The organism is Pseudomonas sp. 008 (assembly GCF_016861935.1).
Lineage (GTDB): Bacteria > Pseudomonadota > Gammaproteobacteria > Pseudomonadales > Pseudomonadaceae > Aquipseudomonas.
Map to the genome: position 1 here is coordinate 1 of NZ_BOMA01000018.1, position 54483 is coordinate 54483.

At 57.4% G+C, this 54483-nt stretch carries 57 protein-coding genes, 1 tRNA gene and 7 pseudogenes (1 of these 65 only partly in view); 36 read left to right on the plus strand and 29 right to left on the minus strand.

Annotated elements, in window-relative coordinates:
- Position 1: 1 nt before the first annotated feature.
- On the minus strand, positions 2-925 hold the full coding sequence (locus tag JUI81_RS28175; RefSeq protein ID WP_028940968.1) for a LysR family transcriptional regulator: 924 nt from the start codon (positions 923-925) through the stop codon (positions 2-4).
- 103 nt (positions 926-1028) lie between these two features.
- Between JUI81_RS28175 and JUI81_RS28180 the strand changes: the two genes are divergently transcribed.
- Together JUI81_RS28180 and JUI81_RS28185 are read left to right on the plus strand one after the other, a co-directional pair.
- Positions 1029-2771 (plus strand): amidohydrolase, encoded by a 1743-nt coding sequence (locus JUI81_RS28180; RefSeq protein ID WP_204125464.1) that lies wholly within the window; start codon positions 1029-1031, stop codon positions 2769-2771.
- A 104-nt stretch (positions 2772-2875) separates the two neighbouring features.
- Positions 2876-3613 (plus strand): TorF family putative porin, encoded by a 738-nt coding sequence (locus tag JUI81_RS28185; protein WP_019578461.1) that lies wholly within the window; start codon positions 2876-2878, stop codon positions 3611-3613.
- A 95-nt stretch (positions 3614-3708) separates the two neighbouring features.
- On the opposite strand, the gene JUI81_RS28190 is transcribed toward JUI81_RS28185, so the two are convergent.
- On the minus strand, positions 3709-4596 hold the full coding sequence (locus tag JUI81_RS28190) for a Dyp-type peroxidase (RefSeq protein ID WP_204125465.1): 888 nt from the start codon (positions 4594-4596) through the stop codon (positions 3709-3711).
- Positions 4597-4826: 230 nt separating this feature from the next.
- Between JUI81_RS28190 and JUI81_RS28195 the strand changes: the two genes are divergently transcribed.
- Both JUI81_RS28195 and JUI81_RS28200 read left to right on the plus strand, forming a co-directional pair.
- The gene (locus JUI81_RS28195) at positions 4827-6452 is read left to right on the plus strand and encodes an NADP-dependent glyceraldehyde-3-phosphate dehydrogenase (RefSeq protein WP_028940971.1); all 1626 of its coding nucleotides are present in this window, start codon (positions 4827-4829) and stop codon (positions 6450-6452) included.
- Positions 6453-6539: 87 nt separating this feature from the next.
- Complete coding sequence (locus JUI81_RS28200) at positions 6540-7559, plus strand: FUSC family protein (RefSeq protein WP_204125509.1); 1020 nt, start codon at positions 6540-6542, stop codon at positions 7557-7559.
- Positions 7560-7567: 8 nt separating this feature from the next.
- Here the strand turns inward: JUI81_RS28200 and JUI81_RS28205 are convergent, their stop codons facing one another.
- The gene (locus JUI81_RS28205) at positions 7568-8461 is read right to left on the minus strand and encodes a DMT family transporter (protein ID WP_019578457.1); all 894 of its coding nucleotides are present in this window, start codon (positions 8459-8461) and stop codon (positions 7568-7570) included.
- 134 nt (positions 8462-8595) lie between these two features.
- Here JUI81_RS28205 and JUI81_RS28210 point away from each other — a divergent pair, with 134 nt between their 5' ends.
- Positions 8596-9033: an Lrp/AsnC family transcriptional regulator gene (locus JUI81_RS28210; protein ID WP_007941786.1), complete on the plus strand. Its 438-nt coding sequence runs from the start codon at positions 8596-8598 to the stop codon at positions 9031-9033.
- A gap of 57 nt (positions 9034-9090) precedes the next feature.
- Entirely contained in the window at positions 9091-9420 is a 330-nt protein-coding gene (locus JUI81_RS28215; RefSeq protein ID WP_019578456.1) for a YceK/YidQ family lipoprotein, read from the plus strand.
- A 67-nt stretch (positions 9421-9487) separates the two neighbouring features.
- On the opposite strand, the gene JUI81_RS28220 is transcribed toward JUI81_RS28215, so the two are convergent.
- The gene (locus JUI81_RS28220) at positions 9488-10159 is read right to left on the minus strand and encodes a Bax inhibitor-1/YccA family protein (protein ID WP_019578455.1); all 672 of its coding nucleotides are present in this window, start codon (positions 10157-10159) and stop codon (positions 9488-9490) included.
- Positions 10160-10282: 123 nt separating this feature from the next.
- Between JUI81_RS28220 and JUI81_RS28225 the strand changes: the two genes are divergently transcribed.
- A tRNA-Ser gene (locus tag JUI81_RS28225) sits at positions 10283-10370 on the plus strand.
- Positions 10371-10570: 200 nt separating this feature from the next.
- On the opposite strand, the pseudogene JUI81_RS28230 reads toward JUI81_RS28225, so the two are convergent.
- A pseudogene (locus JUI81_RS28230) lies at positions 10571-11734 on the minus strand (IS3 family transposase).
- A gap of 319 nt (positions 11735-12053) precedes the next feature.
- Here JUI81_RS28230 and JUI81_RS28235 point away from each other — a divergent pair.
- Positions 12054-12224 (plus strand): hypothetical protein, encoded by a 171-nt coding sequence (locus JUI81_RS28235; protein WP_204125466.1) that lies wholly within the window; start codon positions 12054-12056, stop codon positions 12222-12224.
- Positions 12225-12371: 147 nt separating this feature from the next.
- On the plus strand, positions 12372-12815 hold the full coding sequence (locus tag JUI81_RS28240; protein ID WP_204125467.1) for a hypothetical protein: 444 nt from the start codon (positions 12372-12374) through the stop codon (positions 12813-12815).
- A gap of 35 nt (positions 12816-12850) precedes the next feature.
- On the opposite strand, the gene JUI81_RS28245 is transcribed toward JUI81_RS28240, so the two are convergent.
- The 4 genes and pseudogenes from JUI81_RS28245 to JUI81_RS28260 form a co-directional block, all read right to left on the minus strand.
- Complete coding sequence (locus tag JUI81_RS28245; protein WP_204125468.1) at positions 12851-13105, minus strand: hypothetical protein; 255 nt, start codon at positions 13103-13105, stop codon at positions 12851-12853.
- Positions 13102-13290, minus strand: coding sequence for a hypothetical protein (locus JUI81_RS28250; protein WP_204125469.1), 189 nt, complete (start codon positions 13288-13290; stop codon positions 13102-13104). Before JUI81_RS28250 ends, JUI81_RS28245 begins: the two co-directional genes overlap by 4 nt.
- A pseudogene (locus JUI81_RS28255) lies at positions 13287-13476 on the minus strand (hypothetical protein). The gene JUI81_RS28250 and the pseudogene JUI81_RS28255 overlap by 4 nt, the downstream one beginning before the upstream one ends.
- 11 nt (positions 13477-13487) lie before the next feature.
- Positions 13488-13760: a hypothetical protein gene (locus JUI81_RS28260; protein WP_204125470.1), complete on the minus strand. Its 273-nt coding sequence runs from the start codon at positions 13758-13760 to the stop codon at positions 13488-13490.
- A gap of 344 nt (positions 13761-14104) precedes the next feature.
- Between JUI81_RS28260 and JUI81_RS28265 the strand changes: the two genes are divergently transcribed.
- The 4 genes and pseudogenes from JUI81_RS28265 to JUI81_RS28280 all read left to right on the plus strand — a co-directional run bounded on the left by JUI81_RS28265 (position 14105) and on the right by JUI81_RS28280 (position 16941).
- A complete protein-coding gene (locus JUI81_RS28265) occupies positions 14105-14605 on the plus strand; it encodes a hypothetical protein (protein WP_204125471.1) in 501 nt (166 codons plus the stop codon).
- A gap of 96 nt (positions 14606-14701) precedes the next feature.
- A complete protein-coding gene (locus tag JUI81_RS32325) occupies positions 14702-15019 on the plus strand; it encodes a transposase (protein ID WP_374707278.1) in 318 nt (105 codons plus the stop codon).
- Positions 15016-15351 (plus strand): IS66 family insertion sequence element accessory protein TnpB, encoded by a 336-nt coding sequence (gene tnpB, locus JUI81_RS31910; RefSeq protein WP_157815127.1) that lies wholly within the window; start codon positions 15016-15018, stop codon positions 15349-15351. The genes JUI81_RS32325 and tnpB overlap by 4 nt, the downstream gene beginning before the upstream one ends.
- Positions 15352-15413: 62 nt before the next feature.
- Positions 15414-16941: pseudogene (locus JUI81_RS28280) on the plus strand (IS66 family transposase).
- Positions 16942-16979: 38 nt separating this feature from the next.
- On the opposite strand, the gene JUI81_RS28285 reads toward JUI81_RS28280, so the two are convergent.
- The 5 genes and pseudogenes from JUI81_RS28285 to JUI81_RS28300 all read right to left on the minus strand — a co-directional run bounded on the left by JUI81_RS28285 (position 16980) and on the right by JUI81_RS28300 (position 20090).
- Entirely contained in the window at positions 16980-17525 is a 546-nt protein-coding gene (locus JUI81_RS28285; protein ID WP_168233381.1) for a hypothetical protein, read from the minus strand.
- A 218-nt stretch (positions 17526-17743) separates the two neighbouring features.
- Positions 17744-17884: pseudogene (locus JUI81_RS31915) on the minus strand (phage tail protein); the annotation flags it as partial.
- 496 nt (positions 17885-18380) lie between these two features.
- Complete coding sequence (gene trbK / locus JUI81_RS28290; protein ID WP_204125472.1) at positions 18381-18590, minus strand: entry exclusion lipoprotein TrbK; 210 nt, start codon at positions 18588-18590, stop codon at positions 18381-18383.
- A 156-nt stretch (positions 18591-18746) separates the two neighbouring features.
- Positions 18747-19106, minus strand: coding sequence for a VOC family protein (locus JUI81_RS28295; protein ID WP_204125473.1), 360 nt, complete (start codon positions 19104-19106; stop codon positions 18747-18749).
- Between the two features lie 384 nt (positions 19107-19490).
- On the minus strand, positions 19491-20090 hold the full coding sequence (locus tag JUI81_RS28300) for a TetR/AcrR family transcriptional regulator (protein ID WP_172901196.1): 600 nt from the start codon (positions 20088-20090) through the stop codon (positions 19491-19493).
- Positions 20091-20239: 149 nt separating this feature from the next.
- On the opposite strand from JUI81_RS28300, the gene JUI81_RS28305 reads away from it, so the two are divergent.
- From JUI81_RS28305 to JUI81_RS28325, 5 genes are all read left to right on the plus strand, one after another.
- Positions 20240-21340 carry an alkene reductase gene (locus tag JUI81_RS28305; protein WP_204125474.1) on the plus strand — a complete coding sequence of 367 codons (1101 nt, stop codon included), beginning with the start codon at positions 20240-20242 and terminating at the stop codon, positions 21338-21340.
- 52 nt (positions 21341-21392) lie between these two features.
- Positions 21393-22181, plus strand: a complete 789-nt coding sequence (locus tag JUI81_RS28310; protein ID WP_204125475.1) for an SDR family oxidoreductase — start codon at positions 21393-21395, stop codon at positions 22179-22181.
- An 82-nt stretch (positions 22182-22263) separates the two neighbouring features.
- Positions 22264-23133: an alpha/beta fold hydrolase gene (locus JUI81_RS28315; RefSeq protein WP_204125476.1), complete on the plus strand. Its 870-nt coding sequence runs from the start codon at positions 22264-22266 to the stop codon at positions 23131-23133.
- Positions 23134-23200: 67 nt separating this feature from the next.
- Positions 23201-24199, plus strand: coding sequence for an NADP-dependent oxidoreductase (locus JUI81_RS28320; protein WP_204125511.1), 999 nt, complete (start codon positions 23201-23203; stop codon positions 24197-24199).
- Between the two features lie 349 nt (positions 24200-24548).
- Positions 24549-24710 (plus strand): hypothetical protein, encoded by a 162-nt coding sequence (locus tag JUI81_RS28325; RefSeq protein WP_019578443.1) that lies wholly within the window; start codon positions 24549-24551, stop codon positions 24708-24710.
- Positions 24711-24894: 184 nt separating this feature from the next.
- Here the strand turns inward: JUI81_RS28325 and JUI81_RS28330 are convergent, their stop codons facing one another.
- Complete coding sequence (locus JUI81_RS28330; protein WP_204125477.1) at positions 24895-26109, minus strand: MFS transporter; 1215 nt, start codon at positions 26107-26109, stop codon at positions 24895-24897.
- A 98-nt stretch (positions 26110-26207) separates the two neighbouring features.
- Here JUI81_RS28330 and JUI81_RS28335 point away from each other — a divergent pair, with 98 nt between their 5' ends.
- A complete protein-coding gene (locus JUI81_RS28335; RefSeq protein ID WP_019578441.1) occupies positions 26208-27149 on the plus strand; it encodes a LysR family transcriptional regulator in 942 nt (313 codons plus the stop codon).
- Positions 27150-27543: 394 nt separating this feature from the next.
- On the opposite strand, the gene JUI81_RS28340 is transcribed toward JUI81_RS28335, so the two are convergent.
- From JUI81_RS28340 to JUI81_RS28350, 3 genes are all read right to left on the minus strand, one after another.
- Complete coding sequence (locus tag JUI81_RS28340; RefSeq protein ID WP_019578440.1) at positions 27544-28113, minus strand: DJ-1/PfpI family protein; 570 nt, start codon at positions 28111-28113, stop codon at positions 27544-27546.
- A 153-nt stretch (positions 28114-28266) separates the two neighbouring features.
- Positions 28267-28923, minus strand: a complete 657-nt coding sequence (locus JUI81_RS28345; RefSeq protein WP_019578439.1) for an HAD hydrolase-like protein — start codon at positions 28921-28923, stop codon at positions 28267-28269.
- A gap of 130 nt (positions 28924-29053) precedes the next feature.
- Entirely contained in the window at positions 29054-29278 is a 225-nt protein-coding gene (locus tag JUI81_RS28350) for a hypothetical protein (protein ID WP_032831163.1), read from the minus strand.
- Between the two features lie 2 nt (positions 29279-29280).
- On the opposite strand from JUI81_RS28350, the gene JUI81_RS28355 reads away from it, so the two are divergent.
- On the plus strand, positions 29281-30180 hold the full coding sequence (locus tag JUI81_RS28355) for a DMT family transporter (protein ID WP_204125478.1): 900 nt from the start codon (positions 29281-29283) through the stop codon (positions 30178-30180).
- Positions 30181-30439: 259 nt separating this feature from the next.
- On the opposite strand, the gene JUI81_RS28360 is transcribed toward JUI81_RS28355, so the two are convergent.
- From JUI81_RS28360 to JUI81_RS28380, 5 genes are all read right to left on the minus strand, one after another.
- Positions 30440-32050, minus strand: a complete 1611-nt coding sequence (locus tag JUI81_RS28360) for a gamma-glutamyltransferase family protein (protein ID WP_204125479.1) — start codon at positions 32048-32050, stop codon at positions 30440-30442.
- An 81-nt stretch (positions 32051-32131) separates the two neighbouring features.
- Positions 32132-32911: an amino acid ABC transporter ATP-binding protein gene (locus JUI81_RS28365; RefSeq protein WP_204125480.1), complete on the minus strand. Its 780-nt coding sequence runs from the start codon at positions 32909-32911 to the stop codon at positions 32132-32134.
- A gap of 2 nt (positions 32912-32913) precedes the next feature.
- Positions 32914-33687 (minus strand): amino acid ABC transporter permease, encoded by a 774-nt coding sequence (locus JUI81_RS28370; protein ID WP_007941905.1) that lies wholly within the window; start codon positions 33685-33687, stop codon positions 32914-32916.
- A 12-nt stretch (positions 33688-33699) separates the two neighbouring features.
- The gene (locus tag JUI81_RS28375; protein WP_019578434.1) at positions 33700-34506 is read right to left on the minus strand and encodes an ABC transporter substrate-binding protein; all 807 of its coding nucleotides are present in this window, start codon (positions 34504-34506) and stop codon (positions 33700-33702) included.
- 72 nt (positions 34507-34578) lie between these two features.
- Entirely contained in the window at positions 34579-35247 is a 669-nt protein-coding gene (locus tag JUI81_RS28380; protein WP_019578433.1) for a GntR family transcriptional regulator, read from the minus strand.
- A 574-nt stretch (positions 35248-35821) separates the two neighbouring features.
- Between JUI81_RS28380 and JUI81_RS28385 the strand changes: the two genes are divergently transcribed.
- From JUI81_RS28385 to JUI81_RS28400, 4 genes and pseudogenes are all read left to right on the plus strand, one after another.
- Positions 35822-36535, plus strand: a complete 714-nt coding sequence (locus tag JUI81_RS28385) for a class I SAM-dependent methyltransferase (RefSeq protein WP_028940983.1) — start codon at positions 35822-35824, stop codon at positions 36533-36535.
- A gap of 125 nt (positions 36536-36660) precedes the next feature.
- Positions 36661-36990 (plus strand): DHCW motif cupin fold protein, encoded by a 330-nt coding sequence (locus JUI81_RS28390; RefSeq protein WP_026331589.1) that lies wholly within the window; start codon positions 36661-36663, stop codon positions 36988-36990.
- 133 nt (positions 36991-37123) lie between these two features.
- Positions 37124-37924 (plus strand): GNAT family N-acetyltransferase, encoded by an 801-nt coding sequence (locus tag JUI81_RS28395; RefSeq protein ID WP_019578430.1) that lies wholly within the window; start codon positions 37124-37126, stop codon positions 37922-37924.
- Positions 37925-38455: 531 nt separating this feature from the next.
- Positions 38456-38794 (plus strand): annotated as a pseudogene (locus JUI81_RS28400) (hypothetical protein); the annotation flags it as partial.
- A 33-nt stretch (positions 38795-38827) separates the two neighbouring features.
- On the opposite strand, the gene JUI81_RS28405 reads toward JUI81_RS28400, so the two are convergent.
- Positions 38828-40327: a PLP-dependent aminotransferase family protein gene (locus tag JUI81_RS28405; protein ID WP_019582756.1), complete on the minus strand. Its 1500-nt coding sequence runs from the start codon at positions 40325-40327 to the stop codon at positions 38828-38830.
- Between the two features lie 222 nt (positions 40328-40549).
- On the opposite strand from JUI81_RS28405, the gene JUI81_RS28410 reads away from it, so the two are divergent.
- The 4 genes and pseudogenes from JUI81_RS28410 (at position 40550) to JUI81_RS28420 (ending at position 43067) form a co-directional block, all read left to right on the plus strand.
- Positions 40550-41797: a benzoate/H(+) symporter BenE family transporter gene (locus JUI81_RS28410; RefSeq protein WP_204125481.1), complete on the plus strand. Its 1248-nt coding sequence runs from the start codon at positions 40550-40552 to the stop codon at positions 41795-41797.
- Between the two features lie 91 nt (positions 41798-41888).
- Positions 41889-41993 (plus strand): annotated as a pseudogene (locus JUI81_RS31920) (AraC family transcriptional regulator); the annotation flags it as partial.
- 100 nt (positions 41994-42093) lie between these two features.
- Positions 42094-42237, plus strand: a complete 144-nt coding sequence (locus JUI81_RS28415) for a hypothetical protein (RefSeq protein ID WP_019582758.1) — start codon at positions 42094-42096, stop codon at positions 42235-42237.
- 2 nt (positions 42238-42239) lie between these two features.
- Positions 42240-43067 carry a formyl transferase gene (locus JUI81_RS28420; RefSeq protein ID WP_204125482.1) on the plus strand — a complete coding sequence of 276 codons (828 nt, stop codon included), beginning with the start codon at positions 42240-42242 and terminating at the stop codon, positions 43065-43067.
- Positions 43068-43205: 138 nt separating this feature from the next.
- Here JUI81_RS28420 and JUI81_RS28425 read toward each other — a convergent pair whose 3' ends face one another.
- Positions 43206-44306, minus strand: a complete 1101-nt coding sequence (locus JUI81_RS28425; RefSeq protein WP_026331971.1) for a GlxA family transcriptional regulator — start codon at positions 44304-44306, stop codon at positions 43206-43208.
- 99 nt (positions 44307-44405) lie between these two features.
- Here JUI81_RS28425 and JUI81_RS28430 point away from each other — a divergent pair, with 99 nt between their 5' ends.
- From JUI81_RS28430 to JUI81_RS28455, 6 genes and pseudogenes are all read left to right on the plus strand, one after another.
- Positions 44406-45278: an ABC transporter substrate-binding protein gene (locus tag JUI81_RS28430; RefSeq protein ID WP_019582762.1), complete on the plus strand. Its 873-nt coding sequence runs from the start codon at positions 44406-44408 to the stop codon at positions 45276-45278.
- Positions 45279-45355: 77 nt separating this feature from the next.
- Positions 45356-46144 (plus strand): amino acid ABC transporter ATP-binding protein, encoded by a 789-nt coding sequence (locus tag JUI81_RS28435; RefSeq protein WP_019582763.1) that lies wholly within the window; start codon positions 45356-45358, stop codon positions 46142-46144.
- Positions 46144-46800, plus strand: coding sequence for an amino acid ABC transporter permease (locus JUI81_RS28440; RefSeq protein ID WP_019582764.1), 657 nt, complete (start codon positions 46144-46146; stop codon positions 46798-46800). Before JUI81_RS28435 ends, JUI81_RS28440 begins: the two co-directional genes overlap by 1 nt.
- The gene (locus JUI81_RS28445) at positions 46797-47480 is read left to right on the plus strand and encodes an amino acid ABC transporter permease (protein ID WP_204125483.1); all 684 of its coding nucleotides are present in this window, start codon (positions 46797-46799) and stop codon (positions 47478-47480) included. Before JUI81_RS28440 ends, JUI81_RS28445 begins: the two co-directional genes overlap by 4 nt.
- Before the next feature lie 4 nt (positions 47481-47484).
- Positions 47485-48912 (plus strand): amidase, encoded by a 1428-nt coding sequence (locus JUI81_RS28450; RefSeq protein WP_204125484.1) that lies wholly within the window; start codon positions 47485-47487, stop codon positions 48910-48912.
- Positions 48913-49001: 89 nt separating this feature from the next.
- Positions 49002-49406, plus strand: a pseudogene (locus JUI81_RS28455) (alanine racemase C-terminal domain-containing protein); the annotation flags it as partial.
- A gap of 220 nt (positions 49407-49626) precedes the next feature.
- Here the strand turns inward: JUI81_RS28455 and JUI81_RS28460 are convergent.
- From JUI81_RS28460 to JUI81_RS28470, 3 genes are read right to left on the minus strand one after another with little or no spacing between them, the layout of a single operon-like run.
- Positions 49627-50529 (minus strand): transporter substrate-binding domain-containing protein, encoded by a 903-nt coding sequence (locus JUI81_RS28460; protein ID WP_019582768.1) that lies wholly within the window; start codon positions 50527-50529, stop codon positions 49627-49629.
- A gap of 29 nt (positions 50530-50558) precedes the next feature.
- On the minus strand, positions 50559-50909 hold the full coding sequence (locus JUI81_RS28465) for a RidA family protein (RefSeq protein ID WP_019582769.1): 351 nt from the start codon (positions 50907-50909) through the stop codon (positions 50559-50561).
- A gap of 27 nt (positions 50910-50936) precedes the next feature.
- Positions 50937-52178 (minus strand): D-amino acid dehydrogenase, encoded by a 1242-nt coding sequence (locus JUI81_RS28470; protein ID WP_019582770.1) that lies wholly within the window; start codon positions 52176-52178, stop codon positions 50937-50939.
- A 107-nt stretch (positions 52179-52285) separates the two neighbouring features.
- Between JUI81_RS28470 and JUI81_RS28475 the strand changes: the two genes are divergently transcribed.
- Complete coding sequence (locus JUI81_RS28475; protein WP_019582771.1) at positions 52286-53191, plus strand: LysR family transcriptional regulator; 906 nt, start codon at positions 52286-52288, stop codon at positions 53189-53191.
- A gap of 427 nt (positions 53192-53618) precedes the next feature.
- On the opposite strand, the gene JUI81_RS28480 is transcribed toward JUI81_RS28475, so the two are convergent.
- Positions 53619-53996, minus strand: a complete 378-nt coding sequence (locus JUI81_RS28480) for a c-type cytochrome (protein ID WP_204125485.1) — start codon at positions 53994-53996, stop codon at positions 53619-53621.
- A 347-nt stretch (positions 53997-54343) separates the two neighbouring features.
- Here JUI81_RS28480 and JUI81_RS28485 point away from each other — a divergent pair, with 347 nt between their 5' ends.
- Positions 54344-54483 carry the 5' portion of an HD domain-containing protein gene (locus tag JUI81_RS28485; protein ID WP_096480634.1) on the plus strand. Its footprint extends 394 nt past the window's final position, so only the first 140 of its 534 coding nucleotides appear in the window; its start codon is at positions 54344-54346; the stop codon falls past the right edge of the window.

Consider the following 54483-nt stretch of genomic DNA (forward strand, 5'->3'; position numbering starts at 1 on the left):
TTCACTCGACAGCTCCTACAGGAGAGGCCAGAAACCCTGCGATGTAATCGATAAAAGCCACGACTTTAGCGGTCGCTCGCCGATGGCTCGGGTACACCGCCAGAATGTGCGGGCCAAAGCTGTCGGGATCGATGTCGTAGTCCGCCATCACCCGCACCAGTCGACCGTCGGCCAGATACGGCGCAGCGCTCCATAGCGGCGTGTGCAACAACCCGCGTCCGGCCAGCGCATTGGCCAGCAGCAAGTCGTAATTGTCGCTGCGCAGCCGTGGCGCCTGGGGTTGCGGCAGGCTCAAGCGCTGCCCATCGCGCTCGGCCCACCAGAATTCGCGGCTGAGCAAGGGATGGCGATACAGCAACCATTCGTGCTCATCGAGGGTTTGCGGGGTGACCGGCAACGCCTTGCGCGCCAGATAGGCCGGACTGCCACACAACGCCAGACGATTGCTGCCAACGACGCGGGCGATCAGCCCCGGCAGGTCGTCATGGCCTTCGCGCAGGGCCAGGTCGTAGCCGCTTTCCAGCAGATTGACGAACTCATCGCACAGGTCCACTTGCAGATTGATCTGCGGATACTGCTCCAGAAAACCGCCACACACCTGATCGAGAAAGGCTTGCCCATAGGCCAGTGGCGCGGTGATTTTCAGATTGCCGCGCAGGCCATGCTGCAACTGCTCGATTTCCTCGCCGGCCTCGTCCAACCGCTGCAACACTTGACGCGCGGTTTCCAGGTAGAGCCGCCCCACTTCCGTCAGCAGAATCCGCCGGGTGCTGCGCTCGAACAGCCGGGCACCGAGCTCGGCCTCCAGGTGATTGACCGCTTTGGTCAGGGCCGACGGGGTCTTGCCCAGTTGCTCGGCCGCGCGGCTGAAACTGCCCAGTTGCGCCGTGACCACGAACATTTTCAACGCACCCAGCTTGTCCATTCTTTTTCCATTCCGGCAAAAACGTTTTTCGTGAGTGAGGCGTTCTGTTGAGCATAAGCAGCCACTAATCTGGCCATCAGACGCAATAACAAGGAAACATTCAATGAAAAGATTCCTCCCGAATCTATTGATGGCCGCTGTGGCTTTTGCCTCGATGGAAGCCATGGCAGCGACTGATCTGGTGCTGATCAACGGCAAGATATTCACCGCCGACCGCAGCCAGCCCAAGGTGCAGGCCCTGGCCGTGCAGGACGGAAAAGTGCTGAAAGTCGGCAGCAACGAGCAGATCAAAACCTTGATCGAACCGGGAACGAAAGTGATCGACCTCGCCGGCAAGACGTTGATGCCCGGCCTGATCGACAGCCATTCCCACGCGATTTTCGGCGGTCTGGAAATGGCCTCGGCCAACATGGAAGATGAGGTGGTCGACCTCGATGAGCTGGAAAAACGCCTGCGCGGTTGGCGTGATGACGGCAAGGCGAAACACGGTGATGTGCTGAGCGTGGCCGGCATGAGTTCGGCGTATTGGGCCCAGGCCGAGGCCCTCGGCAAGAAATTCAACAGCGGCGAATGGGCCAAGGTGCCCGTGGTGTTCACCGGCAGCGACCACCACACCGCCTGGGCCAACAACGTCATGCTCGAACGCGCGGGCATCGACGCCATCCTGCTGCAAAACCTGCCGGCCGCCGAACTCGACACCATAGGCAAGCTTGCCGATGGTAGCCCCAACGGTTTTCTGGTGGACGCCGGTTGGGATCGGGTTGCGTTAAAAATGCCCGCGCCCAGTGCCGCCGACATGCTGCGCGCCGCGCAAACCGCCGTGCGCTACAACAACAGCCTGGGCATTACGGCCTGGATGGACCCCGCTGCCAACGCCGCCCCCGGCGAGCCGGTGTTTGCCCTTATACCCACGGAGAAAACCGTCGGCGTACTGCCGGTGTACAAAGCGCTGTCGCAAAGCGGTGGCATGACCGCCCACGTCGCGGCCCTGCTGGTGGCCAATCCGAAAAGCGTACCGGCCGATCTCGACACGCTGGACAAGGTCCGCCAGCAATTCCAGGGCATCCCCAACCTGACCCTGCCCGGTATCAAAATCTTTGCCGACGGCGTGATCGAATACCCGGCCCAGAGCGCGGCGATGATCGATCCTTACACCAACTCGCAAAAACAGGGCGAGTTGCTGATCGATCCGAAGCACTTCGGCGAACTGGTCAGTGCCATCGATCAACGCGGCTGGCGGGTGCACATCCACGCCATCGGCGACCGCGCGGTACGCGAATCCCTGAACGGCATCGCCCAGGCGCGCAAGGATCGCCAGAGCGGCGTGACTCACTCGATCACCCATTTGCAAATGGTCAACCCGAAAGAGTTTGCGCGGTTCAAACCGCTCAACGTCATCGCCTCCATGCAGTTGCTCTGGGCCTCCGCCGACGATTACACCCTGGACATGATCAAGCCTTACGTCAGCGCCCTCGCCTTCCGCTATCAGTACCCGGCGCACTCGCTGCTCAAACAGGGCGCGACGATCGCCGGAGCCAGCGACTGGCCGGTGTCTTCGCCCAATCCGTGGAACGCCATGGCCCAGGCGATCACCCGAAACGGTCCGTTGGGTGTCTTGAACGCCGACGAACGCATCGACCGGGAAACGATGTTCTACGCCTACACCCTCAACGCCGCCCGCACTATCGGTCTAGAGAAGCAAATCGGCTCGCTGAGCCCCGGCAAGCAAGCCGATTTCATCGTGCTGGACCGCGACGTGTTCAGCGTCGATGAGAAAGCCCTGCACGACACCCAAGTGCTGCAAACCTGGTTCGCCGGTCGCGAAGTCTACGCCCCGACACTCTGAGAAAAATCGCCTGTACACGCTGCCCAACTCCGCGTTCATCGCTGGGGTCTGGAGCAGCTTTGTCTCAAATCTGCCCATAACAATCACAACAAAGGCACTGCACCATGAAAGCATTCACCCTGGTCGCCCTCGCATCCTTCAGCCTGTTGCCCCTGGGCAGCCAGGCCCTGCCCTTGAATGACGACTTCGCCGTGCTGGTCGACCTGACCCTGGCCAGCGACTATCGCACTCGCGGTATTTCGCAAACCCAGAACGACCCCGCCGCACAAGCCGGTGTGACCCTGGCCCACAGCAGCGGCCTGTACCTGGGCGCCTGGAGTTCGAACGTCGATTTCGGCGGTGGCCTGAAAACCCGCCAGGAAGTCGACTACTACGGTGGTTGGCTGTGGCAGGCGACCGACGCCATCAGCCTGGATGTCGGCTATCTCAAATACGCGTATCCAAAAGAGAGCCAGTTCAATCAGAGCGAGGTCTACGGGATTCTCGACGTCTATGGCGTGAAACTCGCGGCCTATTACTCCGCCGATGCACCAGGCATCGACAGCAAACAGAGCACGTTGTACCGCTACGTTGGCTACGAAACCGAATTGCCCTATGGACTGGGGCTGAAACTGCGATACGGCGAAATGGACTTCAAAGACCCGCGCCTGTATTCGGCCTCGGGGCATGGCGAGGAGGCTTACCACGAGTGGGAGGCGAAGCTGACCCACGAAGTGGCCGGGGTGCTGCTGGGGTTGAGTTACATCGACACCGATTTGTCGAAAAGCCAATGCATCAGCAACTGGGGGTTCGACGATGTGTGCAGCGCAACCCTGGTGGCGAGTGTCAGCAAATCCTTTTGATGGTTTTTTGTAGGAGCGAGGCTTACCCGCGAAAGCGTTTTACCTGACACACCGCCTTCGCGGGCAAGCCTCGCTCCTTGTACGCGATCCGCTATTTAGCCGACACGCAATGCGCGCAGGTCGAGGCGACCGTCCTTGAGCGGCGGGCACCAGTAGTAGCCGCCAGTGATCGGTCGGCTGATGCGGTACAAACCGTCGGTGATGCCGTCTTCCAGACCGCTCATGCGCCGCAGTTGGGCTTCGAATGCATCGAGGGAAAAACCGAACGCCAGGAACATCAGGCCGGCGCGATCGCCTTCGATCCACGGCATCGAGCGACGGACCACGAAGGCTTCAGGTGCGAAGCTTTCCTGTGCGGTGCGTTTGACGTGGGCGGAGATCGGCGCGTCGTCGAGTTCTTCGTTGTCGCTCAGGCGCCGACCCATGATGTTGTCCTGCTCATGGGACGGCATCGCGTGGAAGCCTTTCAAGTCATGCTGCCATTGCTGGATCGCGGCGAAGCTGCCACCGACCAGCCCCTCAGCCCCCTCGCCCAGCAGCGCGGCGGCGACAGCGGCTTCGTCGTGAGGGTTTTCGGTGCCGTCTTCGTAACCGGTCAGGTCATTGCCGGTCATGTGGCGGAAGGTTTCGTTCATCTGCACCAGACGCAGGGCCGGTGCCAGCGCGGCTTCGATCGCGTGGCTGCGATTGAGCAATTCGCCACGGTCAACACCGTGCAGCCAGCACCAGAGCGCGTGTTGGGTCGACGGGTTGTCGACGCCGACACCAACCAGCGCAGGAAAGGCGCGCAAGCCGTCGATCTGCGCGTGCAGCGCCTTGACCAGGGACTCGCCGAAACCCACCACCGCCGATTTTCCGTCCACCAGGCGCGTCAGGTTATCCAGCGCTGCCGGCAGTGCCTCGGCGGATTCGAGGTCGAAGAACATATGACGAGCTTGAGGCGGAACTGGGGTGGCGAGGATGCCCGGCTGGTAGTAACTCATATGAACTCCTTTGAGAAAGAGCACGAAGTTTAACCGGGGGATCGTTACTTGTGTGTTTTCAAGGACAAAAGATCGCAACGGCTACAGGCGCTTTCATGAGCAGATGGGCCGACAGATTCTCGATCCACAACGTCGAGTCAAAAAAACCATAAGATGAGCCATGACAAGCCAGGCCGAGGTCTGCTAAAACGATTCATCAGTGCATCACCCAATCCAGACGGGGTAGCGACATGACCACAGCATCGATCCTTGGCAACCTGTTTCCCACCGCCGACGGCATCCCGGAAAAGTATCGCCTCAACGGCCAGACCGAACAGCGCGAATACCTGGTCGACGGTGAACTGAAAACCTGGTCCGGCCCCCTCGCCCAGGTGCGCAGCCCGGTATACCTGAGCGGCGCGAATGGCGATGAACAAGTGATTCTCGGCAGCACGCCGCTGCTCGATGCCGACACCGCCCTGACCGCGCTCGACGCGGCTGTCCGTGCCTATGACCGGGGCCAGGGTTTGTGGCCGACCATGCGCGTGGCCGAGCGTATCCAGCATGTCGAGACCTTCCTCGGTCGTATGCGCGAACAGCGCGAGGCGGTGGTCAAGTTGCTGATGTGGGAGATCGGCAAAAACCTCAAGGATTCGGAGAAAGAGTTCGACCGCACCTGCGACTACATCGTCGACACCATCAACGCCCTCAAGGAACTCGACCGCCGCTCCAGCCGATTCGAACTGGAACAGGACACCCTCGGCCAGATCCGCCGCGTTCCGATGGGCGTGGCGTTGTGCATGGGGCCTTACAACTATCCGCTGAACGAGACTTTCACCACGCTGATTCCGGCGCTGATCATGGGCAACACCGTGGTGTTCAAGCCGGCCAAGCTTGGGGTGCTGTTGATTCGTCCGCTGCTGGAAGCCTTTCGCGACAGCTTCCCGGCCGGGGTAATCAACGTCATTTACGGCAGTGGCCGCGAGACCGTCAGCGCACTGATGGCCAGCGGCAAGATCGATATCTTTGCGTTTATCGGCACCAACAAGGCTGCCAGCGACCTGAAAAAGCTCCACCCAAGGCCTCACCGCTTGCGTGCGGCACTGGGCCTGGATGCAAAGAACCCCGGCATCGTGTTGCCTGAGGTGGATCTGGACAACGCGGTCAGCGAAGCCGTCACCGGCTCCCTGTCGTTCAACGGTCAGCGCTGCACCGCGCTGAAAATCCTCTTCGTCCATGAAGACGTGGTCGAGGCGTTCATCGAGAAATTCAACGCCAAGCTCGCCTCCCTGAAACCCGGCATGCCGTGGGACAGTGGCGTGGCCCTGACACCGCTGCCGGAGGCGAGCAAAGTCGATTATCTGCATTCGCTGGTGGCGGACGCGGTCAGCAAAGGCGCCGCCGTGGTCAACCCCAATGGTGGTGAGTCCCGCGCGTCGTTCTTCTACCCGGCCGTGTTGTACCCGGTGACACCGCAGATGCGCGTCTATCAGGAAGAACAGTTCGGCCCGGTCGTGCCGATCGTGCCTTACCGTCATCTGGACACCGTGATCGATTACGTCCTGGAATCTGACTTCGGCCAGCAACTGAGCATCTTCGGCACCAACCCGGTGGCGGTCGGCAGGCTGGTGGACACCTTCGCCAACCAGGTCGGCCGGATCAACCTCAACGCCCAGTGCCAACGCGGCCCGGACACCTACCCGTTCAACGGCCGCAAGAACTCCGCCGAGGGCACGTTATCGGTGCATGATGCGCTGCGGGTATTTTCGATCCGGACCCTGGTGGCGACCAAGTTCCAGGAAAGCAGCAAAGAGCTTCTCAGCGAGATCATCAGCGGCCGGAACTCGAGCTTCCTGACCACCGACTATATTTTCTGAGGGCACCAAAATTTTCTGAGGACACCAGACCTGAGCATCATCAAAGGCCTTCGACTGCCACCGCTGTTGCGCCGAATACTGCGTCCATTGCTGGACCCGTACCGGCGCTACCGCCACGCCAAACTGATCCATGCGGTGCGGGTTTCGTTGGGGTTGCTGGCGACGATTCTGCTGACCACTGGCATCCATCTGCCCCACGGCGAATGGGCGTCGGTGACCATGCTGGTGGTGATCGGCGGCTTGCAGCACCACGGTAATATCGGCAAAAAAGCCGCCGAGCGAGCCATCGGCACCTTGATCGGGGCCGGTGTCGGCTTGTTGCTGGTGGCGCAACAGGCCTGGCTCGGGATGCCGTGGCTGACCTATTTCGCAATGTCGGTGGTGTGCGGATTTTTCTCGTACCACGCCATCGGCAAGGGTGGTTATACGGCGCTGCTGTCGGCGATCACCGTGTTTATCGTTGCGGGGCACGGTGACAACCCGGTCACCGATGGCCTGTGGCGCGGGGTGGATATTCTGATCGGCATCGCCCTGGCACTGGCTTTCTCCTTCGCCCTGCCGCTGTACGCGGTGTACTCCTGGCGCTACAACCTGGCCGATGCATTGCGCGACTGCGCGGCAATCTACGGCCGTATCATCAACGGCGAGTCCGTCGCCGCTGACGAGCACCTGAAGCTCATGAATCGCTTGAACGCAGTCATGGTGCAACTGCGCTCACTGATGCCCTCGGTGTCCAAGGAAGTGCGGGTTTCCATGACCGAACTCGATGCGATTCAGCGCAATCTGCGGATGTGCGTCAGCATCCTGGAGATCCTCGGCAATAGCCGGCCGAATGCCGATGACCCTGAGGCAATGGCCCATCTGCAATCGGCATTGAAAACCGAGCACCGACAGATCCGGGTGCAACTGATCGGTATGGCTCGGGCATTGAAATCGGGCGCTTCACAACGGCTCAGCCGGCCAGCCGAACCGCCATTGGACTCTACGCTTGATATGCCGGTCTACAGTCCGCTGGATGGCTACCGATTGCTGACCCGACAATTGGCCGCGAACATCGGCGAGATGCGCCAGCGTCTGGCGAAAACCGCACCGCGCTGGAACATCTGAGAGGCCGTTTATTGTGTAGCCACCCGCCGCTGCTTCAGGCCCCAACCCTGTTGCATGCCGGCGGCGGCCAGCAGAATCGCGGCGACACCGATCCATTGCAACGGCTCCAGGCGATGGCCAAAGGCAAACCAGTCCACGAAAATCGCCGCAATCGGATAGATGAACGATAACGCGCCGGTCAGGGCGGTCGGCAGCTTTTGAATTGCTCCGTAGAGCAGCACATACATCAAGCCGGTATGCACGATACCCAGGGTCACCAGACTGGCCCAGGCACTGGGCGTTTGTGGCATCGCCGAGAAGTGCGCAAAAGGCGCGAGCAACAGCACGCCGGTGCAGACCTGGATCAACGCGATCAGATGCGGTGGCGTGCCGGTCAGGCGTTTGATGATCAATGCGGCAATCGCGTACAGGAAGGCAGCACCCAAGGCCAGAGCGATCCCCATCAGGTAATCGTTGCCACCCTCGCCTTGCTCGCCATGTGCGCTGACAATCGCCAGCATCCCGAGAAACGAAATGCCCAGCCAGAACAGTTTTTGCAGGGTGATTTTCTCCCCGAGAAACAGCGCGGCCAGCCCCACCAACATGAACGGCTGGACGTTATAAACCGCCGTGCCGATGGCAATCGAGGCGCGAGAATAGGACGCGAACAACAGCACCCAGTTACCGACAATCGCCACACCGCTCAGTACGGCCAGCAAGAAGGTAGTGGACGTCAAAATGCCAGGGCGCAGAAAGCCGAACGCCGCGCAGATCAGCAACAAGGTGGCGGCACCGAACACGCAGCGCCAGAACACCACGTCCAGCACCGGTTGCCCGGACACCAGCACGAACCAGCCAATGGTCCCGGAAATCAGCATGGCGGCGGTCATCTCGAATGAGCCGCGACGTAGTGTTCTGTCCATCATCAACCTCCTGTGTTTGAGGCCAAAGTATGCCAATCCGCCGAGGGGCTTCTCCAGAGCAAAAAGCAGGCTAAACTCGGCATCTGCCTTTTTTATCAAGGCTTATCCAGCCGATTGCCTAACAGGGGATTCCCATGACCGACGACATCGACCAAGTGCTGATCAGCGCATTGATGGAAGACTCCCGCCGCTCGCTCAAAGCCCTGGCACAGATCAGCGGCCTGTCCTCGCCCAGCGTTGCCGAGCGCCTGCGCCGCCTCGAAGAACGCGGCGTACTCAAGGGCTATACCGTCGAAATCGACCCTAAATGCTTCGGCTACCAACTCCAGGCCATCGTCCGCATCCGCCCGTTGCCGGGGCAATTGCAGGAAGTGGAACGGCAGATTCAGGCGATTCCCGAATTCACCGAGTGCGACAAAGTCACCGGCGACGACTGCTTCATCGCCCGCTTGCATGTGCGCTCGATGGAACAACTGGACACCCTCCTCGACCGCCTCAACACCCACGCTGAAACCAACACCGCCATCGTCAAGAAAACCCCGATCAAGCGCCGGCTGCCACCGATGGCGTGAGTGCTGTTTGGTTCGCAGAAGCGTAGATTGGTGTTTTTCCGGCGAAGGATTGGCGGTATGAAAACTCAGGCCATGTTACTGGCGGCGGTGATGCTCGCAGGCTGCGGTACGTTCCAGACAGTGGTGCGTAGTGACGAGGCAGCGGCAAAGAGCCTCAAGGAACAGAAAACCTACTGCGGTGCGGTTCCACGGATCTATAGCGGCGTGACTTATGACTTTTGCCGCCTGCATGCGACTCCAGGCCCAGGCATCGATGAGTACAAGTACGACAATGGCACGCCTTTTGTGCTGATCGACGTAGTCATTTCCGGCGCTCTCGACACCATGCTCCTGCCCTACACCATTTATCGGCAGCAGGCCGATGGCAGTATTGTCATTACCGAATAGCCTTGGGCGCCCTGATTCCCAGACAAAAAAAACCCGCCGAAGCGGGTTTTTTACTCAAGGCTGGCGATCAATCATCGCGGCCCATGATGCCGAACAGCTGCAGCAAGCTGACGAACAGGTTGTAGATCGATACATACAGGCTGATGGTCGCCATGATGTAGTTACGCTCGCCGCCGTGAATGATGGCGCTGGTCTGGAACAGAATGCAGACCGAGGAGAACAGCACGAAACCTGCGCTGATCGCCAGTTGCAGACCGCTGATCTGGAAGAAGAAGCTCGCCAGCGTCGCACCCAGCAGCACGAAGAAACCGGCTGTGATGAAACCGCCGAGGAAGCTCATGTCCTTACGGGTGATCAGTACATAAGCCGACAGGCCGCCGAACACCAGCGCGGTCATCGCGAAGGCCGAGCTGACCACTTCCGCGCCGCCCTGCATGCCCAGGTAACGGTTGAGGATCGGGCCGAGCAGGAAACCCATGAAACCGGTCAGCGCGAACGCAGAAACCAGGCCCCACGCCGAGTCACGGAGTTTGTTGGTGAGGAAGAAAAGGCCGTAGAAGCCGATCAGCACGACGAAGACGTTCGGGTAACCGACACGCATCTGCTGTGCGACAAACGCCATCACGCCGCTGAATGCGAGGGTGAGGGCGAGTAGGCCGTAAGTGTTGCGCAGGACGCGGCTAACCTCTAGCTGCTCAGCCTGCACGCTGTTATTAACTGCGTAATCCTGTTCGCGCATGGCGACACTCCTGTTGGTTTGAAACGTTCAGTCGCAAAGATCATAACAGACGCTCTGTAACAAGCTATGCAGAGAGTTTGACAGTGTGTTTCATTCAGGTATTATGGCGCCCGCAACGCAAACGGAGGTGTGGCCGAGTGGTTTAAGGCAACGGTCTTGAAAACCGTCGACTGTAACAGGTCCATGAGTTCGAATCCCATCGCCTCCGCCATCTTTATACGACAAAGCCCTGATTATTCAGGGCTTTGTCGTTTCTGGCATTCAGCATTTCTGCTCCTCTCTATATGGATCGTTTCCGCATCTTTTCGGCCATTTCCGCAACCCCACCTCTCCGCCCCCTAAATTAAATAGCTCGACCAAAAAGTGAAGGGTGCTTTTGAGATTGGCCGCTAGGCAGCTTTAGTGTAGTGGTCAACTAATCCCGGACACGACGTTAAGTTTTTCTTCGGCGCGAGCTAGCGCCAGCCCGCCGTTGAATTGATGGGGTCGAACCCAGTTGTACCGATGCATCAAGAAGTGGCTGATATCGCGCTGGGCTTCTTGAGCCGTTCTGTAGCCCGTGGTCGGTATCCATTCCGTTTTCAAGCTGCGGAACACGCGCTCCATTGGCGCGTTGTCCCAGCAATTCCCCCCGGCGACTCATGCTCTGGCGCATGCGATAACGCCACAATCGCTGACGAAATAATCGACTTGCATACTGCGACCCTTGATCCGAATGGAATAGCAGGCCAGAAGGTCTGCCACGTTGCTCGTAGGCCATATCCAACGCCTTGATCACCAGATCGGCGTCCGGCTTTTCCGATAACGCCCAGCCCACCACCCGGCGCGTGCAAAGATCCAGCACGACAGCCAGGTAATGCCATTTCCCCTGGGCCCAAATGTAGGTGATGTCGCCGCACCACACTTGGTTGGGGGCCGGGACATCGAACTCCCGATTCAAGATGTTCGGTATATCGAGTCGCTCTACCGTCGCTCGTTTGTAGGCATGTGATCCGGGTTGTTTACTGACTAAATCAAGCTCGCGCATCAAGCTGCGCACTTTGAACCGACCAAGCTGCTCACCGTCTTCAAGCATCAGCGACAAGATGCTGCGGCTGCCGGCAGCGCTACGACTTTGCGTGAACAACTCGCTCACCCGGCTGCGCAACCGAAGCCGTTCAACATCGGGCGTGCGGCGCCTAAGGCGCTGGGCGTAGTAGCACGAGCGGGTGACTTCAAACAGCTTGCACAGCCAATCAACCGGCTCATGGACGCTCAGCTGATTGATCAGCGCGTACGCTCGTGATCTTCCGACATCAAGAGCGCGGTAGCCTTTTTTAATATGGATTTTTCCCGTTCAAGACGGGCAATCCGGGCTTCCAGCTCCTGAATTTTCTGTTGTTCCGGGGTCAATGCTTTGCTCTGCGGCGTAACACCTTGGCGCTCCTGCTGAACCTGATCAACCCAGCGGCGCAGGGCCGACTCGCCGACGCCGAGTGAACGGCTGGCTTCGATGTAGCTGTAGTTTTGCTTGAGCACGAGGTCGGCAGCCTCGCGTTTGAATTCAGCAGAAAAGGAACGGCGTTGTTTGGTCATCTGACACCTCGATCTGGCGAGCATTCTCACCTAAATGGGTGTCCGGTTTCATTAGACCACTACACACCCGCAACCTTCTGAAACTGGCTGCCGACTGCGAATTGGCTTCTAACGCAAAAGCCTAACCCCTCTTCCACCTACCAACCTGCCGGTGAACGGCGGGCAAGAAATAGTGTTCGCCCTGCACACATGACCTCGCCATCCGTGGGCCGGTAAAGAGTCATGTGGCTGGGTGAACAGCTGAAACGATACACCAACCAATTTAGACCTTCAAAGCTATATATACGGCCTGCCGGTGAACGGCGGGTAAGGAGCACTCATGCCCGAAAAACAGAAAGTTCAATGCACCCGCTGCCGTAACAAACATCTGCACACCGACCGCATAAGCGTGCCGAACACCACTATCAGCGGCATGCGCGACTTGGTCTGTCCACGTTGCAACTGCCGAAACTATTACAGCCTCGATGCCAACGGCAAACGCTCGGCGTAACCCTCCCCACCTTCTGCCGCCACGCGCGGCATGGAGCATCAACATGGAAACAGAAATTCTCTCGGACGAAGAATTGGCAGATCTCACCGGCTACAAGGCGCGGGCCTATTGGTGCGCGTCTTTTGAATAGTAAGGAAGCTCAATTTCATGTCTCGCACGCAAATCAGATCTCTCGCAGCCTGCACGCTCGCAGCCGCAACTCTCCTTGGCTGTGCTGCAACGCCCAAGGCAACGTGGACCAACAAGGGCCCTGTAGAGATCGCCACGGAACGTGGAAGAATCGCCTGTTACACCGATGCAAACATCATCGATGGCGAGCGAATGGAAGGCTCCCTATGTGCCACTGCAGCATCTGGATTTTTTAGTGACGGCGAGCCTGAAATATACTTTGGCCCATGGAATCAGCGATTCATGCAAGTGCCAGTAAGCCAAACCACAGCAGGGGTCACTGTCCCTTACAAAGACAAAACCGTCTTCTTACAATGCAAACCACTAGCGTCAACAGATAGTAAGGTGGAGGCGGCACGCGACTGCGTTACGATCAATAACCAGTTGCTAGTCAGCGCCAAGGTTACCTATCCGCCTAAGTAACCGCCTACCCGTGCCGCATTAACCCTGCGGCACACCTACCCTTCCCCGCTATCCAGCAGCACATCAATCAGCTTCTGCTCACCCAGGCGCATAGCACCCAGGCACTGCAGGTCGTCACACTTTGGCCCCAGCCCGAACACAGTGACCTCGCCTTTTGGGCCAATCAGGGTTAAGGCGCCAACAGTACAATCCGGATGCACACCGGCATCGAGGTCATCAGCAATCTTGCGGAGCGTCTTGGCGGCGTCGCGCCAATCCTCACGCTTGAAATCAATAAGCTTGGCGGTCATGCCGTCACCTGCTGTAGCCACTCTTCAATGATCCGGCGCACTACTGGTTCGGTCAGGATGGCGGATGGTTTGTCTCCAGTGATCACTGATCGCACCAGGTCACAGGGCAGCACGTGGACGGCGTCACTTGCCACCACTGTCAGGTGCGGTCGCTGGTCCGCGATGTCGTGAATATCTGCGGTCATTGGCTCACCATGATGTGCGTTTGTCCGTGTGCATGCCCATGCAGCAGTGATACAACCAGCCCCTGAGAGGCCCGCAGCCTTGGCTGCGTCAATCGCTTTGGCGATGGCGCTATCCAGTTCAGTGATCGCCTGGTTGATGGCGGGACTCAGTGGCAATGCGTGATGCAGGCGCGTTACGTTGGTCATGCATCACCCCATCAGAGAGCGATACGCTCAGCCAGGATTTCGGACAGCTCGCCCATGGCGCTGGCCTGCGCAGTCAGCAGCTCTTTCGACTTGGCGCTCAGCTCACGGAAGCCCTGGGTTTTCAGGAAAACGGTCAGTTTCGCGAGGCGATCATCGTTCTGCGCCTTCTCGCCAACCATCCGCTGCACATGCGGCGGGAGCTGCCGAACATGGCCAATGCCGATGTAAGCCTTCTCGAAAATATCTTTAGGGCTCCAGCTGGTGTAGCCGTCTTCGTACTTCACGGCGTAACCGTCAACACCGTCTTTCGGAACAACTGGGGAGGTTCAAAGTACGCAGTTTGATGCGTGAGCTTGACCTCGTGAGCAAGCAGCGTTAATCGGCGCTGTTGCCATCTTTTATGGCAAGCGATCAGGCTCAATTATCGCTGTTCTATTGGCATTTGGCTGGGTAGCACTTGGGTTAGCCATTAATCAGACAGTTGTTTGCTCTACCGTTATGTATTGCTTGGGAAGGCTAGGTACCGACGAGACCTAGAGTACAGACAAGCCCATCAGACCCCGGGTATCAAAATCCGCATGATTTGTCCTCGTTCTGAAGCAGAGACCGTAGCATTGGGCTGATCAAGATGAGAAAGTTCACCTCAGAAATCGTCTCGCCACTCGCCTGTGCGTTATTCGATAGTTTTTTACAGCAGGGAGAGCTGATGAAATTACGTCCACTCCGTTTAGAACCGCGAGATTTGAGCCTGGCTCTTTTTGCTTTCAGTCTCATGCTGCCAGCCATCAATGAGCGAAATGAAGTATGGGAACGTGAAAGCGTTACCTACGGCTATGACGTCTTGCGTGTCGGCTTTCTTGCGCTACTGGATGGTAGCGCTGCCTGGCTGGCCAACATCTTTTTTATCGCGGCATTTTTTTCACAGAAGAGCGCAAGGCGGAGTCTTTTGTTCTCCCTGTGCGCCATACTCTTGGGTCTTTCATCATTCGCGTATACGAGTATGTGGAATGATGGCGGCGGAAGAATAACCATAACTGGATACACCTATGGATTCTATGTATGGATGTCATCCTTTGTATGGCTGGCACTCTTAGCGGCTCGAAAGGCTATGCGAGACAATCAAACGTAAGGGGCCGGCGAACACACCTTCCGAACTCCAGCATTAAGGACGATGGTGTCCGCATATTTTTAAGCGGACGCTATCGCCCTTAACGTCAGGAATTCCATACGCCAACGAAGCTCTTATCCCAAATCGTTCAAAGCCCAGGTTGTTCAGGAATGCCTGCAACCGGGCGCGACCATCTCCGGCGTCGCCATCAGCCATGGCATCAACGCCAACGTAATTCGAAAGTGGATGCCGCTGCACCGGGATCAGCCCCCAGCGGTGCTACCTGCTTTTATTCCAGTGAAATCTACGCCAAAACGGCCGACTGAAACGTCGGCGGTCATCGATCTGCCGTTTGGCGATCAATCGATCACAGTGAAATGGCCAACCTCTGATCCTGAAGGGTGTGCCCGCTTTGTCCTTGGGCTCACGCAATGATTCGCATCGATGCCATCTGGCTCGCCACCGAACCCATGGACATGCGTGCCGGCACTGAAACTGCGCTGGCCAGAGTGATTGGGGTGTTCGGCGCGGCGAAGCCGCACTGCGCTTATCTGTTTGCCAATCGTCGTGCTACCCGCATGAAAGTTCTGGTGCATGACGGGATTGGCGTCTGGCTCGCTGCGCGTCGGTTGAACCAAGGCAAGTTTCATTGGCCTGGCATTCGACAAGGCTGCGAAATGGAGCTGGATAACGAACAACTTCAGGCCTTGGTTCTCGGCCTACCTTGGCAACGCGTTGGAGCTGGCGGTGCAATCACACTGCTTTAAGAAGCTGTAATTAGCACCTTGGACTACTGCCGCCAGCGATCTGCTTTGGTAAAATCCAGGGCATGACTTCCTCGCCCAATCTCGATCAACTGACCCCCGATCAACTGCGTGCATTCGCTGCGCAGTTGCTGTCGCAGGTCGACACGATGGGCAAGAAGATCCAGCGAATCGAAACGGTCAACGAACAGCTCACCCACGAAATCGCACTGCTCAAACGGCACAAGTTCGCCAAGCGCAGCGAACAGCTGAGCCCTGACCAAGGCAGCCTGCTCGACGACCTCCTGGATACTGATATCGCAGCTATCGAGGCTGAGTTGAAGTCGGTCAACCCGCCTGCTGCTCCGGCCGAACTGCGTCAGCAGCCCAAGCGTGGAGCCTTGCCACCGCAGTTTCCGCGCACCGTGATCCGCCACGAACCAGACAACACCCAGTGCGCGTGCGGCTGCCAGCTTCAGCGCGTCGGAGAAGACATCAGCGAGAAGCTGGATTACACGCCGGGCGTGTTCACGGTCGAGCAACACGTACGGGGGAAATGGGCCTGTCGCGAGTGCGAAACGCTGATCCAGGCGCCTGTTCCGGCCCAGGTTATCGATAAGGGAATACCCACCGCAGGCCTTCTCGCCCACGTAATGGTAGCGAAGTTCGCTGACCACTTGCCGCTGTATCGGCAAGAGAAAATCTTTGGTCGTGCCGGCTTGGCTATTGCTCGCTCGACACTGGCGCAATGGGTCGGCCAAACCGGGGTGCAGCTCCAGCCGCTGGTCGATGCGTTACGTGAAACGGTACTTGCCCAAGGCGTGATCCACGCTGACGAAACGCCAGTGCAGATGCTCGCGCCGGGCCAGAAGAAGACCCACCGTGCTTACATCTGGGCTTACTGCTCTACGCCTTTTTTCGCCGCTCAAGGCAGTGGTTTATGACTTCAGCCCGAGCCGTGCGGGCGAACATGCGCGTAACTTCCTTGGCCAGTGGATCGGCAAGCTGGTGTGCGATGATTTCGCCGGCTACAAGGCAAGCTTCCAGCAAGGCATCACGGAAATCGGCTGCATGGCGCATGCCCGCCGCAAGTTCTTCGATCTGCATGCGACCAACAAAAGCCAACTGGCCGAACAGGCGCTTCATTCGATTGGCGGGTTGTACGAAGTCGAACGGCAAGCGCGGGATATGACCGAAGAAGATCGCTGGAGAATACGTCAGGAAAAAGCGGCGCCGATACTCAATGCATTACATACCTGGATGCTGGCCCAGCGCGATCTTGTGCCCGAAGGATCGGCTATCGCCAAAGCTCTGGATTACAGCCTTAAGCGCTGGGGCGCACTGGCTCGATATATCGAGGACGGTGCTGTGCCCATAGATAATAATCCAGTCGAAAACCAGATACGGCCGTGGGCACTCGGCCGCTCCAACTGGTTGTTTGCCGGATCACTACGCAGCGGTAAGCGGGCCGCCGCGATCATGAGCTTGATCCAGTCGGCACGCATGAATGGGCATGATCCGTATGCCTATCTCAAAGATGTACTGACGCGGCTGCCGACGCAGCAGGCGAGTGAGATCGATCAGTTGCTGCCGCATCAGTGGGTGCCTACCTGAGCTTGAGGCGAGAAGCGGCCGAAACTCAGGGAGGATATCTATTTTTTTGCGCAACTACTCGACGGGACTTCTGCGATAGGGCCGGGCGTCTCTAAACCGGAGAGCAGTCGAATCACTCCGCCGCATTTCCCGTCATGCCGGTCAAGGTATGCCTCATAATCTTTACCTGCCTCAGGAGTAAATACTCGGGTAGGTGGCACACAAAACGCTTGGTCGGTGACCATTTTCATCAAGACCACAGAAGGGGCTCCTGCGGGGATAACAAACTCTGAGTACGACTCGCCATAGCTCAGATGATCGCTCCTCCATGACGCAGGCATTCCTATACTTCGTTTGGTGTGTTGTCCTACGGTGGAATTGACCTTATCTGCAACGGTATAGCCGTAGGCAAAAAGAGGTTCTTTGCTCGAAGCGCAGTCTTGCCCAGGATTGATTGCGACGGGCAAACCGTTGTTTCCGAAAAGACGGATCCTTGCGGAGGTTGCCTGATCGTAGGGCTGCTCTTGTATAGGCTGCTCGTAATTAGTAGAACCACAGCCACTCAGCAACAGCGCAGAAAAAAGGGCCAGCAATCGGATGTTCAAAAACAACTCCTTGGTTCAGATATCAAACCGTTATCGGCAAGTTTTTGAATACCTAAATGTCCCCGCCGACGCAATCGGAAAGCAATCTCTAGAGCAGGGCTTTGAAGGGGGGGCTCTGCGCCTCCCGATGCATCAGGCGAGCAAAAATTGCAAAGCTGCCGGGGCAGCATGGACGGGTGCCTGTTTAACATCACAAGATGTGTTGAGCAGACGCTTACGAGCCAAGGGCCGCCAAAAACGATCATCTCGGATGGCCTGCCGTACAGGTGATGCAGCAGAAAAGGTCCAGGGCCGAAGGTAGCTGAATCCTCACTGGGTAATGCCGGATCGGCACCTAGGAAAATATACGCTTCAAAGGGTCCGATTACGGCGGCCTGCACATCTACTTCGACAAGAAGCCCAAGGATGATTCTTCGCTCTACAGCAGCCGCGAGCGAGACGAGTACAGCCTCGATAACGCCATTCACATCTCATTCGATAGACGCGGTAAGGATCGTGACGAAAAGGGGCGCGAAGTCGGCACCGTCTACGCAGACAAGATCGACAACGAGAAGATTGGCCAAACCCTGCGGTTCAGGAGCAAGTTTGAAAAGCTGCTGGCTGCCCTCTACTTCGGTTCAGCCAAGATATTGGTGGACTGCGAAGAAGAAGAATTCAGCTACGGCATTTACGACTGACCAACCAGCGCCACGACAGCCTGTCGTTAAATGCCCGATCCTCTCTATGAGAGCGCATCGGGGTGTGATCTGAAAGCTCGCAAGTGAGGGCGCCAGAGAACGGAACTTGCGAGCAGGTGGCGCTCTTGCCAGATCACACCCCGATGCGGACGCCCCCTCCATGCGCCCTCTTAACGCCTCACCAACTTTTGGGCGGAGAAGACTTGAATTCGCCTCTACGCAGGCACTTGCTCACCAGCTCCTTGCGTGCAGCATCATCGGGCAGTGTTTTGAGGTGCTCGGCAGTGCAGTTCGCGTCGCTGACTTCGTAGGGATTTTTGCCTGGATCTGGGTCCGCCAGTACCGAACCTACGAAAAGTATTGAAGCACTGAGAATCAAAAAACGCATAGCAGGCAATCCTTGGCAGTAAGTGGGCAGCCGTTTTAACAACTGACTTCGCCTTGGGCAACCCCTTCCCCTCCGACACCACCCGCATGCACTCCCCTCCGTGCCCAACGGCAACCAGCGGAATGGATGAGTGCAGCCAAGTGGTTTTGAATCAGGTCACGATCTGAATGCACGACTGGAAATGCTGACATTATTTTGGTCTGGATCTTTGGCATTGGAAAAACTGTACCCCTCTGCCTCGTGTGTCGGGCCAAAAAGCAGTCCCTTTTCTGCAGAGGTCTCCTTGAAAGCCTGAACGTCATCCACATCAAAAACGATTTTCACGCACGCCTGACCGTTCTTTAGGCCTTTGGCCGCCTTGTGCAGAAGTAGCTTGGCGCCACCTGCTGGCGAAGTCAGTTCCGTGATGCCGTTGAGTTCCGGCAATGCGGAAAACCCAAAATGCCGAGTGTAGAAATCAGAAGTCTTCGCGACATCCTTCGCATAAATGATCACCGCATTGATTGCTGGCTTCATATCACCCCTCCCTGGTTGGTCACTCAAATCAGCTAGCCATCTTAGCGATGTCGAAAATTGAAAGTAATGGAACGAAAAAATGCTACACGCCGCGAATTTAGCGGCTTTAAATAGCGGACTTGAAAACCGTCGACTGTAACAGGTCCATGAGTTCGAATCCCATCGCCTCCGCCATCTTTATACGACAAAGCCCTGATTTTTCGGGGCTTTGTCGTTTCTGGGATCCGCAATTTTTATTCCGTCCTTTCTAGATCGTTTCCGCATCTTTTGGGTCATTTGCGCAACCCTCCCATTCCGCAACACAACAAATCCCGCTCAAATCAAATGGGTCAAAAAACTGTGTAGCGTATTTTGATCGCGCGAATAGGCCGTTCACGCTTTGAATTAATCTTCCTTCAACACCGGTTCAACTTCATCGACCGGCAACGAAGCCAACATTTCAGCGCGACAAACCTCAAGGATCTCATCCGCGAGTGCAGAATCATCCGGACAGGCACGCGACAAAATAATCGCGCCGACAGCACGAGACAGCAGGTCGATCATTTTCTTTCTCCCCTCTCCCGCCTCGGCATCCGGTCCCGTCGGATATTTCTCTCCCAGCGTTTGCAGGGTGTGTTCAATGCCTTCGGCAAATGTCGTTTTCACATCATCCGATTGACGCGCCGCGTCGCCGCACAACGCAGCCATAGTGCAACCGCTGCCACGTCCGTCCCGATGTTCTCGGGTCACATAGACGTTGATGAAGCCCGGAACATCGAGCGCTTGGGCGCCTGTCAGCGATTTGGCAAGACTGCAGGCCGAGGCTTCGGCCATCAGGTCGGCCTTCGACCCGAAGTGCTTGTAGAAGCCTCCATGGGTGAAACCGGCAGCCGCCATGAGATCCGCCACACCGACGCCGTCAAAGCCGCGCTCACGGAACAGCTCTGAGGCCGTTTCAACGATGTGCTCTCGATTGGCCTGCGCCTGGGCCTTGGTCACTCTCACGTGCAATACCTCGTGTTTACCGGGAAATCATGCGTCCAATCATACATAGATGCTGGTCATAATCAAAACCGTTGACAGTTTAGATTTCGATCATCATCCTAATTACACGCAACACCGATCTCCATCAACGGGCACGGAAGAAATACCAGATGACCAATCAGAATCTGTTCACCCCTTACACCCTTGGCAGCCTAACGCTGTCGAACCGGGTCGTCCTCGCGCCGCTGACACGCAACCGCGCAGGCCAGGGCTTCGTCCCCAGCGAGTTCGCGGCCACCTATTACAGCCAACGCGCCAGCGCCGGCCTGCTGATCAGCGAAGCCACGCAGATTTCCCGCCAGGGCCAGGGTTATCAGGACACCCCGGGGATCTACACGCAGGCGCAGATAGACGGCTGGCGCACCGTGACCGATGCCGTCCACGCCAAGGGCGGAAAAATCTTCCTGCAACTGTGGCATGTCGGCCGTGTGTCGCATGTTGATCTGCAAGAAAACGGCGCTGCTCCTGTGGCCCCTTCTGCACTGCGCGCCGCCACCAAAGTGTTCGTCAACAACCGTTTTGAAGACGTCTCCGAGCCGCGCGCACTGGACATCAGCGAACTGCCGGGGATCGTCGCCGATTTCCGCCAGGCTGCGTCCAACGCTATCGCCGCTGGGTTCGATGGTGTGGAGATTCACGGTGCAAACGGCTATTTGCTGGATCAATTTCTCAAGGACAGCGCCAATCTGCGTACCGATGCTTACGGCGGTTCGATTGAAAATCGTGCACGTCTGTTGCTCGAAGTGACGACGGCCGTCATCAATGAAATCGGCGCGGATCGCACCGGTGTGCGCCTGTCTCCGGTTTCGCCGGCCAATGGCGTATCCAGCAGCGATCCGCAGGCGCAATTCGATTACGTCGCTGAACAACTCGACGCCCTCGACGTGGTTTATCTGCACGTGGTCGAAGGCGCGACCGGTGGCTCGCGCAACGTGGCGCCCTTCGATTTCGGCGCTCTGCGCCAGCGCTTCAAAAACACCTACATCGCTAACAACGGCTATGACCTGGAGCTGGCGACTTCGAGGCTCGCTGAAGACCAGGCCGACCTGATCGCCTTCGGTCGCCCGTTCATTGGCAATCCGGATCTGGTGGAGCGCCTCAAACGTGGCGCGCCATTGTCCGCGTTCAATCCCGCCACCCTCTATGGCGGCGGTGCGGCTGGCTACATCGACTACCCGACGCTGGCTGAATCGAGCGCTACCGCAAGCTGAGCCATCAGTGATCGCGCTTTCTATTTCACACATCCTGAAAGAGAGATACCCCATGAGCACTCGCCCTACTGTTCTCATCACTGGCGCCTCCACCGGCATTGGCGCGGTCTACGCCGAGCGCTTCGCGCAACGCGGCCACGATCTGGTACTGGTCGCCCGCGATCAGGCGCGCCTGGACGCGCTTGCAGCGCGCTTGCGCAGCGAACACGACGTCGCCGTCGATGTCATTGCGGCGGACCTGACCCAACTCAGCGATCTGACAACCGTTGAAAGCCGCCTGCGCGACGACGCCCGCATCGGCATCCTCGTCAATAACGCCGGCGCCGCGCTGTCCGGTAACTTCATCGACCAAAGCACCGACAGCGTTGCGCAACTGGTCGCCCTCAACACCACGGCGCTGGTACGACTCGCCAGCGCCATCGCCCCACGCCTGGCCAAGGCAGGCGACGGCGCGATCATCAACATCGGTTCGGTGGTGGGCCTCGCGCCGGAGTTCGGCATGACGGTCTACGGTGCGACCAAGGCATTTGTGCTGTTCCTTTCCCAGGGCCTGAGCCTGGAACTTTCGCCTCAGGGCGTCTACGTGCAGGCCGTGCTGCCCGCCGCCACCCGCACGGAGATCTGGGATCGCTCCGGCGTCGACATCAACACCTTGAGCGAAATCATGGAAGTGGGCGATCTGGTGGATGCCGCCCTGGTCGGTTTTGATCGTCGTGAACCGGTGACCATCCCGCCGCTGCACGAAGCGGAACGCTGGGATGAGCTGCAGAGCGCACGTCAGGGCCTGCTGGGACAAATCCGCCAGTCTGCGGTTGCCCAGCGCTACCAGACTCCACAGTGATTTTTTGGTAGCGAGCATTAGCGCCAGATTCGATGCAGGCGCAAGTCACTGCATCGAATCCGACCCGCTGTCCGGAGTAGCAATGAATTCAACGCAGACAAGTACGCCCTCGGGTTCACAGACGTCGTTCATCAATGCGACGAACCAGACGATCACGGTCAACGGCATTCCCTTTGCCTATCGCGATACCGGCCCCGCAACCGGTGTGCCCCTAGTACTGTTCAACCACTGGGGCGCGGTGCTGGACAACTTCGACCCCGCGATCATCGATGGCCTTGCACAAACCAGACGCGTCATTACCACCGACTATCGCGGCATCGGCGGCTCTGGTGGAAGCGCACCACTGACCGTCGGCGAAATGGCTGACGATGCCATCCAGCTGATCCATGCGCTGGGGTTGGAAACCGTTGATGTGCTCGGTTTCTCCCTCGGCGGTTTCGTCGCTCAGGACATCGCCCTGAAGGCACCTAATTTGGTGCGGCGTTTGATTCTGACCGGCACCGGACCGGCCGGCGGCAGCGATATCGACAAGGTCGGCTCGGTGACATGGCCATTGATGTTCAAAGGCTTGCTGACCCTGCGCGATCCGAAGTTCTACCTGTTTTTTACTTCGACGCCCAATGGCCGTCGATCCGCCTTGCAGTATTTACAGCGCCTGAAAGTACGCAAAAAGAATCGCGACAAGGGCCCGACGCCCAGCGCTTTCCTGCGGCAGTTGAAAGCCATCACCGCGTGGGGCAAACAGCCGCCGCAAGACCTCGGGCGCTTGCGGACGCCGACGCTGATCGTCAACGGCGACAACGACATCATGGTGCCCAGCGTTAACTCGAGTGCACTGGCAAAGCGTATCCCCAACGCACAACTGGTGATTTATGAGGATGCCGGGCACGGCGGTATTTTCCAACACCACGTTGACTTTGTGGCCAAGGCGCAGGCGTTCCTCGATGCCTGACAACGCGGCGCAGCAACGCAGCAACGCACCGGCTACCCTCCTTACAACCGACAAGAGCCGCACCACGATGAAAGCATTTCTAATTGATCGCTATGGCAAGAACCCCGGGCGGATTGGCGAAGCTCCCGCCCCCGCAGTGAGTGCCCACGACGTTTTGATCGAGGTACACGCCAGCAGCGTCAACGTGCTGGATTCGAAGATCAGCAAAGGCGAATTCAAGCTGATCCTGCCCTACTCATTTCCGTTGATCCTGGGTAACGATCTGGCAGGCGTCGTGATTGAGGTGGGCTCGAAGGTGACACGCTTCAAACCGGGAGACGAAGTGTACGCTCGCCCACCGGAAGCGCGGATCGGCACGTTCGCCGAATTGATCGCCGTGAACGAGAACGCGATCGCCCTGAAACCTGCCAATACCAGCATGGCACAAGCCGCGTCCCTCCCCTTGGTTGCACTGACCGCCTGGCAAGTGCTGGTCGAAACCGCCCAACTGAAAAAGGGTCAGAAAGTGCTGATTCACGCCGGCTCCGGCGGCGTCGGCACCCTCGCCATCCAGCTCGCCAAACACCTCGGTGCCTTTGTCGCTACAACCACCAGCACTGCGAATGTCGAATGGGTGAAGGCATTGGGGGCCGATCTGGTGATCGACTACAAACAGCAGAACTTCGAAAGTGTCTTGCACGACTACGACGTAGTGTTGAACAGTCTCGGCGCCGATGTCCTGGAGAAGTCACTCAAGGTGCTCAAGCCAGGTGGCCAGCTCATTTCCATCTCAGGGCCACCCACTGCGCAGTTCGCACAGGAGCAAGATTTGTCCTGGCCATTGAAGCAAATCATGCGCCTGCTGAGCCTCGGTATTCGGCGCAAGGCCCGCAAGCAAGACGTCAACTACAGGTTTGTATTCATGCGGGCCAACGGCACCCAACTGCAACAAATAACCGCGCTCATTGAGGCCGGCATCATCAAACCGGTGATTGACCGCGCCTTCCCCTTTGAATCAACGGCAGAGGCGTTGAAGTATGTCGAGCAGGGACGAGCCAAAGGCAAGGTCGTTGTTTCGATCAAATGACTACGCCGCCTATCGATGAGTCGACCGAAGAGCCCGAGCAACTTTTAGCACACCAGCATTCTTCATCCGGGCTGAGCGAGTTGACGACACTAGAGTTGCCGAAACAGGAAGCGCAGCAAACGGACGTCGTGCCTGTTGCACCAACTGTGATCCTATGGCGCAGTTTGATGCTTAAGCAGTAGATCTCGGCCTCGCCACAGCCACCGTACAAAGCACATTCATAATCAGTTTGGCGACTCTCTCCGTAGCACAATTGACGCACCCGAGGATGAATATACGTTCATCAAAAACATTGTTCTATGCGTCTAGCCTGTGGGTTCCGACATAGTGAATACAGGAGTAACCCACCATGTTCTCGCACGAAAGCATCCCGCTGATCATCATTTTCATCATCCTGCTGCTTGGCGTGCTTACCGCCGTCCTCCATCCGGTACATGCGTTCTATAGCTGGCTTCAGAGGCGCAGGGAAAAATCATCCGCCGAGATCGCGAAAGAGGTGGATTCGCGCTGAACTTTTTTTAACGAGCCCGGCTAAGTCCGGGCTTTTTTTGAAGCTTTCGGGCCAGAAGCAGCCACTCAACGCGACTCGATAATTCCCACCCGACCGTGCATCATCATGCTCGCCACGATCCCGTCGTGGCATCACCTCTGCCCACCCTCTTAGGGTTGATAAATCCTCAACGCCTCGGCAGTAGTTAACGCCTGAAAGCATGCCCCTTGGCTATCGAAACAATCAACAGCGCTGGTAACAACAATGCCAGCGCTACCCAGGGAATAGCACCTGCCCCCCATGTTTCCAGGAAAATGCCGCCGATCACACCACTGCCTGCAAACGCCAGATTGAAGACGGTCACCAACATTGATTGCGCAATATCGGCGCCGTCACTGGCAACATCAGCCAAGGAGGTTTGCAATAAGGTTGGCGCACCACCGAAGCTCATCCCCCACAGGACGATGCCGATATAGATCGCACTGACGGGCAGGTCACCCAAGCCCAGGGCAAACGAAACCAGGATGAATGCTGTCAGGCTGAGCAGTACCAGACTCCGAAGCCTGTCATCAATCAGCGTGCCAATCATCCATAGACCGAACAAGGCCGCAATACCGAATGAAAGGAGGCCCCGATCTATCTGATCGGCCAATCCAACAGAAGCCAGGAACGCAGCAATATAGGTATAGAGGGTGTAGTGGGCCAGGATCCAGAGCATGACCACCGCCAGCACGGGCCGCACGCCTGGGGTTTGCAGGACCCTGCGTAGCGGCACGCGTCGATCGGAGCGTTGTCCGGGATAATCAGGCACTTTCAGATATATCCAGGCCATCAGCAAAAGGCTGAGTCCTGAGAGAGTCCCGAACACACAACGCCATCCCAGCAGCTTGCCGAGCCAGGCACCTAGCGGTACGCCTAGGGCTAGTGCCAAAGGGATGCCGAGCATGGCCAGCGCCATTGCGCGACCGTGCTGCTGTGGGGCGACCAATCGTCTGGCATAGCCGGCCAGCAGGCTCCAGGCCAGACCGGTTGCGATACCCACCATGAAGCGGGCAGCCAGCGTCAATGAAAACCAGGGCGACAGAGCGGTCACCGCATTACAGGCGCAAAACACCCCGACAGCCAGTAATAGCACCAAGCGCCGACGCCAGCCCTGCAACGCGAGAGTCAATGGAATAGCCGCTAACCCTGAGCCCAGTGCACATAGGGTCACCATCTGACCAGCCCACGCTTGCGACACACCAAATGCCTCGGCGATTTGCGGCAAAAGTCCTGCTGGCACCGTTTCGTTGGCGGTGGCGATAAAGCTCCCCATTGTCAGCGCCAACAGGGCCGCCAATGGAAGACGCCCAGTAGCGAGGTATCCGGTATTGCCCGATGTCGTGAAAGAGCCATTTTCAAATTGCGATTTGCCGGTCATGACCTGTGCTCAGAGGAATGGGAGACGTGAGTGTGATGAATTGCTACGGATTTGATAATTGGTCTACCATTTGATGAACCATCAAATTTGAATTGAATATGGCTACTGACCGATTGGGCGACATGCGTTTGTTTGTCGAAGCGGCAGCACTCGGCAGCTTGTCTGCCGCAGGGCGCAAACTGGCGCTGTCGCCGGCCGCGGCCAGCGCGCGACTTATCAAGCTTGAGGCGGCGCTGCGCACCAAGTTGTTTGATCGCACAACGCGTCAGTTGCGCCTCACGGAAGAAGGTCGGTTTTATTTGCAGCAATGCTGGGTCGCATTGCGGGCTATCGATGAGGCGGAAGCGGGGCTTCAAGCCAGTCAAACAGAGGTGCGTGGCAAGGTACGGATATCCGCATCTGCCGATTTTGGCCGCAATCTTTTAAATGACTGGCTTGAGACATTCAGTACATTGCACCCGGAACTGTACGTCGCGCTGACGTTGTCGGACTCGGTGTCAAATCTGGTGCAGGACGATGTCGATCTGGCAATCCGGTTTGGACAGCCGCATGACAGCTCGATGATCGCCAGGCAGTTGGCTCCCAACTGGCGAGTACTGTGCGCTTCGCCTGATTATCTGGCGCGATACGGTGAACCCCAAACCCCTACTGACTTGCCTAGCCACAAGTTCATCGTGCTGGTGACGTCTGCAGGTCCATTGAACACCTTTCACTTTGTGGTGGATGGTCAGGAATGGAACCACACCGTTCCCATGAGCCAGGCATGGGAAACCAACGACGGCGCCCTCGCGCGCGCATGGGCGTTGGCTGGACATGGCATCGCACGCAAGACCATTTGGGATGCGGCAGCCGATATCCGTGCTGGACGACTGAAGGTGCTGTTACCTGACTTTTGTGCCCGAGAGGCCGGCGTCTACGCGGTATTACACGGCAATCGTTACCGGATTCCCCGCGTGCGTGTATTGCTGGATTTCCTTACCGACCATTTTGATCGCGCAACCGATGAGCTGTTGTTCGACCTTAAAGTACCTAATGCCTGATGTTAGGAGGTTGTAAGCCACGCCATACCGGATAAGAGTTGCCGTCAAGTGCGCAATGAGGTTGCCTAGGTCGGGGGCAGACAATTTCCAGTAAGTTGAATAGCCCTCTGGTCTCGTAGACACATCTGACTGGCTGCTGGAGCGTCCGCTATGGGTCGATTCTGTTGAAAAAGTCGGTTCTTCCAGACGGCCTGCATACTGACCGCTGAAAACGCCTATTTTGCGCGCTGCTACGCGAAATCCGAGTCCTGAACCTTCTGCCCAAAACACAGACTTCAATCTCAGGCGCGTACTTTTCTGCCGTGGAAACCGAAGCCGACTTTTTCAACAGAATCGGCCAAGAGCGGACACTCGAGCACATCACCTGGTTGGCTGTTTTTTCAGGACGAAGCGGTCACCGATGTTCCGCTGCCAACATTGACCTGAACTGAGAAATGATCTCTGAAGTTAACCCGGCAGCTTCGAACACTGCGCAGGTAAAGCTAACGGGAGCAGGACCTGGCGCAGTTATGATGCGGTCAGCAACCACAGCTACTGGACTGCTTCGATAAAGCGAGGACCCTTCATAACCTGCGGCATTCTGTTGTAAAAAGTCAGCGCTGTTCGAGGTATGAGAAACCGTGTCGAGAAGCCCGGCTCTCGCAAGTGCCAGCGTTCCCCCACAGATACCGGCAATTGTCGCGCCACTTGAACGACTAGTATGAAGAAAGTCCCGAATATCCGGTGCATCTGCACGTTCCCAGATCATTCCACCGATGACGACAACAACGTCCGGTTTCCAGTCCAGGCATTGTTGCAAGCTGCAATTCACAGTTACTGCCAATCCACCCTGCGAGCGGAACTGCCCCGTAGTAGAGGCGAAAAACCTAACGTCGATCCCGTAGAACGGGGATGCGGTTCCTGCAATGAAAGCATATTCCCAGTCCGCAAAACCGGGTGTCAGTATCAATCCCACGCGTGCCATCAGTCAGAATCCTCCATGAAAACGAATAACATAAAGCGACAACACATAGATCTCAACGGCTGCCTTGGGTCGAAAGTTTCCCCTCACCGCTGACAGCTCTCGGCCAGAGGCTGATTGTTGGAATCGGCTGAAATCGCCACTCAATGGTCAAGCCTATAAACTTGCGGATGACTCAAGGTGCGTATCACTTCCTGCCAGTCGCCGTAATTCGCTCACATCGGCGAACCACTCATGGGACTGAAGACTGTGGAATGCATCATATGCTCCATATCCCCAGGCGACCGCACCAAAGGCGATACCGGCAGTCGCTGCTGCTTCACCATCCGTAGGTTGGTCGCCGATGTAGATAACGTCTTCTGGCGCCACGTCGAATTTGCGCATGACACGGCGCAAGCGAGACGCCTTGCCGAAAATGGAGACGCCGCACTCGAAGGCCCGGATATGTCGACAGCTGGAGCCCAAAATTTGCGTGATATTTTCTTGGGAATTAGAAGATACCACCGCCAGAATCAGTCCTCTCTCGTCAAGATGGGCAAGGGTATTTGCAATGTTATTGAACAGTGGGATCGAGCTTCGATGTTTCCTCATCAAGCTCATGAAGGTTCGCGCCACCAGAGGCAGCTTCCAGCGAGGCATTCCGATATGAGCCATGATCTCCCGAGCCCCCTGCTTGCGCAGACAGTCCAACTCTTGCGGGTGAATTCGACTGAATGCGTGTCTGTCAGCAACCTGGTTGAACACTGAAACAAAGAACGGAAAGGAATCAGCGAGCGTGCCGTCAAAGTCGAAAATGGCAAGCCGGTATGACATGTAAAAGCTCCTTCCTGTAGTGGTGGCAGCCGAGTCCAGGCGGCTGCTTGTGCTGGGCGATTAATTCACCCGATTGGTGGGAAAGGCGCATTATCCCTGCTCCGGAATCTGCCCGGAAGGAGTAAGTGGCTTAACGCTGTTGCCGTATCTGACTACCTTCAAGGCCTTGACTTGATTTATCGAACTCGCCGAGCATATTCCGATGATTGCCAAGGCCAGAGTCGTTTTTCTCGCCACCCGCAATCACCTCAACCATCCGCTTCAGCACTCCTTCACGGCGATGCATGGGAGTAAACGTCCCATCGATGTGGGGCGGCATTCTATCGAACGACAAATCAGCGACAGGGATCGTCATCAATGCAATCGACTTTCAGCAAAGGCATCATATTTGCCCTCTCCGCCGCGGCACTGAACGCAACGATCGGTGTACTCAGCAAAGTACTCATGAGTAATGGCTTCACCGCCAGCAGTGTCGCTGTCATCAAGACCGTACTGGGTTGCATGCTTCTCTCGATCTTACTGCTTTTCCTCAAGCGCCCGGCGTCGACGACCAAATGGACTCAGGCGGCTATCTGCGCATTCCTTGGCATCTTTGTGCTGTTCCACTTCGAAACGTCCGCCTATCGACATTACGCTGCAGCAGGTGTGGTGGTTGTGCTGATGGCCAGTGCCTCAATTTCCTCGATCATTCTCGGGCGAATTTTTCTCAAGGATGCCATCACCGCGAACGCTACCGTGGGCGCCGCACTGGCTATCGCTGGGATCGCGGTGATCTTCGGCGCCGACCTGCAGCAGGGTTTTACCTTACAAGGTGCTGCGCTAGCCTCCATGGCCGGCTGCGGCTATGGGGCCTTTTCGGTTGCCATGAAGCGGATGGGTGTGTCGGGGGGGCTGCACTTCACGCGGCAATTGTTGTTCTTTGGCAGCCTGTACCTGCTGATGCCGGCAGCGGCCGATGGTTTCGCGATCGGCGAGCTGTCGCCGCTGGCGATCGTCGCACTGCTGGCGCTGGCCGCGCTGCCGACAATCCTGGGCTTCTTCTGCACCACCAAGGCCATCGAATATCTCAAGCCATCCCAAGTGCAGGCGCTGGAGCTGACCGAGCCGTTGTTCGCCGCGCTGCTGGCGTTTGTGGTGCTCAATGAAGTACCGCGCGAAAGCCTGTACGCAGGGGCAGTACTGATCATCGTCGGCCTGTGTTTTTCCAATGAGCTGATCCGCTTAGGCAGCAAAGCATCCGTCCCTTCGACCGAGTGAGCTACTTTCGGATCCTGATTGCTTTAGCAATCAGTGGTTTTGAAGTGTTTTCAGGGCTTTGTCGTTTCTGGGGATGCGAGCGAGCAGCCCCTCTAAGCCCCAGCAATCTCCACTGAACCTACCGCGCCCCAACCACGTCCAGTCGAACAAAGCCGGACCACACGCGAGGCCACGCTGTGCATCAGTTCCGCGCACGGATGCACAGCGTATTTTTCACGCAGAAGAGACCGAGTCGTCTTCGTTTGTTTTCAGCTACCCGTTACCACACAGCAATATGGGAATCGGCCCGCGGCTCGGTGCCGCCGCACAACACACCGGTGTCCGGGTCGCGGATGATGATCTGCCCTCGGCCATAGTTGATCAGGTCGCAATCGACCTGAACCTTATGTCCGCGCCGGGCCAGCGAAGCGGCCAAGTCCCTCGACGCCCCCTGCTCGATGCCGACTTTCATGCCTCCCAGCCATTGCCATCGCGGTGCGTCCAGCGCCGCTTGGGGATTGAGACCAAAATCCACCAGGTTCATGACCATCTGCACATGGCCTTGGGGCTGCATGTAGCCTCCCATGACGCCGAACGGTCCCACCGGCGCGTCACCTTTACTGATGAAACCAGGAATGATGGTGTGGAAGGTCTTTTTGCCCGGTGCCAGGCAGTTGACGTGGTCAGGGTCGAGACTGAATTCCTGCCCACGGTTCTGCAAGGCGATGCCGCTGTCTGGCAGCACCACGCCGGAACCGAAGCCGTGGTAGTTACTCTGGATGAAGGACACCATATTGCCCTGCGCATCTGCCGTGGCCAGGTACACCGTACCGCTGGCGTGAGGATCGCCGGGATCAGGTTGCTGAGCCTGATCAACGATCTGTTCACGGCGTTGGCTGCTATAGGTGTCGCTGAGAAGATCAGCCACCGCCACACGCATGTGCAGCGGATCGGTGATGTAATGCAGGCCATCGCTGTAGGCCAGCTTCATGGCTTCCAATTGACGATGCCAGGTCTGCTGGCTGTCTCGGTGATCGAAGTCGAACCCCTGAAGGATTTTCAGGGTCATCAGGGCCACCAATCCTTGCCCGCTTGGAGGGATTTCCCACACATCGTAGCCGCGGTAATTGATGCTGATCGGGTCCACCCATTGGGCGCGATAGTCCTGCAGGTCGCGGGCTCGCAGGTAGCCGCCGGTGGCGCGGGAATGGGCATCCAGCCGCTGAGCCAGAGCGCCGCGATAGAGGCTTTCGCAAGCGCTGTCCGCCAGTTCTTCCAGCGTTCGGGCTTGCGCCGGGTTGCGGAATAATTCACCGGCCTTTGGCGCACGGCCATCAATCAGGAACGTGTCGAACCAGGCGTCGAGCACCGGGTCTCGATGGGGGCTGAATTCATCCAGAGCAGTCTGCCATTGTCGGGCGACCACCGGCGACACTGGGAAGCCCTCCCGGGCCAAACTGATCGCGGGCTGCAGCAACTCGGCAAAGGGCAGCTTGCCGAACCGTCTGGACAACTCCGCCCAGGCCGAAGGACAACCGGGCACCGTGACCGGCGTCCAGCCATAAAGCGGCATCTGCTCGTGACCACACGCCTTGACTGCATCGATCGTCAGTGCCGCCGGCGCTTGGCCGTTGCCGTTCAGCCCGTGCAATTGGCCTTTGCTCCAGACCAGAGCAAAGGCGTCGCCGCCCAAGCCGCAGCCGGTGGGTTCAACCACAGTTAGCGCCGCCGCTGTAGCGATCGCGGCATCAATGGCATTGCCGCCGTTGCGCATGATTTCGATGCCGGCCTCGGCGGCCAGTGGCTGTGAAGCCGCGACCATGCCACGGCGGGCAAACACACTCTGACGTTGCGACGGATAGGGATATTCGTGGGCAGAAAATTTCAACATGGCAAAAGCTCTTCCAAACAAAGATTCATTGGCCGCAGGTATCCGGTTCCATTGCCGGGTAAAAAACCCTGACTGAGAAGGTCACAGCACGCGGCTGAGAAAGGCCCGAGTTCGCGGGTGTGTCGGTCGACTGAAGATCTGTTCCGGCGGCCCCTGCTCAATCAATTCGCCCTGATCGAGGACCACCACGCGATCAGCGACTTCTCGGGCAAAACCCATTTCATGGGTGACCACTACCATGGTCATGCCGTCATCGGCCAACTGCTTCATCACCTGCAGGACCTCGCCGACGGTTTCCGGATCCAGGGCACTGGTAGGCTCGTCGAACAGCATGGCTTGAGGTTTCATCGCCAGCGCCCGGGCGATTGCCACGCGCTGCTGCTGTCCACCGGACAACATCGATGGGTAATGCATGGCCTTGTCCGCCAGGCCGACCCGGGCGAGCAAGGCCCAGGCCTGTTCCAACGCTTCGGCGCGTGGCACACCGAGCACCTGGATCGGTGCCTCAATGATGTTTTCCAGCGCGGTCATGTGGGGGAACAGATTGAAACGTTGAAAGACCATGCCGATGTCCCGACGCTGGCGAGCGATATTGCGCTCGGAGTCGCGCACCAGGCTGCCGTCGGCGCGCTCGCGGTAGCCCATGGAGCGGCCGTTGACGCGTATGCGCCCTCCTTGAATGTCTTCCAGCAGATTGATGCAGCGAATGAAGGTGGTCTTGCCTGAACCCGATGCACCGATCAACACCACCACTTCACCGCGCCGTACCTGCAAGGAGATTCCCTTGAGAATCTCCAGGTTGCCGAAGGACTTATGAATGTCCAGGGCTTCGATAATCAGTTCTTCACTTTTGTGCGCCATGCTTAACGCCCCCTCAGCAATTTGAGCGTGCCGCGGCCAAACATGCGACTGCCGGCCGCTGGCGGTGCGGGTCGATCGGACTGTCCGAAACGCGCTTCCAGCCAACGCTGGAAGAAGCCCCAGAGGGTGGTCAGCAGCAGGAAATAAATCGCCACCACCAGGTACAGTTCAAATACCCGGAATGTCGCCGACGTGACCATTTGCGTACTCAGCAGCAACTCCTGCACGCCAATCACACTGACCAGCGTCGTATTCTTGAGCATCACGTTGAATTCATTGCCCAACGGAGGAACGATGACCCGGAACGCCTGAGGCAAAACGATACGCCGCATCAGTTTGGCGAAGGTCATGCCCAGCGAACGCCCAGCCTCATACTGCCCCTTGTCGACGGCACCGATCCCGGCACGAATGATCTCGGCCATGTAGGCACCTTCGTTCAGGCCCAGGGCGATGATCGCTGCCTGAATATTGCCCGGCACCACCAAACCAAACAGTTCCACGTCCTCGAAACGGAATATGCCGCCGGCCGCCAATGCGGTATAGAGAAAAACGATTTGCACCAACAGCGGAGTGCCGCGCATCAGCCACACATAGAACCGTACCGGCAGGTTGAGCAACGGGTTGCGCGACAGACGCATCAGCGCCGCTGCCAGCCCAAGCACGCAGCCCAACGCCATTGCCAGCACACTGATCAGGCAGGTCAACCAGAGCCCAGTGAGGTACACCCCGCTGGGCTGCAAAAGGTATTGCCAGAACACATCCCAATTGAAATTCATCGAGCGCTCGCCTCAGTCGAGTGTGTCGCTGGAAACATGCCATTTGCTCAACAACTGCACATAACTGCCGTCACTGCGCATGTCACTGATGATCTGCTGTACTGCGGTGGTGAGCTGGGAATCATCCTTGCGGGTCCCTAAACCCGTAAGAATCCGGCTGAAGGCTGGCACCCCTTCCTCGAATAAATCGGGCGCCATTGCGGCGTAGTAACCTGCTGTTTCTACGGTGGTGCCGTACGCGTCCACCTGACTGATACGCAGCGCCTGGAAGGCATCAGTGTCAGTGTTGTAAACCACCAGTTTCATCGGTGTCTTGCCGGCCTTGGTGAGCTTTTCATTCTCGGCGTCCAACAAGGTTTTGATCGTGGAGCCATTGAGCACTGCCACTTTGTGCCCAGACAGTCCATCCAGGGTTTTGATGCCCTTGGGATTGCCTTTGGGAACGACCACTGACTGGCTGGAATACATGTAGTTGACGATGTCGATCACCTCCCGGCGTTCGGGCTTGTCGAACAGCTGATCAACGATCATGTCGCACTGCTGGGCGAGCAATGCCGGCAGCAACCCGGAGAATGGAATGACCCGCCATTGCACCGGTTTGTCTCCCAGCCGTTTGGCGATTTCCAGCCCCAGATCGACAGTCAGGCCCCTGGGTTTTTGCGCCTCATCGAAAGACACCAAGGGTGGCGAGTCCATGCCCGAGCAATACGTGAGTTTTTCGGCCTTTTGCAGTCGTTCCGGCACTTGGGGCGTGGCGAACGCCCACTGTGCGCAGAGTCCCAGGGATACAGCAGCAAGCAACACACGGCGTTTATGCATGACCAGACACTCCAGTTGTTTAGTAACGGGGCAGTACTCAAAGTCAACACACGGTCGGGCTCGAGCCCGATTCTATTTTTCCGATTGCAGGAACTGAATCAGCGCCGGCACTGTGCCTTCGATGTGCTGACGCACCACCGACTCGGCCTGGTCGGCATCGCCTGAGCGAATGGCATCAAGGATCACCGCGTGTTCCTGGCGGGCACTCAAGGGCTTTTCACCGTGTTGCAGCCACAGGCGCATGGGCGCTTCGATCAGCGAGTACAGGGCCGAGATTTGCTTCATCAAACGCGGACGGCCGCTGAGACTGCACAGGTATTCATGGAAAGCCCGATGACGGCTGACCCACTCCGCGCTTTCGTCGCGGTAGTCATCCATCTCGTCCAGCATGCGTTCCAGAGTCGCCAGCTGACGCTCACCGATCTTGGCCACGGCGACGCGGATGGCCAGGCCTTCGAGGGCACTGCGCATCTCGAAGACTTCGTGCAGTTCGTCGATGTTCAGGCCGCTGACTATCGCCCCGCGGTTAGGCCGCAAGGTCACCAGGCCTTGGGCATCGAGGCGTCGGAAGGCTTCGCGCACCGGCATGCGGCTCATGCCGATCTCAGTGGCGATGTCCTCGGCTATCAACCGGTCGCCTTTGCGGTAACGGCCGCCACAGATCGCTTCCAGCAGAAAGTTGTAAGCCTCCTCCTCGGCGGTCAGGGGCTGACGTTCAACGTAAGCGGGAGCGAATTGCATAAAGTCACCTTTTGCAGTTTTGTATCCAATTATCCATAGATTCAAAACAGCAGAAACCGTGCCAGGCTGCGTAGCACTGCTTCAAGCTCTTAATTGGAAAGGAGTTTCAACTCAAGAAGCGCTGATCTTCAGATCAGCGTGGTACTCACCGTGTGCTACGAAATGGCCCAGTGCGCCCTAAATGGGTGAGAAATGGTATCCAGGTAACAAATCATTTCGCCGAATGCCCTCCGAAGTCTTTCGTTCCGTCACTTCAAGCGAATCCGCTTTTTTCAGCTCGGACACGCAAAGTGCAGCTCACGGCTCGGTGCATGGGAGAAATCGTCCTGGCTCAGGCTGGTGCAGGCGATCGGTTCTCAATCGGGGATTTGCAACGGATTTGACCAGCACGTTTCGTGGACATGACCGGCAGAGAACGACCCAAAGTTGACTGTCGACAAGAGGCTGAATCAGCTCAAGCAAACAGCAACTTTTTGAGCCATGCATTCCTTTCAGGAATGCGCCACATAAAATTAATGAATTTTTATTATTGCTGTGTCTGGCGTAGCTTGATTTCAGGACATGGAGAACCGCCTTGAAATCATCCCCTCTAAACTCAGAAAAATTTGATACCTCACGAGCCAATGAGTACGGACGACAGAGCCGTATTGCGCTAGCAGGATATGACGCCTGCCAAGACTTGGCTGCGTGCATGCTGGCGGCAAGCCTGGGCACTACAAGTTCGGCAAAAATACTTGTAGTTGGCGCTGGCGGTACGGCGCAGGAAATTGTTGCTATGGCCAAGCTTGAGCCGGGTTGGCGCTTCACCGCCGTTGATCCGTCCGAGCCGATGTTGGAGGCTGCAAAGCAGCAATTAGAGGCAAACAACTTGCTTGAAAGAACGGCCATGCATCTTGGGTATGTTGAAGACCTGGCAGCAGACTTATCATACGACGCAGCGACCTTGATCGGAGTACTCCATCATCTCGATGGAGATGAAACCAAGCGACAAATTTTACGATCCATTCGGGCTCATCTAAAACCGGGTGCGCCGCTGATTGTCGCGGGGAATCAATACGCTTATGCCAGCCAGCCGCTACTGCTTGCGGCTTGGGGGCAGCGGTGGCGGCAGCATGGAGCCAGCCCGGATGAAGTGAAGGTCAAGCTTGGGAAAATCCTTCAAGGCGCTGATCCTCCACATTCCGAGGCGGCGGTTCAAAAACTCTTGCATGACGCCGGATTTGGAGACGCTACCCGTTTCTTCAGCAGCCTTTTCTGGGGGGCGTGGTTGACGTGCAAAGTGGTCTGAACATGGCCTCTGGCTTCCACGCTTGAGCGGGCGCCTGTATCTCATAAATGCGGGGCATCTGTGTCTATCGAAAAGATCACTGGATGGGTACGGTCCACAGATACCCTTTCATTGATGAGGCAACCATGTACCTAACCGTTGTTCCCTTTAGTACTACCGATTGGTCGACTGTCGAACCTCTGGAGTATGTTGGACAAACGGGTACCGCCTATTGGCGAACCTGCCAGTTTGGTTCGACGCGTGTGCGGATGGTTGAATACAGTCCTGGCTATCTGGCCGATCACTGGTGCTGGAGAGGTCATATCCTGTTGTGCCTGGAAGGCGAGTTGCACACGGAGTTGGAGGATGGTCGTCAGTTCACACTCACCGCGGGGATGAGCTATCAGGTGGGCAGCAACGCTGAGGGGCATCGATCTTCCAGCACGACGGGTGCCAAGTTGTTCATAGTGGATTAACGCTGGAATTCACTGCTATCCACAACCCTAAGCAGACAGTGAAGCAGAGCCAGCTACTGGTACGTACTTGAACGCAAACGTATTGTTCGATGCGCTTTACCTTCCTTGGAAATCTTCAAAAAGGACGACGTACATGGATGTTGAACTGGCTCATAAGATTGAGGCCGCAGAAAGCGAGTATTTACGTTCGCGTGTTGAGAGCTTGGCAGGGGTAAGTGGAAATCCTTATGGCGCACGTGTTTTTTACAACGGAGACTATCCGTGTTTTCAAGTGAACGCATCGCCTAGCCCAATGTTCAATCGCATCTACGGTGACATTGCCCGTGGTCCCCAAGCAGTGTTGAAATTGCTCAAAGATTCAGCGGAGCATTCGACCGTAATCCCTCTTATCGGAAAACCTTCAGCGTTGGAGCAATACGCTTTTGTGGGCGACGCACGGCTTGAGCGCTTGAGGGGGTGGACTCACTGGCAATTCGCTTGTGCCATCGAAAAGGTGGATTTGAGTCGCCACTCATTCGAAATTGAAGAAGTCACGTCAAAGACTCTTGCTCTATTCGCAGATGTGCACGCGGGTGGTTTTCATACCAAACCAGAGCACCGACTGTTGAATCAAGCTTCCTTCGCAGGGCAGACGTCAAACGGGCGTCTGAAAATCTACGTCCTGAACGCTGATGGGAAAGTAGTGGCAGGGGCTTCGATGTACTTGGCCAGCAATGGCATTGCCTACCTTGGAACGGCTGCAACCCGAAAGGATGCCCGGGGCTATGGCTACCATGGAGCATTGATATCTCACCGAATAGAGCAAGCAAAGAAGCATGGCTGCCACTTGGTCGCCGCGACCGCGCTGGCCAGCTCCCAAAGTTGCCGAAATCTGCAACGTGCCGGGTTAACGGCATCCCATGCCCAAGCACTATACCGCCTGGTAGATAACTGAGATAAACGGCTGAATATGACCGTCCTCTTCTGGCCCAGAGTGTGTAAAAACTCCAAAGCCAGCTCGGATGATTAAAAATCGCGTTCCATGTGAAATTCAGATCTGTCGATCTAGCCACAGGTTTTCAGAGTTGACGTAGGAGTACGCACTTCCATTTTTTTGGCGGTGTTTTCAAACCGCCTGGACCCAAAGCGGTCGGTCACGAATGCAGCAACGACTGCCTCGGCAAAACGCGCATTGCTGCGTCTGTCCGGCGTCAGTAGGATTCGGTCATCGCTGACATAAATGGATGTGTATATGGAAAGCATGCCAAGACTGGAAATTGAGCGCGTTGCGTATCAAGAGTTTTTAACTCTTTGGGAACGCGGAACATTCGATAATCAGCGCTTAGGCCAAGCGTTCTATAACCATTTTCGGCTCAGCCTTGGGTCAATAGTCGCCTCTCATAAGAGACTGCATTGACTCAGTGTGTGTAAACGCTTTTGCGAACCCTTGTTATGATTTCTGAGGATTTCATCGCAGGGATCGCCCATGAAGCGCTTTATCCAAGGTGAACATCGAGGCCAAGGCACCTTACTTCCCGAGAGTCACTACGACTACGTCAGCGATACCAATCCGGTGCGCGTAGTCGACGTCTTTGTCGACGAACTCGATCTGGTCAGCCGTTACCTGGCGGTACTCGATGCTGCCGATCGGCAAGAACCCACAGCTACCGAGCCCAGCACCGTGCGGTTGGAAGAGAAAATCGCCAAGCTCAAAACTCAAATGAAGGAGCTTCAAGCGATTGAAATCTAACTCAACGAATCGCTGGATAAACAGGTCTCACTGACCCTTCCCGATGCCCGCTCCATGATGACGCGTGGCACGGGAAACCGTCATGAATGGACTCACAATGCCGTTGCCCTATTTGATTTTCAGCGCATTGGTCAGACGCACCATAGCCGCTTCGATTTCATAAGCGGTCAAGGACGAATAGCCCAACAGCCACCCTTGTTTCTTCTCATCGCCGGCGTACAACCGGCTGAGGCCGGGCAGTCGCACGCCCGCGCTGGCAGCTTGGTGGATGGTCTTTTCCTCCGACCAGCCATCGGCCAGTAAACAGGGAATCTGCAGCCCTCCTTGGGGGCGTAATGCTGTGGCAATGCCGTCCAGGTGCTTGCCGATTGCATCGAGCATAACTGCACGGCGTCCGGCGTAGAGTTTGCGCATAGCCCGGACGTGGGAGTTGTAGTGGCCGTCTTCCATGAAGCGCGCCAGGGTCAATTGAAGGATCTGTGGCGTGTGGCCGTCCATGATGCTGCGCGCGTAGGTGAAAGCTTTGACCAGCTCGAAAGGCAGCACCATGTAGCCCATCCGCAACCCCGGATAGAGCGTCTTGCTGAAGGTACCGAGGTAGATCGTGCGCTGGTATTTGTCCAGGCCCTGCACGCACGCGGTCGGCAGCCCGTCGTAGTGGAACTCGCTATCGTAGTCGTCCTCGATAATCCACTTACCACACTCGGCCGCCCAACGGATTAGCTCAAGTCGACGCTCCAGCGGTAAGGTCGCCCCGGTGGGGTATTGATGAGAAGGCGTGACATAGACGCAATTGGCGCCGCTGCGGTCTGCCTGCAGCAGGTCCGTGCGTATGCCCTGTGCATCGACGTCAATGGGCACGACCTTGGTCTCGGCCGTTTCAAAGGCTTTCCTGGCACCGAAGTAGCCTGGGTTTTCCAGCAGGATCGGTTTGCCGGCGTCCACTAGCATCTGGGCACACAGGAACAGAGCTTGGCGAGTACTGCTCAGCACCAGGATCTGGTCGGGGGAGCACTTGGCACCGCGCTCAAGGTTCAAGTAGGTGGCGATGGCCTTGCGCAGCGGCTCAGCGCCTTGCGGGTTGCCATGCAGCAGGACATTGCCCCGGTAGTCCTTCATGACCTGACGTTGCAAGCGTTCCCAGACATCGGTGGGGAAGGTGCGGGTTTCCGGCAGACCAGTGGCAAACGCCTTGATCACCTGTTGATCGGTAACCCCACCACTGTCGAAAATCATCCGCCCACGCTGGCTCAAGCCAGGTTCTGGCGCCACCTCGCTGCGTTGGGTGTCTTTCGCTTTAATGCGCCGGCGCGCGGCTCCGAGCAATTCGGTGCCAACCGCATCGGATACATAGCTGCCAGAGCCCTCGCGCCGCACGATGAAACCATCACGGTGCAATTGCACATAGGCATTCTCGACCGTGTCGCGGGCAACGCCGAGCGTCTTGGCCAGAACCCTGGTCGCCGGTAGCTTCAGGCCAGAGTCAAGAACACCATCGAGGATCAAGGCACGCAGGGCGCGCTGAATCCGCTGGTGCAGATCCAACAGCTGAAACTCGGCATCGTTGAGTCGCATCTTCAGCGTTTCGAGTTCGAAGGCTTTCGCCATGTGGTCTGCCTAAGACTAACAAATTGGTCTACAAAGGCAGGCCAGTCTATCCGTAGACTTTGTTCATCGCTACTGCCTCTGTGCTCGGCGATCTATCGCCTGGGGGACAACTTTGAACGCCGCCGCGCAAAAAGTGCAGGGGCTAAACAGACCATTGCCGCCCTATAAATCACTTTCCAGTCGAGGCCAAGCACCTCGCTTTGCAAGGAGCAAAATAAAGCCATGTCTTCTTCAGCATCCAAGCCACCTATTCGCCTCATCGATCTCATCCATCCGATTGTCGCCGGTCTGATCTCGGTCATCGTCAACTATGGCGGCACCTTCATTCTGGTCTTCCAGGCCGCCAAGGTAGCCGGACTGAGCCCAGAGTTGACGGCTTCGTGTGTGTGGTCCGTGTCGATTGGCGTGGGCGTTACCGGGCTGTTCCTCAGTTGGGTTTCCCGTGAGCCGATCATCACCGCCTGGTCGACACCCGCAGCGGCATTCCTGGTCGTCGCCCTAGCCACCACGCCCTATGCTGAGGCGGTGGGCGCTTACATGCTCTCGGCTGCGGCCTTCGTGCTGCTGGGCCTGTCCGGTTACTTCGAAAAAGTCATCCGACTGATCCCGCCGGGTGTGGCCGCAGGGCTACTGGCCGGTATCCTGCTGCAGTTCGGTATCGGTGCTTTTGGCGGTATGAGCATTGACCCTATGCTGGTCGGGTTGCTGATTGTCGCCTACCTCGTGCTCAAGCGCTTTACCGCACGCTACGCAGTGGTGGGCATCTTGGCACTGGGGCTGGCCTTCCTGTTGATTCAGGGACGTGTGGATTTGTCGGGGCTGGAACCGCAACTCGCGGCGCCGGTATTCACCCTGCCTGAGTTCTCGCTCAATGCCTTGCTCAGTGTCGCGATGCCGCTGTTTCTGATCACCCTGACCGGTCAGTACATGCCTGGCATGCTGGTGCTGCGCAATGATGGATTCAGCACCAGTGCCAATCCGATCGTGACCATCACCGGGTTGGGTTCCCTGCTCATGGCGCCCTATGGTTCCCACGCATTCAATATCGCGGCGATTACAGCAGCCATCTGCACCGGCAAGGGCGCCCACGAAGAGCCCTCCAAGCGCTGGATCGCCGGCATTGCTGCGGGCGTCTTCTACATCCTCGTCGGGGTCTTCGGCGTGACCCTCGCTGCGGTGTTCATGGCCTTCCCGGCAACCTTCATCACTACTCTGGCCGGGCTCGCCCTGCTGGGCACCATCGGCGCCAGCCTGGCCAGTGCCATGGCCGAAGCCAAATCCCGCGAAGCCTCGCTGATTACCTTCCTGGCAGCCGCCGCCAACATTAACTTGTTCGGGATTGGCGGAGCGTTCTGGGGGCTACTGATTGGTCTGGTCGCGTACGCCGTGCTAAACGGCCGTTTGCCGCGGCGCGAGCGAGTTGTCAATCCCGCTGCCGAGCCCGTTACCCATAAAGGAGCCGCCAACTGATGCAAGCCCGTATTGAAGAGATCGCCGCGGCAGGCCGCTCTGATCCTGCACAAGCGCCATGGCCGCTACCAACCTCGGCTCCGACCAAGATCAACTCGCCAAGGCCCGCGCGCTAATACGCGATTCGACAGCAAGCCTGGCAGAGATCGCCCACACCTGCGGCTTTAGCTCCCAGGCGCATTTGCATTCGTTCTGACCACCGATTGCATCGGATTTCACCAGCACGCTTTGTAACCATGATCGGCAGAGAACGGCCAGGAGCTGCTGGGGGACATAGCAATGACGAAAGAGCAACTATGCTAGGTCTGATGCCGGAATTGATTGAGCAGATCGGGCCTTCCGTCCATACGTCGTGGCAAAACAATGGGAATGGGATCGATCCGCTTGTGTTGAATTGGCCGTTGCTGCATCTCAAGGCAGGTCTGCTGAAGGAGGTCTGAAGTTGCGAATCGCTTTTCTGGTGAACCGGGACGTGGAGAGCAATCTCACTCTCAATTTCCTGTTGCCCGAGATTCACGAGAGCACAGTGGGAATATTCCTCTCGGAGAAAGTGGGATCGGGCAGGAAGGTGCCACGCATGCTCGGACAACTAGCATTGATCGAGCAGGACCTCTTCAATGCCTTGGCCCCTGGGTTAATCGGATCGAGCGACCAGGTCAGTAGCGGGCATCGATTCGGTTTTGCAGAACTGCAGCAACGCTTTGGGGTTCCTGTGCGCGTATTGCCCAGCTTGAGGGATCCTGCGGGCCTGCAAATGCTGCAGGATGCGGGAGCGGATCTGTTCATCTCAATCCGCTTTGGTCAAATCCTGAAGAATGAAGCGTTGGCAATTCCGCCACGCGGCGTCCTCAATCTTCACTCTGGCCTCTTGCCTCAATATCGAGGTGTTCTCGCGACCTTCCGGGCGTTGCTGAACGGGGACCCGGAGATCGGTTGTACTCTCCATTGGATCGACAGTCCCGGCATTGATGTTGGTCGCATCATTGAGACTGCGCGTGTGGCAGTCGAAAAGGAGCGCTCCTTGCTGTGGCACATCCTTTCACTTTATCAACCAGGCGCGCGTCTCATCATGAACGCAATCAGGCGCTTGGAGCGCGATGAGCCCATCACGGGGACGTCTCAAGATCCATCTGCCGGAGCCTACTACTCCTTTCCCGGCGAGGATGACCTGATGCGGTTCACGACACAGGGGTGGCGGCTCTTCGATCGCGAGGACGTTTGGGATCTTTTCGAATCGTACGGATTTCCGTTGCGGATAAGCGCTCCTTGAGAGCTGAACGGCGGCAAGGCCTACTGAGGCCTTGTTGCTGGAGCATTGAAAAGCTCAAAACGACGCCGCAAAAGGTTGGCGTCGCTCAACGTCCGTGTTGGGTCGCTCTCTGCCAGCCATGTCCACGAATCGTGCTGGTCAAATCCGATGCAAATGACTCGCTTTTTGCATCAACTCTTTGCGCAATTTTCCGGGGGACATGCCAAACATGTTCTGAAAATGTCGAATGAAATGGGGCGCATCGGCGAACCCGCATTCGAAAGCGATTTCCCCGATATGTCGATCCGAGCTGATGAGAAGCCATCGGCCAAACCTGAGTCGAACGTGGCGATAGAATTGGGCCGGAGTGTTACTGGTTTCAGCGACAAACAGCCGCTCCAGTTGCCGTTTACTGGTACCGACAAGGTTCGCGATTGTGTCGATATCCAAGGGCTCGGTCATGTGCTTTTCCATCAACATCACGGCTTCGTGCAGGCGCCTGTTCGAAGAGCTGGCGTAGCCAAGTGCCTTGCGCCGGTCGACGAAACTGCCGGAGCTGCGTTTTGCGACCGTCATCTGATGAACCACTTTGCCGGCCCGATCCGGGCCGCAATGCACCCCAATAAGATGGATGGCCAACTCAATCACCGAGATACCGCCTGCGCAGGTGATCCGATCCTTGTCGATGAGGAAGTCACTGTTGCTGACAAAGCGCAATCTGGGGAACAGACGTTTCCAGTCGTCGCAATGGTAGGCATGCACGCAAGCAGTACGTCCCTCCATCAGGCCATGTCGAGCGAGCACGAAGCTGCCCGTGCATAGACCGATCAATGGCACGTCAGCGGCTGCCGCCTGATGCAGAAATGCCGGATAAGTCTTTGGTGCTGCCTCAAGGGAATCAAGCAGTCCACCAATCACCACGATGTAATCAAATTGATGAGGATGGGTGAGTTCACTGTCGATAGGTACATCCAGTCCGCAACTGGAAATGACTCTTTGCCCAGGGGTACCGAGTACTTTCCATTGGCATCGTATCGGGCGGCTCTGATCACCCGTATCGGCAGCATGTCGCAACGCATCGGTCAGCCCTGAGAGTGACAGCAAGGGGAAGCGCGGCCACAACACAATACCAATAGACAACTCGGTGGCGCCGCGTCGGCTTGGCGGATGTCGTGCCTGACCATTATCAAGCCCCTCCACGAGGCTGTCGCTGGAGGCCCTGGGCAGTACATCTCCGAAATGTCGCAAATGTTCAATCATTCATGCAAACCATCCAACAAGTTATACCGCTGATCACCATACGATGAGCTCCTGCCTAACACCATGCTGTTCATAAAAAAAGCAATCGAGGAGCACGTGATGAAGAAGCCCAACGTTCAACGTTTTTCCGGTATCTATGCGGGTCTGCTGGTATCCATGCTGGCCTCGGCACCGGCACTCGCACTGGAAACGGTAGAGCCGGGAAGCCTGACTATCGCGTTCACTGGCGATATGCCGGGGACCGGTTATCAAGACAGCCGGATGGTCGGCTACGACGGTGAAATCCTTCAACAAATATCTGAGAAGCTGGGGTTGAAGGTTAAACCTGCCTTGATGGACTGGGCCGGTACCATCGCCTCAGTACAAGCTAAACGCGTGGATGTGATGGCCGGCACCATGGGCTGGACCGAGCAGCGCGCGAAGATCATGACCGTGAGCGACCCGATTCACTATTTCAAGAACGGGATCACCCAGACCGACAAGACCAACTGGAGCAGCCTCAAAGATTTGCAGGGCAAGAAGGTCGGCACCATCACGGGTTTTTCGTTCATCCCTGAGATGCGCAAGATCGAAGGGCTGCAAGTAGCGTTGTACGACACCTCCGATGCCGCGGTGCGCGATCTCCTCGCCGGGCGCATCGACGCAGTGATTGGCGATCCTCCGGTCATGCAATACGCCATTTTTCGCAACGAGCAGTGGCACCTGCACTTCAACGCTTTCACCGACAACGATCCGAATTTCCCACTGCTGACGGGTCTGGGTCAGGTGGTGTACGGCTTCAATAAAGGGGCCAGCCCACAGTTGGTGGCTGCCGTGAACGAGCAGATCCAGACCCTCTGGAAAAGCTGTGAAATGCGCAAGATCGGTGCCCGCTACGGTCTGACTCAGGATGTCTGGTATGTGCCGGAAGGTAAGGACCTGAGGCTGGGTGTCGACCGCCCGGCGGACTGGAAACTGCCCGGCTGCAAATAAGCGCTTGAGCGGATGAATCGGCCTGATGGCCCGTGCCGATTCATCGCCATGTCTATAACAAAAAGAGGTTAGCCAAGATGTCGACCCCGTCCGAACCTGCATTGCTGCGAGTGCATGACCTACACAAAAGTTATGGTGATCTGGAGGTGCTAAAGGGTATCAACCTGGAGTTGAAAGCCGGTGAAACCCTGTCATTGATCGGCCCCAGCGGGTCGGGAAAGTCCACTTGCCTGCGTTGCATCAATTACCTGGAAAAACCCACTCGAGGCGATATCTGGCTGGGTGACGAGTTGATCGGGCAGATCAAGGACGGTAAACGCATACGTCTGATGAGTGATCGGGAAATGGCTCCGCAGCGACGCGAGATCGCGATGGTGTTCCAGCTCTTCTACCTCTGGCCACATTTGAGCGTACGCGACAACGTCGCACTGGGGCCGATCAAGGCACAGGGTATGCCGCGCGAGCAGGCCTATGAGCTGGCTGATGCCATGTTGGAAAAAGTCCATCTGCGGCACAAGGCCGAGGTCTATCCCGAGCAGTTGTCCGGCGGACAGCAACAGCGGGTCGCTATCGCCCGCGCGTTGGCCCAACAACCTAAAGTCATCCTGTTCGACGAGCCGACCTCGGCGCTGGACCCCGAACTGGTGGGTGAAGTACTGGCCGTGATTCGTGAGCTGGCGCAAGAGGGCCGCACCATGATCATGGTGACCCATGAAGTGCGCTTCGCTCGGGATGTGGCGGATCGGGTGATCTTCATGGACGGCGGACACATTGTCGAGCAAGGGCCTTCGGCGCAGGTAATCGACAACCCAAGCCATGAGCGCACCCGCAGTTTTCTTGGGCGCATGGCCATGGAGGGCGCTTGATGGCGAACTTCGAGGTCTTTCTCGGGCTACTGCCTCTGTTGTTGAAAGGCGCGCTCACCGCCCTGGAAATCGCGCTGTGTACCTTGCTGCTGGCGAGTGCCGGAGGGGTAGTACTGGCGGTGTTGCTGACGTTCAGTCGGTCACGGGTGTTGCATGGGGTGATCGGCTGTTTCATTGAGTGGATGCGCAATGTTCCCGCGCTGGCGCATCTGTTCCTGATCTATTTCGGTCTCTCCTACCTTGGCATCAACTTGCCCGCGTGGCTGGCCGCCATCGTTGGCTTGAGTCTGGTGGGCAGCGCGGTGTTGGCCGATATTTTCCGTAGCGGCTTGCAGTCGCTGCATGTCGGTCAGCATGAAGCCGGGTTGGCTGTCGGTCTGAGCCGGATGCAGATTTTGCACTGCATTCTCTTGCCCCAGGCCCTGCGCGTGACGTTGCCTGCGTTCGCCAACTACGTCACGCAATTGGTCAAGGACACGTCCATCGCCTCGGCCATCGCTGTGCCGGAAATAATGTTCCTGGCGCGCAATCTGGTGACCTCTACCTTCCAGACTTCACTGATCTATTTGGCTGTGATGTGCATCTACGCTGCGATGATTTTACCGATCGGTGTGGGATTCATTCGGCTCGAACGTCATTTTGGGAGCGCGCGATGATCAGTTTTTTTCAGCAATACCCGGTGTACTGGAGCGACTGGATCACTCGCCTATTGCTCGGTGCACGGATCACTGCCGAATTGTCCCTGATGGGGTTCGCTCTGGCGGTCGTGCTGGGGGCGTTATTGGTCTGCGCGATGAGAAGTCCAAGTGTCATCCTAAAACGGTTGGCAACGTTCTTTATTCAGAGCATGCGCGCTGTACCTCTTCTGGCGTTGCTGCTGGCTCTGTATTTCGCGTTGCCCAGCCTGGGGTTGACGTTGTCCGGCTATTGGGCCGGGGCCATCGGTCTGGGTTTGCAGGGTGCCGCTTACGTTGCGGAAATCCTCCGTGGCGGCCTGGATTCGCTGCATCGCGGCCAGCGCGAAGCCGCCATCGCCATCGGACTGACGCCACTGAAAGCGTTTACCACCGTCATCCTGCCGCAAGCGATTCGTGGCATGTTGCCGCCACTGCTTAACGCCTACGTGTCGATCCTCAAGGACAGCTCGTTGTGCGCTCTGATCGCCACCGATGAGTTGATGCTGGCGGCGCGAGCCATCGCTTCGGAAACCTTCCTGCCAATGCATGTCTTCCTGCTGGTAGGGCTGTTCTATTTTGTTATCGCTTTCCCTCTTTCAATGCTGTCGCGTGTGCTTGAAAAGCACTTTTCACGCGGGCGCAAAACCGTGCGAGGTTGAACATATGAGCACCATAGATCAAGTTACTTCCCACAGCATTGCCCAGTTGCAGCAGGCGCTGCAGGCTGGATCGCTGACTAGCGAAGCGTTGGTTCGTGCGCAACTGGCGCGCATCGAGCGCTTTGACGAGCAGCTCAATGCCTATGTCGAGGCCTATCCCTCGCGTGCTTTGAACGCGGCCATCGCCGCTGATCGCCAGCGTGCGTCCGGTATACACCTGGGACCGCTGCATGGCATTCCTTTGGCGATCAAGGACTTGTTCGAGATCGATGGCCAGGCCATCACGGGTGGATCATTGGCACAGGCACCGCGTGTTTCGAGGTTGACCGCTACTGCAGTGCAACGCCTGGAGCGTGCCGGTGCAATCATTCTTGGCAAGACCCACACCGTCGAATTCGCTTTCGGTGGCTGGGGCACTAACGCGGTGATGGGCACGCCGTGGAACCCGTGGGACCGTAACGTGCATCACGCTCCGGGTGGCTCAAGCAGCGGCTCGGCAGTGGCCGTGGCCAGCGGGTTGGCGAGCGCTGCGTTGGGCACCGATACCGGCGGCTCGGTGCGGATTCCGGCGGGCATGTGCGGCTTGGTCGGGCTGAAAACCACGCGTGGGCTTATCAGTCGCCATGGCTTGATCGAACTGTGTCCTTCGCTGGATTCGGTAGGGCCTATCACCCACACCGTTGAAGATGCGGCGTGGATGTTGGATGCACTGCTGGGCCCGGACCCGCTGGATCCGGTTTCGGCCCAGGCACCTGTATTCAGCGCCGCTGCCGGTCTCAATCAGCCGGTAGCCGGTTTGCGCATCTGGGTGTTGCCACAGGCCGAACGAGCGCATGTCGCTCCCGGGGTGCTGAAGGCTTACGATTTGGGGCTCAAGCAGTTGGCCGCATTGGGCATGCAACTGATCGAACAACCGCTACCCACGTCGTTGGAGCAGTGCATGCGCATCGCTGGTGGGCTGATGAGCGCAGAAGGTTATGCCAGCCTGGGTAGCTTGTTCGAGCGCGACGATCTGCGTTTCGACCCCCATGTTCAACGTCGCGTACTCAGTGGTCGCGACATCGACGCAGCGTCGTATATCCAGTTGCACAATCAGCGCCGCGCCGCTCGGCACGCCATGCAGGAGGCCATGACCAACATAGACGCATGCGCTTTCCCGACCAACGCTATTGGTAGTGTGCCGTTGGATGAGGTCGATGAATATGGCACGCCACTGGCCTTGTTGGGGCGGTTCGCCAACTTGCTGAACCTATGTTCGGTGGCGCTGCCCATCGGGCTCGATGAAAAGTGCATGCCGGTCTCGATGCAGATTGTGGGTCGGGCATTCGACGAACCGCTGATTCTGCGCATCGGCCATGCCTATCAACAGGTCAGCGATTGGCACACGCTACGGCCTGAGGGCTGGGAGCTGGCGGACAACGCGGTTGCATGATGGATACAACTGCTTGATATGTCCTTGGGTATCACCCTGCCAACGCTCCAAGTTAAAGTAGGATTAGAAAGTGTCAGCTATAAATCTTCATGCAGGTCAAGTCATATGTGGCGTCTGTTAATCAATACCCTAAAGGCAATACAGTGGGGTATGACCGAACAGTGACACTGAGTCGTGATTCAAAGCTTGCGAATATTCCAGTGGGCTACTCTGATGGCGATCGTCGAGCGTTTACCAATAAAGGCGTTGTCCTTATAGATGGGCAGCGTGCTCCAGTGGTAGGAAAGGTCTCCATGAATACACTCATGGTGGACGTGACAGATATCCCTGCTGCGCGCGCTGGCGATCAAGTGGTGCTCTTCGGTAAACAAGGCGACAGTGAGATTACCCAGAGTGAACTTGAAGAACTCTGTGGAACATTGCTGGTGGACCTTGCTACCGTTTGGGGGAGTAGCAATCCCAAAGCCCTGGTGGCGGATAAAGCCTGCGACTAACCAGTGAGGGTGCTAGTCGCTACTGCGGTGGTAACGCTCACACAGTAACGACTTTTGGCAGTGACGCTCGCTGGTCACTGCCGACCCGTGACGACTAAAACGGTGCTGACGTTCAAGGCTGTTTTATTCTCCAGAGCCTTGAAGCAGCCAAGGCGACCAAACAGGTCAATTTGATAGGGCTGCTCAACCCGACTTTACGGGGATGGACGCTCAGCTGAAGCTACTGCACCGGATCACTCACCGGCTTGGCAATAATGGCCTTGAGTTCGCTGGTCATCGGGAACTCCAGGTTCAAGCCTTTAGGCGGAATCGGCTGTTCGAACCAGCGCTGGTAGATCCCGTTGATTTCCCCGGAGCTGTACAGCTCGCCCAGCGACGAGTTCACCAGCGCGAGGAACTGCGGATCATCTTTGCGTACCATGCAGCTGTAGATTTCCCGCGACTGCTCTTCCCCGACCACCACCCACTTGTGCGGATCGCGGGCCTTGGCGCGTTCGCCGTAGAGCAGCGCATCGTCCATGTAGAACGCCACCGCCCGACCGGACTGCAACATCTGGAAGGCTTCACCGTGGTCCTTGGCGCTGATCACGAACATGTCGATCTTGTGATCGACGTTGTAGCTTTTCAGATAGCGTTCGTTGGTGGTGCCGGCGGTGGTTACCACATTCTTGCCGCGCAGATCGGCGAAACTCTTGATCCCGCTGTCATTGGCCGTCAGCAATTGACCTTTGACATAGATAAACCCATAGGAAAACGCCACCTGCTTTTGTCGCTCTGCGGTAACGCCGGTCGAGCCGCACTCCAGGTCAACGGTACCGTTCTGCACCAGCGGAATGCGGGTTTGCGATGTCACCAGGTTGTACTTCACCTTGAGGTTTGGCAACGCCAGCTTCTGCTGCACCCGCTCGACGATCTTGCTCGCCAGGTCTACCGAGTAGCCCATGGGTTGTCCCGAGTGATCGCCCACGTAGGAGAACGGCACTGAAGCATCGCGATAGCCCAGGGTGATGCTATTGGCGCTGGCAATCTTGCTCAAGGTAGGACCCAGCGATGCTTCGTCAGCATGAGCCTGAGTACCTAGCAACAGGCCCAAGGTGCAGCCGATCAACGTGATTTTTTGCATTGTTATTCTCCGTTGTGGTGAGGGTTGGTTTAGCGGCGTGCCGCGATAACGGTTATTTCCACCCGCACCTGCGGACGCGCCAGTTCGGCCTGCAAGGTGGTGCGACTTGGTGCCTGGCCGGGCGACAACCAGGCAGACCAGACGTCATTCATCGCTGCGAAATCTTCGCCGATGTCCTTCAGGTAAATGGTCGCGCTGAGCAGATGATTCTTGTCGCTGCCCGCCTCGGCCAACAATGCGTCGATTTTTTCCAGTACTTGGCTAGTTTGGCCGCCGGCATCGGTGGCGTCGCCCGGCACTTGGCCGGAGAGAAACACCAGGTCGCCAAAGGTCACGGCACCGGACAAGCGTGGATTGGGCTGGATACGGTTAATGGTCATCGGGTGGTCCTTCTAAGGAGTAAGCGTTCAAGCCGCACGGGGCGTAAAACCCTGCAGGTCGATGGAGGGGCGGCGCTGGCCGATCAGTTCACTGAGCAATCGAGCACTGGCGCAGGCCAGGGTGAAGCCCAGCGCGCCATGGCCGAGGTTCAGCCACAGGTTGCGATACGCCGTTGCGCCCAGCAGCGGCACGCCGCTGGGGGTCGCCGGACGCATGCCGGCCCATTCAATGGCCTGGTCGTAGTCGCCGGCATTGGCGAAAGTATCGCGCGCCTGGCGTTTGATCAGGGCCAGGCGCTTGGGGTCCAGCGACGGATCGAAACCGACAATGTCGACCATCGCCGCCACCCGCAACTGCTCACCGATCCGGGCGTAGACGATCTTGCGGTCGTAGTCAGTGATGCTCAGGTCCGGCGCCCGGTGCTGAGCGCCGATCGGTACCGTCAGGCTATAACCCTTGAGGGGATACAGCGGCAGGTTGACTCCGGGCAGTGCCAACAACGGACTGCGATGGCCGGCCGCAATGACCAACTGCTCCACCGGCAGCACTTCGTCGCCCAGTTCAATCGCACTCACCGCGCCATGGGCATGGCGAATTCCGGTTACGGCCTGGCCCAGACGGAACTCGCAACGTCCCGACGCCTGCAAGCGCGCCGCCAGTTGCTGGCAAAAGCCGTGGCAATCACCGACTTCTTCATCCGGGGTATAAATGGCGCCGACAAAGGGCGCCTCCGCCAGCGCCGGGTCCAGACGGGCGCAGTCGGCGTGCGACAGCACCTGTTGCTGCCGGGGGGCGGCAAGGCTGTTGCGGGCATGTTCGAAGCTGCTGGCCTGGCGAAAGGTCACCAGCTTGCCGTTGCGCCGCCAGTGGAATCCGCCCAAGGCATCCTCTTCACGCCAGGTTTGCAAAGTGGACTGGCTCAACAGCGCGAGGCGCAATAGATGGGCCGCGTTGGCGCGGTTGACCGAGGAGCGGCAAGCACCAAGGAAAGATGCCATCCACCGCCACTGTGCAGGATCGAAGCGCGGGCGCAGTTTCAGCGGGGAGTCACCGCGCAGCATCCAGCCAATGGCCTGCAATGGCACACCGGCGTCGGCCAGGGGCGCTACGTAGCGATAGGACAACTGGCCGCCGTTGGCGAAGCTGGTTTCACTGCCCAGCGACTCGCGAGCCTCGACCAGCGTCACGTCAACGCCATCGCGCACCAGTGCGTAAGCCGTTGCCAGGCCAATGACGCCACCGCCGATGATGCATACATGCTGAGCCATGTCAGTCCTTAATCGTTGTTGAGACGAACCCGAGGTTAGAGCCAGGTGACAGGCGTCGAACAATGAATAAAGATGGCTAACCCATAAACAAAGGTTATGGACTTGCCATGCGCCTTCGCCATATCGAGATTTTCCAGGCCATCCGCCAGACCGGCTCGGTCAGCGGTGCCGCGCAGCTGCTGCACGTTTCCCAGCCTGCCGTGACCAAGGTGCTGCAACACGCCGAGCAGCAATTGGGCTTCCCGTTGTTTCTGCGGGTGCGCGGTAAACTGCAGGCCACGCCCGAAGCGCTGGAGCTGGAGCGCGAGGTCGACAAGGTCACGGAGAGCCTGCAAGGGGTGCGACGCCTGGCGCAAAGCCTGCGCCGTGAGCCGGGCCATAGCCTGCGGATCGGTGCGACCCCGGCACTGGCCCTGTCGCTGCTGCCGCCGACCATTCATGAGTGGACCCAGCGTTATCCGGACATCGCTTGCGAGCTGTCCAGCGCCCACAGTCGCGAACTGGTGCAGAACCTGCTGATGCGTGAAATTGATGTCGCCCTGACTCTGCAACAGCCTGATCACCCCGCGCTCAAGGCCCAGGCGCTGGCCAGCGGGGTGTTGGTGGCGTTGGCACCGGCAGGTTATTGGCCGCAGGAAGATGAAGGCAAGCCGCTGCCGTTGATGGCCCTGGCCGATGCGCCCTTGATCGGGCTGTCCAGCACCGACCCGCTTTCGGCCCGCCTCGACAGCTACCTCAAGGCGGTAGAGCCGCCGCCACGGGTGAGCATCGCGGTGCAAACCTATTCACTGGCCAGGGCGATGGTCGAATCCGGTGCAGGGCTGGCGGTGATCGACCCCTTCACCGCCCTTGGCGCGTCGCCTGGGGCTACCGCCATTCGTCCCCTGGCCCCAGCGCTGCCGATCACCCTGTACGCAGTGACCCGCACTGCCGAACCGCCGCCGCATACACTGAGCGAGCTGCTGATGATCTTCAGCAGTCGTGCGCAAGGACAATTGGATTGTTGGCGCTGATTGAGAACTGCCCCAGAAACGGGTGAATCAAGCCTTCAGTGACGCTCCGTATCGCAGGGTGGACGACGCTGCGACCGAGAGCTCGGCAGAGTGGCGGGCGAAGCCCCGGGAAGTCAGCGGAGGGTTCGGGGCAGGAGCGGGTGAGCACGCTGTACGCGATTTGGCCAGGGGGCCTAACTGCCTGAGTCTTTGAGGAAAAGAGCGTTTGGTAAAACGACAGGACGCTCGATCTCCCCTCTTGCAAATCGCGGGGGAATGTCGAGCGTTCGACGGGATACAAGCATCGCTGGAGGTTAGCTTGTATTAATCGGAGATTGTTCATTAGCGATGTGCCCGCGCGAGGCCGACTGGCTCACCGGCATTGCCCCACAAACCCTCAAACCTGAAATGGTTTTTAAATTTCTGTGCCTGCCTCTCATCTCTAAAATCATCGATTTTTTGAAATCACACCACCCATGTATTCATTTAAATCGCGTAGATCTTTAATCCTCCAAGCGTACGGCGATAGCTTTACGCCATTCTCTCGCAAAGTTCTTGGAATCAAGTCTCCATTTGGACGAAGTATTATCGATGACACAATTACGCCCGGATAATCATTTAATCGTTTTTTGAAAGCGGATGTTGTTAGATCAGGTGTAGGCGGATTGCTTTTATTAGCCAATGGCCCTGTTGCTTTGAGATCTACTCCGTGGCACATGGTGCATCGCTGTAAATAGAGATTTTTTCCATTAACATTATCCGCGAAGGATAGTGATGTTTGAATTAGCAATACAATTCCTAGCGAAGCGATGAATAACACTTTCATTGTTTCTATCTTCCTTGATCGGATCAGCGTCGACTGGACGCGATTTGGTGCGCAGGAAAGATATCAGCCATCGTGTCCGCACGCACCGTCATTTCTGATGCCCATTGAATCAACTCGTCTTCCAGGCGCATCCGCTGACCGCTTCTGGCCGTTTTCTGCCGAACATGGTTGCAAAGCGTGCTGCTCAAATCCGATGCAATCGGTGGTCAGAACGAATGCAAATGACTGCTCAGGTCGATACAAACGGGTGTTCAAGTGGAGTGCAATTTCGCATTCTCCACTGGGCGCCTTTATACAAGGCATCCAAGCCTATAAAGTAGCCCCCTCCAAACAAGGAGGATGGAACAGTGCTCACCAAAATTGAGCTGCTGGACGAACTGCTTCAGCGCTATGCCGGAAACCTCGGCAATGACTTCACCGGATACCGAAATCATGTGTACCGAGTCATCAACTTTTGTTGCTCGCTTAGTACGCTGGACGCTGTGAA

What these genes read in the sequence shown, in the direction of transcription:
- JUI81_RS28175 (WP_028940968.1), bottom strand. Translation starts at nt 925, where the DNA reads ATGGACAAGCTGGGTGCGTTGAAAATGTTCGTGGTCACGGCGCAACTG.
- JUI81_RS28180 (WP_204125464.1), top strand. Translation starts at nt 1,029, where the DNA reads ATGAAAAGATTCCTCCCGAATCTATTGATGGCCGCTGTGGCTTTTGCC.
- JUI81_RS28185 (WP_019578461.1), top strand. Translation starts at nt 2,876, where the DNA reads ATGAAAGCATTCACCCTGGTCGCCCTCGCATCCTTCAGCCTGTTGCCC.
- JUI81_RS28190 (WP_204125465.1), bottom strand. Translation starts at nt 4,596, where the DNA reads ATGAGTTACTACCAGCCGGGCATCCTCGCCACCCCAGTTCCGCCTCAA.
- JUI81_RS28195 (WP_028940971.1), top strand. Translation starts at nt 4,827, where the DNA reads ATGACCACAGCATCGATCCTTGGCAACCTGTTTCCCACCGCCGACGGC.
- JUI81_RS28205 (WP_019578457.1), bottom strand. Translation starts at nt 8,461, where the DNA reads ATGGACAGAACACTACGTCGCGGCTCATTCGAGATGACCGCCGCCATG.
- JUI81_RS28210 (WP_007941786.1), top strand. Translation starts at nt 8,596, where the DNA reads ATGACCGACGACATCGACCAAGTGCTGATCAGCGCATTGATGGAAGAC.
- JUI81_RS28215 (WP_019578456.1), top strand. Translation starts at nt 9,091, where the DNA reads ATGAAAACTCAGGCCATGTTACTGGCGGCGGTGATGCTCGCAGGCTGC.
- JUI81_RS28220 (WP_019578455.1), bottom strand. Translation starts at nt 10,159, where the DNA reads ATGCGCGAACAGGATTACGCAGTTAATAACAGCGTGCAGGCTGAGCAG.
- JUI81_RS28235 (WP_204125466.1), top strand. Translation starts at nt 12,054, where the DNA reads ATGCCCGAAAAACAGAAAGTTCAATGCACCCGCTGCCGTAACAAACAT.
- JUI81_RS28240 (WP_204125467.1), top strand. Translation starts at nt 12,372, where the DNA reads ATGTCTCGCACGCAAATCAGATCTCTCGCAGCCTGCACGCTCGCAGCC.
- JUI81_RS28245 (WP_204125468.1), bottom strand. Translation starts at nt 13,105, where the DNA reads ATGACCGCCAAGCTTATTGATTTCAAGCGTGAGGATTGGCGCGACGCC.
- JUI81_RS28250 (WP_204125469.1), bottom strand. Translation starts at nt 13,290, where the DNA reads ATGACCGCAGATATTCACGACATCGCGGACCAGCGACCGCACCTGACA.
- JUI81_RS28265 (WP_204125471.1), top strand. Translation starts at nt 14,105, where the DNA reads ATGAGAAAGTTCACCTCAGAAATCGTCTCGCCACTCGCCTGTGCGTTA.
- tnpB (WP_157815127.1), top strand. Translation starts at nt 15,016, where the DNA reads ATGATTCGCATCGATGCCATCTGGCTCGCCACCGAACCCATGGACATG.
- trbK (WP_204125472.1), bottom strand. Translation starts at nt 18,590, where the DNA reads ATGCGTTTTTTGATTCTCAGTGCTTCAATACTTTTCGTAGGTTCGGTA.
- JUI81_RS28295 (WP_204125473.1), bottom strand. Translation starts at nt 19,106, where the DNA reads ATGAAGCCAGCAATCAATGCGGTGATCATTTATGCGAAGGATGTCGCG.
- JUI81_RS28305 (WP_204125474.1), top strand. Translation starts at nt 20,240, where the DNA reads ATGACCAATCAGAATCTGTTCACCCCTTACACCCTTGGCAGCCTAACG.
- JUI81_RS28310 (WP_204125475.1), top strand. Translation starts at nt 21,393, where the DNA reads ATGAGCACTCGCCCTACTGTTCTCATCACTGGCGCCTCCACCGGCATT.
- JUI81_RS28315 (WP_204125476.1), top strand. Translation starts at nt 22,264, where the DNA reads ATGAATTCAACGCAGACAAGTACGCCCTCGGGTTCACAGACGTCGTTC.
- JUI81_RS28320 (WP_204125511.1), top strand. Translation starts at nt 23,201, where the DNA reads ATGAAAGCATTTCTAATTGATCGCTATGGCAAGAACCCCGGGCGGATT.
- JUI81_RS28325 (WP_019578443.1), top strand. Translation starts at nt 24,549, where the DNA reads ATGTTCTCGCACGAAAGCATCCCGCTGATCATCATTTTCATCATCCTG.
- JUI81_RS28330 (WP_204125477.1), bottom strand. Translation starts at nt 26,109, where the DNA reads ATGACCGGCAAATCGCAATTTGAAAATGGCTCTTTCACGACATCGGGC.
- JUI81_RS28335 (WP_019578441.1), top strand. Translation starts at nt 26,208, where the DNA reads ATGGCTACTGACCGATTGGGCGACATGCGTTTGTTTGTCGAAGCGGCA.
- JUI81_RS28340 (WP_019578440.1), bottom strand. Translation starts at nt 28,113, where the DNA reads ATGGCACGCGTGGGATTGATACTGACACCCGGTTTTGCGGACTGGGAA.
- JUI81_RS28345 (WP_019578439.1), bottom strand. Translation starts at nt 28,923, where the DNA reads ATGTCATACCGGCTTGCCATTTTCGACTTTGACGGCACGCTCGCTGAT.
- JUI81_RS28350 (WP_032831163.1), bottom strand. Translation starts at nt 29,278, where the DNA reads ATGACGATCCCTGTCGCTGATTTGTCGTTCGATAGAATGCCGCCCCAC.
- JUI81_RS28355 (WP_204125478.1), top strand. Translation starts at nt 29,281, where the DNA reads ATGCAATCGACTTTCAGCAAAGGCATCATATTTGCCCTCTCCGCCGCG.
- JUI81_RS28360 (WP_204125479.1), bottom strand. Translation starts at nt 32,050, where the DNA reads ATGTTGAAATTTTCTGCCCACGAATATCCCTATCCGTCGCAACGTCAG.
- JUI81_RS28365 (WP_204125480.1), bottom strand. Translation starts at nt 32,911, where the DNA reads ATGGCGCACAAAAGTGAAGAACTGATTATCGAAGCCCTGGACATTCAT.
- JUI81_RS28370 (WP_007941905.1), bottom strand. Translation starts at nt 33,687, where the DNA reads ATGAATTTCAATTGGGATGTGTTCTGGCAATACCTTTTGCAGCCCAGC.
- JUI81_RS28375 (WP_019578434.1), bottom strand. Translation starts at nt 34,506, where the DNA reads ATGCATAAACGCCGTGTGTTGCTTGCTGCTGTATCCCTGGGACTCTGC.
- JUI81_RS28380 (WP_019578433.1), bottom strand. Translation starts at nt 35,247, where the DNA reads ATGCAATTCGCTCCCGCTTACGTTGAACGTCAGCCCCTGACCGCCGAG.
- JUI81_RS28390 (WP_026331589.1), top strand. Translation starts at nt 36,661, where the DNA reads ATGTACCTAACCGTTGTTCCCTTTAGTACTACCGATTGGTCGACTGTC.
- JUI81_RS28395 (WP_019578430.1), top strand. Translation starts at nt 37,124, where the DNA reads ATGGATGTTGAACTGGCTCATAAGATTGAGGCCGCAGAAAGCGAGTAT.
- JUI81_RS28405 (WP_019582756.1), bottom strand. Translation starts at nt 40,327, where the DNA reads ATGGCGAAAGCCTTCGAACTCGAAACGCTGAAGATGCGACTCAACGAT.
- JUI81_RS28410 (WP_204125481.1), top strand. Translation starts at nt 40,550, where the DNA reads ATGTCTTCTTCAGCATCCAAGCCACCTATTCGCCTCATCGATCTCATC.
- JUI81_RS28415 (WP_019582758.1), top strand. Translation starts at nt 42,094, where the DNA reads ATGCTAGGTCTGATGCCGGAATTGATTGAGCAGATCGGGCCTTCCGTC.
- JUI81_RS28425 (WP_026331971.1), bottom strand. Translation starts at nt 44,306, where the DNA reads ATGATTGAACATTTGCGACATTTCGGAGATGTACTGCCCAGGGCCTCC.
- JUI81_RS28430 (WP_019582762.1), top strand. Translation starts at nt 44,406, where the DNA reads ATGAAGAAGCCCAACGTTCAACGTTTTTCCGGTATCTATGCGGGTCTG.
- JUI81_RS28435 (WP_019582763.1), top strand. Translation starts at nt 45,356, where the DNA reads ATGTCGACCCCGTCCGAACCTGCATTGCTGCGAGTGCATGACCTACAC.
- JUI81_RS28440 (WP_019582764.1), top strand. Translation starts at nt 46,144, where the DNA reads ATGGCGAACTTCGAGGTCTTTCTCGGGCTACTGCCTCTGTTGTTGAAA.
- JUI81_RS28445 (WP_204125483.1), top strand. Translation starts at nt 46,797, where the DNA reads ATGATCAGTTTTTTTCAGCAATACCCGGTGTACTGGAGCGACTGGATC.
- JUI81_RS28450 (WP_204125484.1), top strand. Translation starts at nt 47,485, where the DNA reads ATGAGCACCATAGATCAAGTTACTTCCCACAGCATTGCCCAGTTGCAG.
- JUI81_RS28460 (WP_019582768.1), bottom strand. Translation starts at nt 50,529, where the DNA reads ATGCAAAAAATCACGTTGATCGGCTGCACCTTGGGCCTGTTGCTAGGT.
- JUI81_RS28465 (WP_019582769.1), bottom strand. Translation starts at nt 50,909, where the DNA reads ATGACCATTAACCGTATCCAGCCCAATCCACGCTTGTCCGGTGCCGTG.
- JUI81_RS28470 (WP_019582770.1), bottom strand. Translation starts at nt 52,178, where the DNA reads ATGGCTCAGCATGTATGCATCATCGGCGGTGGCGTCATTGGCCTGGCA.
- JUI81_RS28475 (WP_019582771.1), top strand. Translation starts at nt 52,286, where the DNA reads ATGCGCCTTCGCCATATCGAGATTTTCCAGGCCATCCGCCAGACCGGC.
- JUI81_RS28480 (WP_204125485.1), bottom strand. Translation starts at nt 53,996, where the DNA reads ATGAAAGTGTTATTCATCGCTTCGCTAGGAATTGTATTGCTAATTCAA.